At 69.3% G+C, this 55,392-nt stretch carries 60 protein-coding genes and 1 pseudogene (2 of these 61 only partly in view); 41 read left to right on the top strand and 20 right to left on the bottom strand.

Annotation, left to right across the window (positions count from 1 at the left end; all coding sequences use genetic code 11):
• Nucleotides 1-500, top strand: partial view of a proteasome ATPase gene (gene arc, locus G9U51_RS03360; RefSeq protein ID WP_166193150.1) — the end only. The gene continues 1,222 nt to the left of window position 1, outside the view; only the last 500 of its 1,722 coding nucleotides appear in the window; the start codon falls outside the window, past its left edge; it ends in the stop codon at nt 498-500.
• Nucleotides 501-511: 11 nt separating this feature from the next.
• Here the strand turns inward: arc and G9U51_RS03355 are convergent, their stop codons facing one another.
• From G9U51_RS03355 to G9U51_RS17235, 3 genes are read right to left on the bottom strand one after another with little or no spacing between them, the layout of a single operon-like run.
• Nucleotides 512-865, bottom strand: a complete 354-nt coding sequence (locus tag G9U51_RS03355) for a DUF3054 domain-containing protein (RefSeq protein ID WP_166193147.1) — start codon at nt 863-865, stop codon at nt 512-514.
• Nucleotides 862-1,893: a Gfo/Idh/MocA family protein gene (locus G9U51_RS03350; RefSeq protein WP_328823290.1), complete on the bottom strand. Its 1,032-nt coding sequence runs from the start codon at nt 1,891-1,893 to the stop codon at nt 862-864. The genes G9U51_RS03355 and G9U51_RS03350 overlap by 4 nt, the downstream gene beginning before the upstream one ends.
• Entirely contained in the window at nt 1,886-2,863 is a 978-nt protein-coding gene (locus G9U51_RS17235; RefSeq protein WP_235945437.1) for an alpha/beta hydrolase fold domain-containing protein, read from the bottom strand. The genes G9U51_RS03350 and G9U51_RS17235 overlap by 8 nt, the downstream gene beginning before the upstream one ends.
• An 85-nt stretch (nt 2,864-2,948) precedes the next feature.
• Between G9U51_RS17235 and dop the strand changes: the two genes are divergently transcribed.
• A complete protein-coding gene (gene dop, locus G9U51_RS03345) occupies nt 2,949-4,466 on the top strand; it encodes a depupylase/deamidase Dop (protein ID WP_166193141.1) in 1,518 nt (505 codons plus the stop codon).
• Nucleotides 4,467-4,506: 40 nt separating this feature from the next.
• Here the strand turns inward: dop and G9U51_RS03340 are convergent, their stop codons facing one another.
• Entirely contained in the window at nt 4,507-5,505 is a 999-nt protein-coding gene (locus G9U51_RS03340; protein ID WP_166193138.1) for a CapA family protein, read from the bottom strand.
• A 227-nt stretch (nt 5,506-5,732) separates the two neighbouring features.
• Here G9U51_RS03340 and G9U51_RS17965 point away from each other — a divergent pair.
• A pseudogene (locus tag G9U51_RS17965) lies at nt 5,733-6,029 on the top strand (hypothetical protein); the annotation flags it as partial.
• Between the two features lie 379 nt (nt 6,030-6,408).
• Here G9U51_RS17965 and G9U51_RS03330 read toward each other — a convergent pair.
• Nucleotides 6,409-7,002, bottom strand: coding sequence for a TetR/AcrR family transcriptional regulator (locus G9U51_RS03330; RefSeq protein WP_166193132.1), 594 nt, complete (start codon nt 7,000-7,002; stop codon nt 6,409-6,411).
• Nucleotides 7,003-7,168: 166 nt separating this feature from the next.
• On the opposite strand from G9U51_RS03330, the gene G9U51_RS03325 reads away from it, so the two are divergent.
• From G9U51_RS03325 to G9U51_RS03300, 6 genes are all read left to right on the top strand, one after another.
• Entirely contained in the window at nt 7,169-7,558 is a 390-nt protein-coding gene (locus G9U51_RS03325; RefSeq protein WP_166193129.1) for a hypothetical protein, read from the top strand.
• Between the two features lie 31 nt (nt 7,559-7,589).
• Nucleotides 7,590-7,781: a ubiquitin-like protein Pup gene (locus tag G9U51_RS03320; RefSeq protein ID WP_166193126.1), complete on the top strand. Its 192-nt coding sequence runs from the start codon at nt 7,590-7,592 to the stop codon at nt 7,779-7,781.
• Complete coding sequence (gene prcB, locus G9U51_RS03315) at nt 7,778-8,593, top strand: proteasome subunit beta (RefSeq protein ID WP_166193123.1); 816 nt, start codon at nt 7,778-7,780, stop codon at nt 8,591-8,593. Before G9U51_RS03320 ends, prcB begins: the two co-directional genes overlap by 4 nt.
• Nucleotides 8,590-9,363 carry a proteasome subunit alpha gene (prcA, locus tag G9U51_RS03310; protein ID WP_166193120.1) on the top strand — a complete coding sequence of 258 codons (774 nt, stop codon included), beginning with the start codon at nt 8,590-8,592 and terminating at the stop codon, nt 9,361-9,363. The genes prcB and prcA overlap by 4 nt, the downstream gene beginning before the upstream one ends.
• 109 nt (nt 9,364-9,472) lie before the next feature.
• Nucleotides 9,473-11,374, top strand: coding sequence for an ABC transporter ATP-binding protein (locus G9U51_RS03305; protein WP_235945435.1), 1,902 nt, complete (start codon nt 9,473-9,475; stop codon nt 11,372-11,374).
• The gene (locus G9U51_RS03300; protein WP_328823289.1) at nt 11,371-13,218 is read left to right on the top strand and encodes an ABC transporter ATP-binding protein; all 1,848 of its coding nucleotides are present in this window, start codon (nt 11,371-11,373) and stop codon (nt 13,216-13,218) included. Before G9U51_RS03305 ends, G9U51_RS03300 begins: the two co-directional genes overlap by 4 nt.
• Here G9U51_RS03300 and G9U51_RS03295 read toward each other — a convergent pair whose 3' ends face one another.
• Nucleotides 13,219-14,226, bottom strand: coding sequence for an NAD-dependent epimerase/dehydratase family protein (locus tag G9U51_RS03295; RefSeq protein ID WP_166193117.1), 1,008 nt, complete (start codon nt 14,224-14,226; stop codon nt 13,219-13,221).
• A gap of 100 nt (nt 14,227-14,326) precedes the next feature.
• On the opposite strand from G9U51_RS03295, the gene pafA reads away from it, so the two are divergent.
• The 9 genes from pafA (at nt 14,327) to G9U51_RS03250 (ending at nt 24,305) form a co-directional block, all read left to right on the top strand.
• On the top strand, nt 14,327-15,697 hold the full coding sequence (gene pafA / locus G9U51_RS03290) for a Pup--protein ligase (protein ID WP_166193114.1): 1,371 nt from the start codon (nt 14,327-14,329) through the stop codon (nt 15,695-15,697).
• 88 nt (nt 15,698-15,785) lie between these two features.
• On the top strand, nt 15,786-16,799 hold the full coding sequence (locus tag G9U51_RS03285) for an FKBP-type peptidyl-prolyl cis-trans isomerase (protein ID WP_166193111.1): 1,014 nt from the start codon (nt 15,786-15,788) through the stop codon (nt 16,797-16,799).
• Between the two features lie 10 nt (nt 16,800-16,809).
• On the top strand, nt 16,810-17,229 hold the full coding sequence (locus G9U51_RS03280; protein ID WP_166193108.1) for an FKBP-type peptidyl-prolyl cis-trans isomerase: 420 nt from the start codon (nt 16,810-16,812) through the stop codon (nt 17,227-17,229).
• A 346-nt stretch (nt 17,230-17,575) separates the two neighbouring features.
• Nucleotides 17,576-18,559, top strand: coding sequence for a helix-turn-helix transcriptional regulator (locus G9U51_RS03275; RefSeq protein ID WP_166193105.1), 984 nt, complete (start codon nt 17,576-17,578; stop codon nt 18,557-18,559).
• 5 nt (nt 18,560-18,564) lie between these two features.
• Nucleotides 18,565-19,527 (top strand): helix-turn-helix transcriptional regulator, encoded by a 963-nt coding sequence (locus G9U51_RS03270; RefSeq protein ID WP_166193102.1) that lies wholly within the window; start codon nt 18,565-18,567, stop codon nt 19,525-19,527.
• A gap of 101 nt (nt 19,528-19,628) precedes the next feature.
• Nucleotides 19,629-19,946, top strand: a complete 318-nt coding sequence (gene tatA, locus G9U51_RS03265) for a Sec-independent protein translocase subunit TatA (RefSeq protein WP_166193099.1) — start codon at nt 19,629-19,631, stop codon at nt 19,944-19,946.
• A gap of 12 nt (nt 19,947-19,958) precedes the next feature.
• The gene (tatC, locus tag G9U51_RS03260; RefSeq protein ID WP_235945433.1) at nt 19,959-20,786 is read left to right on the top strand and encodes a twin-arginine translocase subunit TatC; all 828 of its coding nucleotides are present in this window, start codon (nt 19,959-19,961) and stop codon (nt 20,784-20,786) included.
• Between the two features lie 26 nt (nt 20,787-20,812).
• Entirely contained in the window at nt 20,813-23,578 is a 2,766-nt protein-coding gene (locus tag G9U51_RS03255) for a DEAD/DEAH box helicase (RefSeq protein ID WP_166193096.1), read from the top strand.
• 34 nt (nt 23,579-23,612) lie between these two features.
• On the top strand, nt 23,613-24,305 hold the full coding sequence (locus G9U51_RS03250) for a PH domain-containing protein (RefSeq protein WP_166193093.1): 693 nt from the start codon (nt 23,613-23,615) through the stop codon (nt 24,303-24,305).
• On the opposite strand, the gene G9U51_RS03245 is transcribed toward G9U51_RS03250, so the two are convergent.
• A complete protein-coding gene (locus tag G9U51_RS03245) occupies nt 24,302-25,225 on the bottom strand; it encodes a 5'-3' exonuclease (RefSeq protein ID WP_166193090.1) in 924 nt (307 codons plus the stop codon). The genes G9U51_RS03250 and G9U51_RS03245 overlap by 4 nt on opposite strands.
• A 27-nt stretch (nt 25,226-25,252) precedes the next feature.
• On the opposite strand from G9U51_RS03245, the gene G9U51_RS03240 reads away from it, so the two are divergent.
• Entirely contained in the window at nt 25,253-25,696 is a 444-nt protein-coding gene (locus G9U51_RS03240) for an Lrp/AsnC family transcriptional regulator (protein ID WP_166193087.1), read from the top strand.
• 3 nt (nt 25,697-25,699) lie between these two features.
• Here G9U51_RS03240 and ybaK read toward each other — a convergent pair whose 3' ends face one another.
• Nucleotides 25,700-26,206 (bottom strand): Cys-tRNA(Pro) deacylase, encoded by a 507-nt coding sequence (gene ybaK / locus G9U51_RS03235; RefSeq protein WP_166193084.1) that lies wholly within the window; start codon nt 26,204-26,206, stop codon nt 25,700-25,702.
• 287 nt (nt 26,207-26,493) lie between these two features.
• Between ybaK and lnt the strand changes: the two genes are divergently transcribed.
• From lnt to G9U51_RS03220, 3 genes are read left to right on the top strand one after another with little or no spacing between them, the layout of a single operon-like run.
• On the top strand, nt 26,494-28,074 hold the full coding sequence (lnt, locus tag G9U51_RS03230) for an apolipoprotein N-acyltransferase (protein WP_328823287.1): 1,581 nt from the start codon (nt 26,494-26,496) through the stop codon (nt 28,072-28,074).
• A gap of 16 nt (nt 28,075-28,090) precedes the next feature.
• Entirely contained in the window at nt 28,091-28,861 is a 771-nt protein-coding gene (locus G9U51_RS03225; RefSeq protein ID WP_166193078.1) for a polyprenol monophosphomannose synthase, read from the top strand.
• Complete coding sequence (locus tag G9U51_RS03220) at nt 28,858-29,385, top strand: FxsA family protein (protein ID WP_328823286.1); 528 nt, start codon at nt 28,858-28,860, stop codon at nt 29,383-29,385. Before G9U51_RS03225 ends, G9U51_RS03220 begins: the two co-directional genes overlap by 4 nt.
• Before the next feature lie 84 nt (nt 29,386-29,469).
• On the opposite strand, the gene G9U51_RS03215 is transcribed toward G9U51_RS03220, so the two are convergent.
• Together G9U51_RS03215 and G9U51_RS03210 are read right to left on the bottom strand one after the other, a co-directional pair.
• Complete coding sequence (locus tag G9U51_RS03215; protein WP_166193075.1) at nt 29,470-29,829, bottom strand: RNA polymerase-binding protein RbpA; 360 nt, start codon at nt 29,827-29,829, stop codon at nt 29,470-29,472.
• Between the two features lie 192 nt (nt 29,830-30,021).
• Nucleotides 30,022-31,389, bottom strand: a complete 1,368-nt coding sequence (locus tag G9U51_RS03210) for an MFS transporter (RefSeq protein ID WP_328823285.1) — start codon at nt 31,387-31,389, stop codon at nt 30,022-30,024.
• A 112-nt stretch (nt 31,390-31,501) separates the two neighbouring features.
• Here G9U51_RS03210 and G9U51_RS03205 point away from each other — a divergent pair, with 112 nt between their 5' ends.
• The 3 genes from G9U51_RS03205 to G9U51_RS03195 all read left to right on the top strand — a co-directional run bounded on the left by G9U51_RS03205 (nt 31,502) and on the right by G9U51_RS03195 (nt 34,680).
• Nucleotides 31,502-33,061, top strand: a complete 1,560-nt coding sequence (locus tag G9U51_RS03205) for a serine/threonine-protein kinase (protein ID WP_207947985.1) — start codon at nt 31,502-31,504, stop codon at nt 33,059-33,061.
• A complete protein-coding gene (locus tag G9U51_RS03200) occupies nt 33,058-34,113 on the top strand; it encodes a P1 family peptidase (protein WP_166193069.1) in 1,056 nt (351 codons plus the stop codon). Before G9U51_RS03205 ends, G9U51_RS03200 begins: the two co-directional genes overlap by 4 nt.
• A 147-nt stretch (nt 34,114-34,260) precedes the next feature.
• Entirely contained in the window at nt 34,261-34,680 is a 420-nt protein-coding gene (locus G9U51_RS03195) for a hypothetical protein (RefSeq protein ID WP_166193066.1), read from the top strand.
• On the opposite strand, the gene G9U51_RS03190 is transcribed toward G9U51_RS03195, so the two are convergent.
• The gene (locus G9U51_RS03190; RefSeq protein ID WP_235945431.1) at nt 34,677-35,813 is read right to left on the bottom strand and encodes a MalY/PatB family protein; all 1,137 of its coding nucleotides are present in this window, start codon (nt 35,811-35,813) and stop codon (nt 34,677-34,679) included. The genes G9U51_RS03195 and G9U51_RS03190 overlap by 4 nt on opposite strands.
• Nucleotides 35,814-35,871: 58 nt before the next feature.
• Between G9U51_RS03190 and G9U51_RS03185 the strand changes: the two genes are divergently transcribed.
• Entirely contained in the window at nt 35,872-36,972 is a 1,101-nt protein-coding gene (locus tag G9U51_RS03185) for a DNA glycosylase AlkZ-like family protein (protein WP_328823283.1), read from the top strand.
• Between the two features lie 4 nt (nt 36,973-36,976).
• On the opposite strand, the gene G9U51_RS03180 is transcribed toward G9U51_RS03185, so the two are convergent.
• Together G9U51_RS03180 and G9U51_RS03175 are read right to left on the bottom strand one after the other, a co-directional pair.
• Complete coding sequence (locus tag G9U51_RS03180) at nt 36,977-37,825, bottom strand: family 1 encapsulin nanocompartment shell protein (protein ID WP_166193057.1); 849 nt, start codon at nt 37,823-37,825, stop codon at nt 36,977-36,979.
• Nucleotides 37,822-38,850 carry a Dyp-type peroxidase gene (locus G9U51_RS03175; RefSeq protein WP_166193054.1) on the bottom strand — a complete coding sequence of 343 codons (1,029 nt, stop codon included), beginning with the start codon at nt 38,848-38,850 and terminating at the stop codon, nt 37,822-37,824. Before G9U51_RS03175 ends, G9U51_RS03180 begins: the two co-directional genes overlap by 4 nt.
• Before the next feature lie 102 nt (nt 38,851-38,952).
• On the opposite strand from G9U51_RS03175, the gene G9U51_RS03170 reads away from it, so the two are divergent.
• The 6 genes from G9U51_RS03170 to G9U51_RS03145 all read left to right on the top strand — a co-directional run bounded on the left by G9U51_RS03170 (nt 38,953) and on the right by G9U51_RS03145 (nt 44,157).
• Nucleotides 38,953-41,310, top strand: a complete 2,358-nt coding sequence (locus G9U51_RS03170) for an excinuclease ABC subunit UvrA (RefSeq protein WP_328823282.1) — start codon at nt 38,953-38,955, stop codon at nt 41,308-41,310.
• On the top strand, nt 41,311-41,736 hold the full coding sequence (locus tag G9U51_RS03165; RefSeq protein WP_166193051.1) for a fluoride efflux transporter FluC: 426 nt from the start codon (nt 41,311-41,313) through the stop codon (nt 41,734-41,736). It abuts the gene before it with no gap.
• Between the two features lie 37 nt (nt 41,737-41,773).
• The gene (gene crcB, locus G9U51_RS03160) at nt 41,774-42,232 is read left to right on the top strand and encodes a fluoride efflux transporter CrcB (protein WP_166193048.1); all 459 of its coding nucleotides are present in this window, start codon (nt 41,774-41,776) and stop codon (nt 42,230-42,232) included.
• A gap of 148 nt (nt 42,233-42,380) precedes the next feature.
• Nucleotides 42,381-42,608 (top strand): FitA-like ribbon-helix-helix domain-containing protein, encoded by a 228-nt coding sequence (locus G9U51_RS03155; RefSeq protein WP_166193045.1) that lies wholly within the window; start codon nt 42,381-42,383, stop codon nt 42,606-42,608.
• 2 nt (nt 42,609-42,610) lie between these two features.
• A complete protein-coding gene (locus G9U51_RS03150) occupies nt 42,611-43,003 on the top strand; it encodes a type II toxin-antitoxin system VapC family toxin (RefSeq protein ID WP_328823311.1) in 393 nt (130 codons plus the stop codon).
• 68 nt (nt 43,004-43,071) lie between these two features.
• Nucleotides 43,072-44,157 carry an NAD(P)-binding domain-containing protein gene (locus G9U51_RS03145; RefSeq protein ID WP_207948009.1) on the top strand — a complete coding sequence of 362 codons (1,086 nt, stop codon included), beginning with the start codon at nt 43,072-43,074 and terminating at the stop codon, nt 44,155-44,157.
• Here the strand turns inward: G9U51_RS03145 and G9U51_RS03140 are convergent.
• Complete coding sequence (locus tag G9U51_RS03140; protein ID WP_166193036.1) at nt 44,154-44,597, bottom strand: GNAT family N-acetyltransferase; 444 nt, start codon at nt 44,595-44,597, stop codon at nt 44,154-44,156. The two genes, G9U51_RS03145 and G9U51_RS03140, sit on opposite strands and share 4 nt — an antisense overlap.
• A gap of 154 nt (nt 44,598-44,751) precedes the next feature.
• On the opposite strand from G9U51_RS03140, the gene G9U51_RS03135 reads away from it, so the two are divergent.
• From G9U51_RS03135 to G9U51_RS03125, 3 genes are all read left to right on the top strand, one after another.
• Nucleotides 44,752-45,006: a type II toxin-antitoxin system Phd/YefM family antitoxin gene (locus G9U51_RS03135; protein ID WP_166193033.1), complete on the top strand. Its 255-nt coding sequence runs from the start codon at nt 44,752-44,754 to the stop codon at nt 45,004-45,006.
• Complete coding sequence (locus G9U51_RS03130) at nt 45,003-45,428, top strand: type II toxin-antitoxin system VapC family toxin (RefSeq protein WP_166193836.1); 426 nt, start codon at nt 45,003-45,005, stop codon at nt 45,426-45,428. The genes G9U51_RS03135 and G9U51_RS03130 overlap by 4 nt, the downstream gene beginning before the upstream one ends.
• An 81-nt stretch (nt 45,429-45,509) precedes the next feature.
• Nucleotides 45,510-45,995 carry a mycothiol transferase gene (locus tag G9U51_RS03125; protein ID WP_166193030.1) on the top strand — a complete coding sequence of 162 codons (486 nt, stop codon included), beginning with the start codon at nt 45,510-45,512 and terminating at the stop codon, nt 45,993-45,995.
• On the opposite strand, the gene G9U51_RS03120 is transcribed toward G9U51_RS03125, so the two are convergent.
• Both G9U51_RS03120 and G9U51_RS03115 read right to left on the bottom strand, forming a co-directional pair.
• On the bottom strand, nt 45,992-46,963 hold the full coding sequence (locus G9U51_RS03120; RefSeq protein ID WP_166193027.1) for a bile acid:sodium symporter family protein: 972 nt from the start codon (nt 46,961-46,963) through the stop codon (nt 45,992-45,994). The genes G9U51_RS03125 and G9U51_RS03120 overlap by 4 nt on opposite strands.
• Nucleotides 46,964-47,002: 39 nt before the next feature.
• Entirely contained in the window at nt 47,003-47,293 is a 291-nt protein-coding gene (locus G9U51_RS03115) for a hypothetical protein (protein WP_166193024.1), read from the bottom strand.
• Nucleotides 47,294-47,377: 84 nt separating this feature from the next.
• Between G9U51_RS03115 and G9U51_RS03110 the strand changes: the two genes are divergently transcribed.
• Nucleotides 47,378-48,073, top strand: a complete 696-nt coding sequence (locus tag G9U51_RS03110; RefSeq protein ID WP_166193021.1) for a VOC family protein — start codon at nt 47,378-47,380, stop codon at nt 48,071-48,073.
• 102 nt (nt 48,074-48,175) lie between these two features.
• Here G9U51_RS03110 and G9U51_RS03105 read toward each other — a convergent pair whose 3' ends face one another.
• Together G9U51_RS03105 and G9U51_RS03100 are read right to left on the bottom strand one after the other, a co-directional pair.
• A complete protein-coding gene (locus G9U51_RS03105) occupies nt 48,176-48,595 on the bottom strand; it encodes a peptidase inhibitor family I36 protein (protein WP_166193017.1) in 420 nt (139 codons plus the stop codon).
• A 100-nt stretch (nt 48,596-48,695) separates the two neighbouring features.
• Nucleotides 48,696-50,099 (bottom strand): MFS transporter, encoded by a 1,404-nt coding sequence (locus tag G9U51_RS03100; protein WP_166193014.1) that lies wholly within the window; start codon nt 50,097-50,099, stop codon nt 48,696-48,698.
• Between the two features lie 61 nt (nt 50,100-50,160).
• On the opposite strand from G9U51_RS03100, the gene soxR reads away from it, so the two are divergent.
• Nucleotides 50,161-50,637, top strand: a complete 477-nt coding sequence (gene soxR / locus G9U51_RS03095; protein WP_166193011.1) for a redox-sensitive transcriptional activator SoxR — start codon at nt 50,161-50,163, stop codon at nt 50,635-50,637.
• A 269-nt stretch (nt 50,638-50,906) separates the two neighbouring features.
• Here soxR and G9U51_RS03090 read toward each other — a convergent pair whose 3' ends face one another.
• Nucleotides 50,907-51,698: a class I SAM-dependent methyltransferase gene (locus G9U51_RS03090; RefSeq protein WP_166193008.1), complete on the bottom strand. Its 792-nt coding sequence runs from the start codon at nt 51,696-51,698 to the stop codon at nt 50,907-50,909.
• Between the two features lie 70 nt (nt 51,699-51,768).
• On the opposite strand from G9U51_RS03090, the gene G9U51_RS03085 reads away from it, so the two are divergent.
• Nucleotides 51,769-52,017 (top strand): AbrB/MazE/SpoVT family DNA-binding domain-containing protein, encoded by a 249-nt coding sequence (locus G9U51_RS03085; protein WP_166193005.1) that lies wholly within the window; start codon nt 51,769-51,771, stop codon nt 52,015-52,017.
• A gap of 196 nt (nt 52,018-52,213) precedes the next feature.
• Here G9U51_RS03085 and G9U51_RS03080 read toward each other — a convergent pair whose 3' ends face one another.
• A complete protein-coding gene (locus G9U51_RS03080; RefSeq protein ID WP_166193002.1) occupies nt 52,214-53,092 on the bottom strand; it encodes a LysR family transcriptional regulator in 879 nt (292 codons plus the stop codon).
• 124 nt (nt 53,093-53,216) lie between these two features.
• Between G9U51_RS03080 and G9U51_RS03075 the strand changes: the two genes are divergently transcribed.
• The 3 genes in view from G9U51_RS03075 to G9U51_RS03065 are tightly spaced (at most 9 nt apart) and all read left to right on the top strand, a layout consistent with a single transcriptional unit that may run on beyond the window.
• Entirely contained in the window at nt 53,217-54,185 is a 969-nt protein-coding gene (locus G9U51_RS03075; RefSeq protein ID WP_166192999.1) for an MBL fold metallo-hydrolase, read from the top strand.
• Nucleotides 54,186-54,194: 9 nt separating this feature from the next.
• Nucleotides 54,195-55,142, top strand: coding sequence for a transporter substrate-binding domain-containing protein (locus G9U51_RS03070; RefSeq protein WP_166192996.1), 948 nt, complete (start codon nt 54,195-54,197; stop codon nt 55,140-55,142).
• Nucleotides 55,139-55,392, top strand: partial view of an amino acid ABC transporter permease gene (locus G9U51_RS03065; RefSeq protein WP_207947982.1) — the 5' end (the start) only. Its footprint extends 613 nt past the window's final position; only the first 254 of its 867 coding nucleotides appear in the window; it begins with the start codon at nt 55,139-55,141; its stop codon lies off the right edge, out of view. Before G9U51_RS03070 ends, G9U51_RS03065 begins: the two co-directional genes overlap by 4 nt.

Here is a 55,392-nt window from a genome sequence, read left to right as displayed (position 1 = left end):
GCGCTCACGAGATCTTCGGCAAGTACCTCACTCCGGACCTGCCCCTGCACGCCGACGATCTCGCCGAGCACAACGGGTCGGCGCAGGCGACGGTCGAAGGGATGATCCAGCGCACGGTCGAGCGGATGTATGCCGAGATCGACGAGAACCGCTTCCTGGAGGTCACCTACGCCAGTGGTGACAAGGAGGTCCTCTACTTCAAGGACTTCAACTCCGGCGCGATGATCGAGAACATCGTCGGCCGGGCGAAGAAGATGGCGATCAAGGACCAACTCACCGATGGTGCGAGCGGCATCCGGATCGAGCACCTGCTGCAGTCGTGCGTGGATGAGTTCAAGGAGAACGAGGACCTGCCCAACACGACCAACCCGGACGACTGGGCGCGCATCTCGGGCAAGAAGGGCGAGCGGATCACCTACATCCGCACGCTCATCGACGGCAAGACCAACGGCGCGGCCAAGACCATCGACCCGGTCGCCACCACCGGTCAGTACCTCTGAGCCGCCTTTCGTTACCGCCCGTTGGCGCGTATGCCGAGCGCCCGCGCGCCCAGTAGGAACACCCCCAGCACCAGCGTCGCAACCACGATGAAGGGCACCGCGATGCCCCGGCCGGTGAGGTGGCGCAGCGCCATACCGACGATCACGGTGGCCGGCCAGACGACCAGGCCGGCGCGCAGGCTCGAGGCGGGAGACCGGCGAGCGGCCCACCAGAGCGCCCAGCCCACCGCGGCCCCGACCAGGAACGGCCAGGCGGTCGTGAGCACGCCGGTGATGACAGTGCCTTCGTCGTGCGAGGCGCGCCCGATGGCGGCGAAGACCAGGATGAGCACCGCGTCGATCGCGGCCCAGGCCCAACCCCTCATGCCGGCTCGCCGGGATAGCGCTGGCCGAGCTCGGCGCGGACGGTGTCCATCAGCCGCATGACCGCGAGCGTGTCGGCGTGGGACATGACCGGGGTCTCGGTGAGACCGGCGGCGATGCAGCGGGCGGTCTCGGCCGCCTCATAGCGCAGCCCGTTGTCCTGGTCCGGTGCCTCGAACCGGTCGACCTCGCCCTCCGGTGTCACCAACCGGACGGTGGTGGGGGTGTAGAACCAGCTGTCAATCTCAAGACGCGCCGAAAACCCAGCAACGACAGCGGAATTCGTGGTCTGCGCCGCCATCGTCGACTGACAGATCGCCGGTATGCCGTCCTGCACCAGCGTGGTCACCGACCATTCATCGACACCACGGTCGGTGAGCCGGCCGGTGGTCCGCTCCACCGTGGCCTCCGGCAGCAGCATCTGGGCGAAGGACATCGGATAGACGCCGAGGTCGAGCAGCGCGCCGCCGGCGAGGTCGGGGTCGGACAGCCGCGCGGGACCGTCCGGCCAGAGCGGCTGACCGTGGTCGGCGACGATCATGCCGAGCCGGCCGAGCGTGCCGGCCGCGACGGTGCGCCGCACCACGTCGTAATGCGGCAGGAAGCGCGCCCACATCGCCTCGGCGCAGAAGACACCTCGCGCACGAGCGGCGTCGAGCACCTCCGTGGCTTCAATCACGTTGCGGGTGAACGCTTTTTCGACCAGCACGTGCTTGCCGGCGTTGATTGCCAGCAGGGCGTGGTCGCGGTGCTCGGAGTGCGGCGAGGCGACGTAGACGACGTCGACTGACGGGTCGGCGACCAGCTCGGCATACGAGCCGTATGCCGTCTCGGCGCCATGCTTGGCGCCGAACGCCTGGGCCCGCTCCAGGGTGCGCGAGCCCACCGCCGCGACCCGCTGGCGGGTGCCCTCCCGCAGCGCGGTGGCGAAGGCGTCGGCGATCTGCCCGGTGCCGAGGATGCCCCAGCGCAGGGTCGGCGCTTCCATCGGATCGGCGACCTCGGGGGCGGCCAGGCGCAGCTCACTCACGGAACCAGTCCTCCAATTGGTCGATGATCTCGGCACGGGCTTGGACTGCTGCGGGCGCAACACCAGGCAGGTTAAGGAAGCCGTGGGGGACCCCACGATATCCGGTGTAGCGCACCGAAACGCCTTGTGCTGCAAGCAGATCGGCATACTCCTTGCCCTCATCGCGCAAAGGGTCGTGGTCCGCGGTCTGGACGAGAGCGGGCGGCAGGCCGGCGAGCGAGCGGCAGTGGATGGGGGAGACGCTCGGGTCGTCGTCGGCGACCTCGGCACCGTCGAGGTAGAGCTCTTTGTAGCGGTCCATCGAGGGGCCGTCGAGCATCGGCGCAGTGCGCATCGGGTGGTGACGGTGCAAGTCGGTCGCGGGGTAGATGAGCACCTGGCCGACGAGCGGGGGACCGTCATGGTCGCGCGCCCACTGCGCCACCAACGCGGTGAGATTGCCGCCCGCGCTGTCACCGCCGAGGGCGATCCGGCCCGGCGTGGCGGGCAGCTCGGCCGGCGCGCCGGCGACCCAGCGCAGCGTGTCGATCGCGTCGTGCACCGCCGCGGGCGCCTTGTGCTGGGGTGCCTTGCGATAGTCCGGCGCGACCACGATCGCGCCGGTGCTCGCCACGACCTCGCTGAGCAGTGACTCGTAGTCCTTCGGCCGGCCGCGCGCCCAGCCACCACCGTGGTAGTAAACGAAGACCGGCGCGGTCTCCCCGACCTGCGGCGGGTGATGCAGCCGGCCGCGGATCGTGCTGCCGTCGCGCACCGGGATGGTGAGGTCGCTCGACACCACGCCAGGCGCCCGCCGGCCGATCACCAGCGAGGCCGGGAAGGTCGGCAGCGGTGACAGCGGGCGATGCGCGGCGACATACTCCGGCGTCATCTCGGTCAGCGGCACCCGCTCGGCGAGCGACGCAGCGACACAGAACACACGGGTGCGCAGCGGCATACCCGCTGTGTCCTTCCAACGGGTGCGAGCCATGGCCCCAGTATCGCTTGCCGCTCTTGGGCCCGACCGGCGCGGTCCGCCGACTGACGGCGGGCCTCCTGCACCTACGCTGGCCGGTATGACGGTGCGCCGGGTGATGGGGATCGAGACCGAATACGGCATTTCGCAGCCGGGGGACCCCACGGCCAACCCGATGCTCATGTCCGGGCGAGTCGTCACGGCATACGCCCGGGACCTCGGGCTGCGGGCGGCGCAGGCCGGCTGGGACTACGAGGATGAGGCGCCGCTGCGCGACGCGCGCGGGTGGGACATCTCGCGCGCGCTCGCCGACCCGAGCCAGCTCACCGACGAGGAGGACCCCACCCTCGCTAATGTCGTGCTGTCCAACGGCGCCCGGCTGTATGTCGACCACGCCCACCCTGAGTACTCCTCGCCGGAGGTGACCTCGCCCCGGGCGGCGCTGACCTGGGACCGGGCGGGCGAACTGGTGATGCGCGAGGCGGTGCGACTGCTCAACGGGCCCGGTATGCCGCCGCTGAACCTCTACAAGAACAACACCGACGGCAAGGGCGCCTCCTATGGCACCCACGAGAACTACCTGATGCCGCGCGAGACGCCGTTCGCCCGGATCGTCACGCACCTGATCCCGTTTTTCGTCAGCCGCCAGGTGGTGACCGGGTCGGGCAAGGTCGGCATCGGCACCGAGTCGACCACGCCCGGCTTCCAGTTGTCCCAGCGTGCCGACTTCTTCGAGGTCGAGGTCGGCCTGGAGACCACGCTCAAGCGGCCGATCATCAACACCCGCGACGAGCCGCACGCAGTCACCGACAAATACCGCCGGCTGCACGTGATCATCGGCGACGCCAATCACTGCGATGTGGCCGGGCTGCTCAAGATGGGCACCACCAGCCTGGTCCTGTCGCTGATCGAGGCGGACGCGATCGACAAGGCGGTCGTGCTCGACCAGCCGGTCGCTGCGCTGCAGGCGATCTCGCACGACCCGACCCTGCGCACGACGGTCAAGCTGGTGGACGGCCGCTCGATCACCGGGCTCGAATTGCAGTGGCATTACTACGAACTCGCCGCCAACTGGGTCACTTCGAGGTATGGCGGCGATGTCGACGCGGACACCACCGAGGTGTTGCAGCGCTGGGAGAGCGTGCTCACCAGGCTCGGCCAGGATCCGATGTCGTGTGCCCGCGAGATCGACTGGGTGGCCAAGCTGCAGACCATGGAGGGCTTCCGGTCGCGCGGCCTGGAGTGGTCGGACCCGAAGCTGCGCGCCATCGACATTCAGTGGTCGGACGTGCGCGCCGACAAGGGCATCTTCCACAAGCTCGCGGCGGCCGGCCGGTTCGAGCAGCTCGTGCCGGAGGCGGAGGTCGAGCGCGCGGTGAAGGAGCCGCCGGAGGACACCCGGGCCTACTTCCGGGGCAAGTGCCTTGAGCGGTTCACCGCGAATATCGCTGCGGCGTCATGGGATTCGGTGATCTTCGACGTGCCGGAGCGCCGCACCCTGCAGCGGGTGCCGATGCGTGAACCGTTGCGCGGCACCAAGGCCCATGTCGGCGACCTCTTCGAGCAGGCGAGCAGCGCGGACGAATTGCTGCAGGCCTTGCGGCCCGACAACGACTAAGACGGGGGCTTGGGCGTCGGCGTGGCCAGGCAGCGGGCGGCTACGGCGCCGGAGTCAGCTGGCACGCATTGCTCGGGCCCTGGATCAGCCGGCTGGTGCTCGCCCAGGACGAGGGGTTGGAGGCCTTGGACACCTGGTCGATGATGTAGCCGCCGGTGCGCCGCGCCCGCGTCGGTTGGTATTCCGCCTTGTCGACCTTGAGCCCGGACGCTGATTTGGTGAGCGTCACCTTGACCATCACCCCGTCCTGGGTGGCGTCCGGGAATCCCCAGTTGACGCCCTGGTTGGAGAGCTGGTTGCCGAGGCTGTAGAAGACGAGCTTGCCGTTCGAGGCGCCACATCGCTGCACCACGTGCGGGTGGTTGCCGATGATCATGTCGACATTGGGGGAGGCGAGCAGTTGCTGGGCGAGCGCGACCTGATCGCCGCTGGGCTCGAAGGCGAATTGCGTGCCCCAGTGCAGCGACACCAGCACGATGTCGGCTCCCGCGGCGCGCGCCTTGGCGGCGTCGGCCGAGATGCCGGCGGCGCCGCGGACGGCATACAGGCTCTGCTTCAGCCACGGCGCGTCCGGCGGAGCACCGGTAAGACTGCCCTGAGCCCAGTTGTCGAGGGTGTAGCTATAGGACAGCTGCGCGATCTTCAGCCCCTTGGCGGTGTACCAGGCGGTGCGCACCGGATTGGTCGCGTCACCGGGGCCGGCCACCTGCAGCCCGGCCGAGGTCATCACCTGCTGGGTGGTCGCCAGGCCGGGGACGCCGGCGTCGAAGGTGTGGTTGTTGGCGGTGGAGCACCCGTCATAACCGGCATTGCGCACGGCGGTCGCGAACTCGCGCGGCCCGCGGTGGACGATGCTGCGCGTCAGGTTGGTGTTGGTCGGGGTCAGCGTCGTCTCCATCTGGCAGATCGACACGTCCGCGCTCGAGGTGTAGGCCTTGACCGGCGCGAACATCGGCTCGAAGTCGTAGCCGTCGCCCTTCTTCGCCGCGGCGATGATCTCCTCCTGGGGGATGTCGTCGCCGCTGAACTCGATCGTCACGGTGCCGGTGCGGCCGCTCGCCGTGCCCGCCCCGCTTTGTGAGGAAGTCGAGGGCGAGGGGTCGTCTGCGCTGCTCGATGAACTCCCGCGGGACGGCGACCGGTCACCGGACACCGTCGAACCCACCGAACAACTCGTCGTCGCCATGACCGCCGCCACGCCAGCCGCAGCCAGCGCCCGCCTGACCCCGTGTGCTCTCACCTTGTGTGCCCCCATGCCCACGCAGTATGCCGTGCGTCACATTCCGCAGCGCGTCCGCCGCGCCGACTCCCCGCGAAACGTCACCAATGCCTCGCGAAACGTCACCAATGCCTCGCGAAACGTCACCAATGCCTCGCGAAGCGTCACCAGTACCTCGCGAAGCGTCACCAGTTCCTCGCGAAGCGTCACCAGTTCCTCGCGAAGCGTCACCAGTTCCTCGCGAAGCGTCACCAGTTCCTCGCGAAGCGTCACCAGTTCCTCGCGAAGCGTCACCAGTACCTCGCGAAGCGTCACCAGTTCCTCGCGAAACGTCACCAATGCCTCGCGAAACGCCATTCCTGCGTCGAGGGGCGGACGCCGAGGTGGTCATCGCCCGGGGTCCGTCGCTCGGAGCGCCGGTGGTGCGCTCAGTCGCGGACGCCGAGGCGGCCACCGCCCAGCGTCCGTCGCTCGGGGCACCGGTGGTGCGCTCAGTCGCGGACGCCGAGGCGGCCACCGCCCAGCGTCCGTCGCTCGGGGCACCGGTGGTGCGCTCAGTCGCGGACGCCGAGGCGGCCACCGCCCAGCGTCCGCAGATCCGCACCACCCCTGCTGCGCAACCGCGGACACTCGGCGAAACACGTTGGGCGGCACATGGTTTCGACGCGGCCCTCGCAAGCTCGGCCCTTGCTCAACCAGCGGGAGAGGTTGCGTCCGCAGACCTCAGCGCGTCGGCGCCAGGTCCAGCACCGCGCCGGCGGCGGCACGCGCGGCGTCGTCCAGCCACCGTGGCAGCGGCTGCTGCGATCGCACAAAGGGCCGGACCATGCCGTATGGCGTCTGCCGGATCGCCATCGCGACGACCTGGCTGACCCGCGCCGCTGAGGTGCCGAAGAGCACACGCGTTTGCCGCCGCCCCAGCGCCCAGATCTCGTCGTTGACACCGCTCACCTCCTCGCGCAGCGACTCCGGCCCGGTGGCGACCAGCTCGCGCTGGCTGTAGAGACTCATGACCAAGGCATCGGTCGGATGCGATCGGCAGAAGCGGGGGATGTGCACCGCCTGGGCGAGCAGCGCCTCGCGCGGGTCAGCGATGTCAGCGGTCGCCAGCAGCCCGGCATGGAAGCGGCGGATCGAGCGCAACCACAGCGTCGCCAGCAAGTGCTCCCGCGACGGATAGCGGTGATAGATCGAACCCACGGGCGCACCGACCACGGCGGACACCTGGGCGATCGTCGCCGCCGCCCCGTGCTGCTCGATCGCGCTCGCCGCGCCGTCGAGGATCAGCTCGTCGGAAAACTTCGCCGGTCTTGCCATACCCACATCGTAGCCGTAGTTTATGAATATGCGTACTAGAACGAATACTCTAAAAAGGCCGAGCGCCACTCACCATCCACCTCAGTGGGCGAGGCTCACGGCATACCTCGCCTTTGCCTGCACCATCCCGTCCGCGCTCTGGCGCGTGCTCATGGTCGAAGGGCTCATGCCCGGCACGGACGCACTGCGGGTCAGCCTCGCCGGGGAGCACACCTATGTCTGGACCCTGAGCGCCCTGCAGCTCACCACCGGCTTCCTCACCATCGGTCTCGTCCGGCCCTGGGGCGAACAGATCCGCGGCATCCGAGTGCCCCGCGCCCTGCCGATCGGGGTGGGCACCGCGGGCGGGCTCGCGGTGACCTACCTGTTCACGATCGACCTGGTCTGGAAGCTGGCCCACGGCCAGCGCCCTGACGAGGGGCTGGTCCAGGGAGGCGCCCTCGTCGTGCTGCTGGCCTGCTATGCCCCGATCGTTCTGTGGGGACCACTCGAACTGGTGAGCGTGGCCGGTTATGCGCTGCGGACTCGCCGACGTCGACGCGCCCTCGCCGTCTAGGCTGGAAGGAGTTTCGACGAGGAGGACTTGCATGCCCGGTCAGGAGCGCATCACCCCACAACGCCGCGACGGCGATCCCGCCGACGACGCCCCGGAGCCCGTGGCGCCCGCAGCGCAGGCGAACACCCAGGAGGTCGACAGCATGCTCGACGAGATCGACGGGGTGCTGGAGTCCAACTCCGAGGAGTTCGTGCGGGGCTTCGTGCAGAAGGGTGGCCAGTGAGCGACGACGAGGCCCGCCTGCCCGCGTCATACCTGCGTCCCGGGAGCTCGTCGTTCAACGACTTCCTGCGCGCCGAGCGCCCCGAACTCGTCCCCTCGGCCCGGCCCGTGCCGGTCGGAGAGCGGCTCGAGGCGCCGCATGGCACGACCATCGTGGCCCTGCAGTATGCCGGGGGCGTCCTCGTGGCCGGTGATCGTCGGGCGACGATGGGCAATCTCATCGCGAGCCACTCGATCCAGAAGGTCTTCTTGGCCGACGACTGGTCTGCGGTCGGCATTGCCGGCACGGCCGGTGTCGCGATCGAACTCGTGCGGTTGTTCCAGGTCGAGCTCGAGCACTACGAGAAGATCGAGGGCGCGATGCTCTCGTTGCGCGGCAAGGCCAACCGGCTCGCCTCGATGATCCGCGGCAACCTCGGCATGGCCCTGCAGGGCCTGGCCGTCGTGCCGCTCTTCGCCGGTTATGACCTCGACGACGCCACCGGCCGCATCTACTCCTATGACGTGACCGGCGGGTGTTATGAGGAGCGCGACTATCACGCGGTCGGCTCCGGGTCGCTCTTCGCCCGCGGCGCGCTGAAGAAGTTGTGGCGCCCCGAGCTGACCACCGCGGAGGCGGTCCGCACCGTGCTGGAGGCGCTCTATGACGCCGCAGACGACGACTCGGCCACCGGCGGCCCCGATCTCGGCCGGCGCATCTGGCCCACGGTCGCGCTGCTCGACGGCGAAGGTGCCCGGATGGTGCCGGATGCCGAGATCGAGGACCTGGTCGAACAGGTCGTCGCCGGCCGACGGGAGGCGGCGCGCCGATGAGCATGCCCTTCTACGTCTCGCCCGAGCAGTTGATGAAGGACCGGGCCGACTACGCCCGCAAGGGCATCGCCCGCGGTCGCGCCGTGGTCGTGCTCGCGTATGACGGCGGCATCGCCTTCGTCGCGGAGAACCCGTCCCGCGCGCTGCACAAGATCTCCGAGATCTACGACCGGATCGCCTTCGCGGCCGTCGGCAAGTACAACGAGTTCGAGAACCTTCGGGTCGCCGGCGTGCGGTATGCCGACCTGCGCGGCTATTCCTACGACCGCTCCGATGTGACCGCGCGCGGGCTGGCCAACGCCTATGCCCAGACGCTCGGGACGATCTTCACCCAGGAATCCAAGCCCTACGAGGTGGAGATCGTCGTCGCCCAGATCGGTGAGACCGCCGACCAGGACCAGATCTACCGCCTGATGTATGACGGCTCGGTCGCCGACGAGCGCGGCTTCGTCGCCATGGGTGGGGGAGCCGAACGCATCACCACCGGCCTGAAACAGGGCTGGCGACCTGGCCTGGATCTCGGCGCGGTGCTGCGCCTGGCGGTGGGCCAGCTCGGCGACGACGGGGACGCGGGGCGTGAGTTGTCCGCCGACCAGTTGGAGGTGGCGGTGCTGGACCGGCACCGCCAGCGGCGCACCTTCCGGCGCGTCTCCGGCGGTCTGCTGGAAGCTCTGCTGTCGACCGACGATCCGACGCACGACGTGCCGCCGGACGACGAAGGACCGGTCGAACCGGGGTCGCCGCCCACCGCCGAGGCGCCGGAAACCTAAGCCGGAGACAAGCCGGAGGAATAACCGGTCGAATCCTGTCGGTCGTCGGTGCGATACTTCTACGTCGAATAGTGAGAACACCTAACGACTACGGGAGGAGCGCGTCAGGTTGAGTCTCGACCAGCACCCGACCGTCCCTGGTGAGCTGATCAGCCCCTCACGGGTCGCGCCCAAAGATCGCGGCCTGCACCGCACCGACCTCGGGCGGCTGTTGCCCTACCTGCGCCCCTACCGCGCCCGGCTGATCGTCATGTTCGCGGTAGCACTCGCGTCGCTGGGGGCAACGATCGCCATACCGCTGTTCACCAAGAAGGTGATCGACGGGCCGGTCGCCCACCAGGACGTGCGGGGTCTGTGGGTGCTCGGCCTGGCCGCGCTCGGCCTGGGTGTGCTGGAGGCCGCCTTGTGGATGGCGCGGCGCTGGCTGGTGCAACTGGCCAGCACCGGGGTCGAGAACGACCTGCGCAAGGACCTCTACGCGCGGCTGCAGGTGCTGCCGATGAGCTTCCACGGCGCCTGGCAGTCCGGACAGCTGCTCTCGCGCATCATGAACGACCTGTCCGCGATGCGACGGTTCATTGGGTTCGCCGCAGTTCTGTTGATTCTCAACCTGATTCAGGTCATCGTCGTCACCGGCATCCTGCTCGCGATGTACTGGCCGCTCGGGATCGTCGTGCTCATCTCGATCGTGCCGGTCGCCGCGGCCAACCTGCACTACGAGCGGCAGTTCACCAAGGCCTCGCGCGCCGCGCAGGACCAGACCGGCAATGTCGCGACCACGGTCGAGGAGTCCGCGCTCGGTCTGCGGGTGGTGAAGTCCTTCGGCCGCGAGGACTATGTCTACGACCGCTTCGACGCCCAGGCGGTCAAGCTGCGCGACATCCAGTTGCGCAAGGTGACGATCATGTCGCGCTTCTGGACCCTCCTTGAGGTGATCCCGACCGCCGCGCTGGTCATCGTGCTCGCCTTCGGCGCCCGCGCCGTCGCCCTCGACCAGATCACGCTCGGCACACTGGTCGCCTTCATCACCTTCATGCTCAACCTGGTCTGGCCGATCGCCAGCCTCGGCTTCCTGCTGTCGATGCTGCAGGAAACCATGACTGCCTCGACCCGGGTGGTGGAGATCTTCGACGCGCCGCGCGAGATCGAGTCCACCGGCGCCGCCGAGGTCACCCCGGCCGGCCGGCTCGAGCTGCGCGATGTGGGCTTCCGCTTCCCGGGCACCGAGCAATGGGCGCTGCGGCATCTGAACCTCACCGTCGAACCGGGCCAGACCGTCGCGCTGGTCGGCGCCACCGGTGCCGGCAAGTCGGTGCTCACCTCACTCATCCCACGGCTGTATGACGTGAGCGAGGGTGCCGTGCTCATCGACGGTGTCGACGTGCGCACCTTGCCGCTGTCCACGGTGCGCCGGGTCGTCGCCACGGCCTTCGAGGACCCGACGCTGTTTTCGATGTCGGTGCGCGAGAACCTCACCCTCGGCCGGCCCGAGGCCACCGAGACCGAGATCCGACGTGCCATCGAGGTCGCCCAGGCCGGCTTCGTCGACGACCTGCCGTTCGGGCTCGACACCCGCATCGGCGAGCAGGGCATGAGCCTGTCCGGCGGTCAGCGCCAACGGCTTTCGCTGGCGCGCGCTGTCCTGTCCGACCCACGCATCCTCGTGCTCGACGACACCCTGTCGGCCCTCGACGTGCACACCGAAGCCCTCGTCGAAGCAGCGCTGCGCAATGTGCTGCACGACGTCACCGGGATCGTGGTCGCGCACCGCGCCTCGACGGTGTTGCTCGCCGACCGGGTGGCGCTGCTCGAGGGGGGCACCATCACCCACGTCGGCTCCCACGCGGAGCTGCTGGCCACCGTGCCCTCCTACCGGTTCCTGCTCGCCGCCGACGATGAGCTCGACCCCTCCCTCGCCCACGAGGAGTGCTGGGAGACCGACGAGGAGAAGCAAGCGATCGCACACGCGCACGCCACCGTCGGCATACCCGAGGACGAGGAGCGCCGGTGACCGCCACCACGCAGCCGCCGAGCACCCCCACCGAGGCGACCTGGCGCGGCAAGCTGCAGGAAGACCAGCCGGACACCTCGGTCGAGAAGACCGCCGCACCCGGCCAGGCCCGCGCGCTGCTGTGGGACCTGCTGCGGCCGCACCGCGCCACCGTGGCCGTGCTGGCGGTCGCAGTGATCGCCGAGAATGTCGCCCGGCTTGCCGTTCCGCGGCTGGTGCAGATCGGCGTCGACGACGGAGTGCCGCCGCTGCGCGACCGGCGCGACGGCTCGACGCTCACCTGGGTCATCGTCGCCCTCGTCGTCGCGCTGCTGCTGCAGGCCGGATTGCGGATGTTCTTCCTGCTGCGCTCCGGGCGGGTCGGCCAGAACGTCCTGCTCGAGTTGCGCCGCCGGGTCTTTCGGCATTTCGGCACGCTCGACGTGGCCTTCCACGACCGCTACACCTCCGGCCGGGTCGTCAGCCGCTCGACCAGTGACGTCGAGGCCATCCAGGAGATGCTGGAGAACGGTTTCGACGGGCTGATCACCGCCGTGCTCACCCTGATCGGCACCGCGATCCTGCTGCTCACGCTCGACCTGAAGCTCGGCCTGGTCTGCCTGCTGAGCTTTCCCTTCCTCGTGCTGCTCAGCCTGTGGTTCCGGCGCGAGTCGGCCGCGGCATACCGCCAAGTCCGGGAGATCTCGGCGCTGGTGATCGTGCAGTTCGTCGAGACGATGACCGGCATCAAGGCGGTGCAGGCCTACCGGCGCGAGCCGCGCAACCAGCAGATCTTCGGTGAGCTCGCCGACCGCTACCAGCAGATCAACATCCGCACGATGCGGCTGGTCGCGATCTTCATGCCCGGGGTCAAGCTGATCGGCAACCTCACCACGGGCGTCGCGCTGCTCTACGGCGGTTATCTCGCGATGCGCGGTGAGATCACGATCGGCGTGCTCACGGCCTTCCTGCTCTACCTGCGGATGTTCTTCGAGCCGATGCAGGAGATCACCCAGTTCTACAACACCTTCCAGTCGGCGACCTCCGCCCTGGAGAAGCTCGCCGTCGTGCTGGCCGAGCGGCCGGCGATCGCCGACCCGGCCACCGCGACGGCGCTGACCCAGGTCCGTGGCGAGGTCGCCTTCGAGGACGTGCAGTTCTCGTATGTCGAGGGCCGGCCGGTGCTCCCGGGTCTGGACCTGCGCATCCCCGCGGGGCAGACCGTCGCGCTGGTCGGCACGACCGGGGCGGGGAAGACGACCATCGCCAAACTGATGGCGCGGTTCTACGACCCGCAGCACGGCCGGGTGACCCTCGATGGCCACGACCTGCGCTCGCTGGACCAGCAGGACCTGCGGCGGCACGTGGTGATGGTGACCCAGGAGAACTTCATGTTCGAAGGCACTGTTGCCGACAACATCCGCTTCGGCCGGCCGGAGGCGACCGATGAGCAGGTCCGCGCCGCGGCCGCCGCGGTGGGCGCGGCGGCCTTTATTGAGGCGCTGCCGGAGGGCTACGCCACCGATGTCGCCAAACGTGGTGGCCGGCTGTCGGCCGGCCAGCGGCAGCTGGTCGCCTTCGCACGCGCGTTCCTCGCCGACCCGGATGTCCTGATCCTGGACGAGGCGACCTCCTCGCTCGACATCCCGAGCGAACGGCTGGTGCAGCGGGCGCTGCGCACGATCCTCGCCGACCGCACCGCGGTGATCATCGCCCACCGGCTGTCCACCGTGGAGATCGCCCACCGGGTGCTGGTGCTCGAGCACGGCCGGGTGCTGGAGGACGGCCCGCCGGCCGAGCTCACCAGCGCCGACGGTGGCCGGTATGCCGCTCTGCACCGCGCCTGGGTGGAATCGCTCGCCTGATCAGCGGGTGCGCAGCAGCTCGGTGATGAGCGCGGCCTCCTCGGCTGGTGCCAGACCCGCGGCGGGCGGGCGACGCGGCCCGGTGGTGCGCTCCCAGGCGAGCACGTCGGCGAAAGTCTCGGCGAGCGGCCGGATCGTGAGCCTGGCGCGGGCGGCGGCACTGCGGTCGACGGTCATCATCCCGGCCAGTTGCGGCCACGGGAGCCACAGTGGCAGCGACCGCGGGCCGGCCCAGTGCTCGACCCGGTGCTCGGTGAGCCAGCCCGGTTCGGCGCCGACAGTGGGTCCGGTGTGGCCGGCGACCCGGCGCGCGGTCGCGATGGCGGCCGCGAGCGGCACCGCCGGGCCGGTCGCGTTGAAAACTCCGGCGATCCGCTCGGTGCCGCAGCGCAGCAGCCAGCCCGCGAGGTCACGCACGTCGATCAGCTGCACCTGGGCGTCCGGGTCGTGGGGGACCAGCACCGCACCGTCCGGGCGCGACGGCTGGGCGAACCGCGACGGCCAATAACCGGTGCGCCCGGTGTGATCGCCCGGGCCACCGATGAGTCCCGCCCGGGCGATCGTGACGCGCTCCCCGTCAAGCCGGCCGGTGAGGAGTTGCTCGCATGCCACCTTGGCGGCGCCGTAGACCTCGGGCGTGTAGTCCGTGCCGCGCCAGGGATCGTGCAGCGGTGCGTCCTCGGCCGCATGCATCGCCGCCGGGCTGGCATCGGCATACACGTTGATGGTGGACACGAACACCCAATGCCGCACCCGATCGGCAAGAGCGTCGAGCGCGGTCCGCACCAGGAGGGGATCGCGGGCGACGTCCACGAGCAGGTCGAACTCACCGGTGACCCCGGCATACCCCTCGGTGGTGCGGCGGTCGCCGCGGACCAGCTCGGCACCCGGCGGCACCGCGCCCGACTCGCCCCGCGCGAGGCAGACCACCTCGTGACCGGCGGCCACGGCCTCCGTGGCGACCTCGCCGCCCAACCAGGCGGTCCCGCCCAACACCAGCACTCGCATGGGTCCACCTCACCACCGTCGACCGCTCGGTGAGAAGCCGCGTTCGCTCAGGGCGGATGGTCGCGCCGTTCGCGGCCGGGCGGCACATAGGGTTGAGCCCATGCAGCGGCGGATCTTCGGCATCGAGACCGAGTACGGCGTCACGTGCACCTCGGGTGGCACGCGGCGACTCACTCCGGATGAGGTGGCGCGCTATCTGTTCCGCCGGGTCGTGAGCTGGGGCCGATCCAGCAATGTCTTCCTCGCCAACGGTGCGCGGCTCTATCTGGACGTGGGCAGCCACCCCGAATACGCCACCGCCGAATGCGACGACGTGCGCGAGACCGTCGTGCAAGACAAGGCCGGCGAGCGGGTGCTGGTCGACCTGGCAGCCGACGCACAGGCCCGGATGGCCGAGGACGAGATCCTCGGCGACCTGTTCATCTTCAAGAACAACACCGACTCCGCGGGCAACTCCTATGGCTGCCACGAGAACTACCTGGTCGGCCGGGCGGGGGAGTTCTCCCGTATGTCGGAGATCCTCATCCCGTTTCTCATCAGCCGCCAGATCACCTGCGGTGCGGGCAAAATCGCCACGCTCGGCAACCGGCCGACCTATTGCGTCAGCCAGCGCGCCGATCACATCTGGGAGGGCGTGAGCAGCGCGACCACCCGCAGCCGGCCGATCATCAACACCCGGGACGAGCCGCATGCGGATGCCGAGCACTACCGGCGGTTGCACGTCATCGTCGGCGACTCGAATATGTCCGAGACGACCACCTTGCTCAAACTCGGTTCGGCGCACCTGGTGCTGCAGATGATCGAAGAGGGCGTGGTCATGCGAGACCTCGCGCTGGAGAACCCGATCCGGGCGATCCGCGAGATCAGCCACGACATCACCGGGCGGCATCCGGTGCGGCTGGCCAACGGACGCGAGATGTCCGCCCTGCAGATGCAGACCGAGTTCCTCGAACGCGCGCGCACCTTCGTCGAGCGGGCCGGGCAGCAGGACGACACCACCAAGCGGGTGATGGACCTGTGGGAGCGCACCCTCACCGCGATCGAGACCGACGACCTGTCGCTGGTCGACACCGAGATCGACTGGGTCATCAAGCGCAAGCTGCTCGACGCCTACAGCGCCCGGCACGGGCTGGCCCTCGACGACCCGCGGATGCTGCAGCTGGACCTGACCTACCACGACATCAAGCCCGACCGCGGTCTGTTCTATCTGCTGCAGCGGCGCGGCCAGGCCGCCCGGGTGTGCACCGACGAGGAGATCGCGCACGCCGTCGACCACCCGCCGCAGACGACCCGGGCCAAGCTGCGCGGCGACTTCATCCGCACCGCCCAGCAGTTCCGGCGCGATTTCACCGTCGACTGGGTGCACCTGAAGCTCAACGATCAGGCTCAGCGCACCGTCCTGGTGAAGGACCCCTTCGCGGCCGAGGACCCGCGGGTGCAGCGCCTCATCGACGCGATGAACGACCGCTGAGCGGGTTCGCATCCCGGGTCCGCTCCGGTCGGCCCAGCCGCGCGGGTTATGGTGAACCGCCCAGCACCCCGACTCTTTGAGGTTCTTCGTGCGCATCACCACTGCCCGCGCGCTCGCCGCCGGCATCGTCCCGATCGTCCTGCTCACCGGTTGTGGCAGCGACAAGAAGTCGACCAGCCCGAGCTCGTCGACGTCAGCCAAGCCGTACACCGTGCCCGCGAACCAGGTGTCGGCGATGAGCACGATCACGGTCGACAACAAGAACCCCAAGGCGCCGAAGGTCGGGCTGACCAAGAAGCCCTTCCACGTCAACAAGACAACGACCGAGGTGCTCACCCAGGGCACCGGCGCCACGGTGGGCCCGAACGACATCGCCTATATCGAATACACCGCGATCGACGGCACCACCGGCAAGTCGCTGGTGAACAACTTCGGCAAGCAGCCGTTCGGGGTCAAGGTGGACGACCCGCAGCAGTTCCCCGGCCTGGTCAAGGCGCTCAAGGGTGCCAAGGTCGGCACCGTGCAGAAGGTCGCGGTGCCGCCGTCGGACGGTTTCGGCACCTCCGGCAGCCAGGAACTCGGTGTCGCGCCCACCAGCTCGATCATCTTCTACCTCAAGATCGACAATGCCGCGCCGGTGCTCAAGGAGGCGACCGGCAAGGCGGTCACCCCGCCCGCCGACCTGCCCAAGGTCAGCGTGCCCAAGAACAACGCCAAGCCCGCCACGGTGACCATCCCCAAGGGCAAGGACAACAAGCCGGCCAAGGCGCCGACCAAGCTGGTCTCCCAGGAGTTGATCCAGGGCACCGGCATGCAGGTCAAGGAGAACCAGAACGTCATGGTCGCCTACACCGGCCTGATCTGGGGCACCGGCAAGGTGTTCGACTCCTCGGCCAGCCGAGGTGAGCCGGCCACCTTCCCGCTGTCGAAGCAGGGCATGATCCCCGGCTTCATCAAGGGTCTAGTCGGCAAGAAGGTCGGCAGCCGGGTGCTGTTGGTGCTGCCGCCGTCGGAGGGCTACGGCGCGGCCGGCCAGCCGCAGGCCGGCATCAAGGGCACCGACACCCTGGTCTTCGTCGTCGACATCCTCGCGATCGCCTAAGGAGCACGCCGTGCCATTCGACCCCAACACCACCAAGCCCGAGATCGACTTCCCGGGTGACACCCCGCCCACCGAACTCGTCATCGAGGACATCACCGAGGGCGACGGCCCGGTGGCCGAGGCCGGTCACCAGATCAAGGCGCACTATGTCGGTGTCGCCTGGTCCACCGGTGAAGAGTTCGACGCCAGCTGGAACCGTGGCGCGCCGCTGGAGTTCCAGCTCGGCGTCGGCCAGGTCATCCCCGGCTGGGACCAGGGCATCCAAGGCATGAAGGTCGGCGGCCGCCGCAAGCTGGTCATCCCGCCGCAGCTGGCGTATGGCGAGCGTGGCGCCGGTGGTGCCATCGGCCCGAACGAGACGCTGATCTTCGTGGTCGACCTCGTCGCCACCAACAAGCCGGGCGCCGGCTCCGCCTTCGGCCTGCGCTGACCCCCGGCTCTCTCTCGCTGGTTGAGCAAGCGAGCGAGGAACGAGTGAGCGCGTCGAAACCGCGCCCACCTCGAAAGCACGTATGCCGGGCCTGGTGTTGGTTTCGAGGCGGCCTCGTCCCTCGGCCTTCCTCAACCAACGAGATGGCGGGCGTGGTTTCGAGGCGGCCTCGTCCCTCGGCCTTCCTCAACCAACGAGATGGCGGGCGTGGTTTCGAGGCGGCCTCGTCCCTCGGCCTTCCTCAACCAACGAAAGCTCGGCCCTTGCTCAACCACCGAAAGGTGGTCCTTGTTCAACCAACGAGTGGGTCGTACGCATGTGCGACTCGATCCGTTAGGTTGGGACCATGCCTGCTGCGTCCACGGCCGCCAAGACCGAGCGCCTGCTCAACCTGGTCATCTGCCTGCTCTACACCCGGCAGCCGCTGACGAAGGCGCGCATCCGCGACGCCGTCCCGCAGTATGGCGAGGTCGCCAGCGACGAGGCCTTCGACCGGATGTTCGAGCGCGACAAGGACGAGCTGCGCGACCTCGGCATACCGCTGCGCACCGAAGCGGTCGACCCACTGTTCGACGGTGAGCCCGGCTACCGGATCGACCGGCGTGAGTACGCCTTGCCGGAGATCCACTTCGAGGCCGACGAGCTCGCCGTGCTGGGTCTGGCCAGCCGCACCTGGCAGCAGGCCAGCCTCGCCGGCCCGGCGACCACGGCGCTGCGCAAGCTCGAGGCGGCCGAGGTCGAGCGCGATTCCGATTCGCTCGTCGGGCTGGAGCCGCGGGTGCGCACCGTCGAGCCGGCCTTCACCCCGCTCAAGGACGCGGTGGTGGCCCGCCGTGCCGTCACCTTCGACTACCGCAAGGCGGGCGCCGAGCCCGAGCGGCGCCGGGTGCAGCCCTGGGGCGTCGCCAACTGGCACGGCCGGTGGTATCTCACCGGCCACGACCTCGACCGGGGCGCGCCACGCGTGTTCCGCCTCGGCCGGATCAGCGGGCCGGTGACCGCGCAGGGCAAGCCCGCGGCATACGACGTCCCCGCCGATCACGACCCGACCACGATGATCGCCGGCACCGAGGTCGAGCGCGAACCGCAGCCGGCGATCCTGCAGGTCCGCACCGGCAGCGGCCACACGCTGCGCCGCCGGGCGCGCACCGTCGGCGAGGTCGATGACCAGTGGAGCCAGCTCGACCTGGACTACACCGACACCGAGATGTTCGCCGACGAGATCGCCGGTTTCGGTCCCGCTGTGCGTGTCGTGCAACCCGCCGAGCTGCGCGAGGCCGTCATACGACGGCTGCGAAATGCGTTGCAGCGCAACGAAGAAGGGGAGTGACGCGGATGCCCAACGAAAGCGCCACAGCGCGGCTTGGCCGCCTGCTCACCATGGTGCCGTGGCTGATGAACCGCCAAGGCATCGACATCGATGAGGCAGCCCGCGAGCTCGGCGTGAGCCGTCAGCAGATCGAGGCCGACCTGGAGCTGCTGTTCGTCTGCGGCACACCCGGTCACCTGCCCGACGACCTCATCGAGGCCGAGTGGGAGGGCGGCAAGGTGTTCCTGCGCAATGCCGACACGATCGCCCGGCCGTTGCGGCTCGGGCTCGACGAAGCCCTCGCTCTCATCGTGGGGCTGCGCACCCTGGCCGCGGTGCCCGGGCTCGGCGAACGCGACGCGGTCGACCGCGCGCTGGCCAAGCTCACCGGGGCGACCGGGGGAGTCGAGGGTGCCGACCGGATCCGGGTGGCACCCACCGCCGATGACGCGGCCGCCCGCTGGCTGCAGCCGCTGCAGGGCGCGGTGCGCGACCGTCACCGGGTCCACCTGAGTTATCTGGTCGCCTCGCGCGATGAGACGACCGACCGCGATGTCGATCCGATGCGCGTCTTCCTCGCCGAAGGCCAGTGGTATCTCGAGGGCTGGTGCCACCGCGCGGAGGCCGTGCGATTGTTCCGGCTGGACCGGATCGATGATCTGCAGGTGCTCGACACCGACGGCACCCCGCCGCCCGAAGCGACCGCGCGCGATCTCGACGCCGCGGTCTTCCAGCCCGCGCCGGATGACTACACCGCGACCTTGTCCCTGCAGCGCGAGGCCGCGTGGGTGGCCGATTACTACCCGACCGAGAGTGTGGAGTCCGCGCCCGACGGCAGCTTGACCGTGCGGCTGCGCACCGGCGACCTGCGGTGGCTGCGCCAGCTCGTATGGCGGCTCGGCGGCTCCGCGCGCGTGCTCGCCCCGCAGGAGCTGCGCGACGACGTGATCGCCGGGGCGCAGGAGGCGCTGGCGGCATACGAGACGTAGGCGAGGGCGCGCCGACAGGTGATCCGGGCCGTGGCCGCGATCACGTAGCATGGTTGACGCGTCCGACCCGGGCGCCAACCGACGATCAAGGACTCACTCTCATGCGTGCGCTCGAGCCCTGGCACATCATCATCCTCGTTCTGGTCATCGTCATCCTCTTCGGCTGGAAGAAGCTGCCCGACGCCGCACGCAGCCTCGGTCGCTCCGCTCGGATCCTGAAGTCGGAGATGGGCGAGATGAAGAAGGACGCCGCCGGCGAGACGGTCCCGGGGGAGAAGGTCGACCCGCGCACCCAGCAGGCCCCACCGGCCAGCGCCCAGGCCAACGCGCAGGCCGGTCACCCGCAGGGTTTCCCCCAGCAGCCCGGTCAGCACGGCGACACCCCGCAATACCCCGGCTCCACCGGCTCGTCCTCCTGATCCGCGGCGGTCATGGCGCTGCTGGGCCGTAAGGACAACCCCGAAGCCCGGATGTCGCTCGGGGAGCACTTCCGCGAATTCCGGCGCCGGCTGCTGATCTGCGCGATCGCCATTGTGATCGGCGGGTTTTGGGGATGGTCGATCTACGACTCGACCATCGTGCCGTGGTTCGAGGCCCCCCTGGCCTATGTGCGCAGCGAGCACCACTACGCCAACGCGGGCGTGCTCAATTACAGCGCCAATGGCGTTTCCGAAGCCTTCGGCATCAAGCTGAAGATCGCGCTGTGGTTCGGTGTGCTGGTCGCCAGCCCGATCTGGTTGTGGCAGATCTGGGCCTTCCTCGCACCCGGCCTGACCCGCAAGGAGAAGCGCACCGGCGTGCTCTTTCTCGCCGTCGCCGTCCCACTGTTCGCACTCGGCTGCTGGGCAGCCAACCTCGGCCTGCCGAATGCGGTGGACTTCCTGCTCGGCGCCACCCCGGACACCCCCGGCAGCGCCAATCTCACCGATGCGCAGAAGTACGTCAGCTTCGTCACCAAGTTCATCCTGGTCTTCGGCCTGGCGTTCCTGCTGCCGGTCTTCCTGGTCGGCCTCAACATGGTGCGGGTGCTCCCGGGCCAGGTCATGCTCAAGGGCTGGCGGGTCGCGGTCATGCTCATCGCGGTCTTCTGCGCCGTGATGTGCCCGGCGCCGGACGCCTGGTCGATGCTGGCGCTGATGATCCCGATGATCATGCTGTACTTCATCGCGGCCGGCATCTCGGTCCTGCTCGACAAGCGCCGCGAGAAGGAGCGTCCGGCATGGCTCGACGTGCCCGACGACCAGACTTCCGCCGTCTGAGCCGTCGCGCTGGTTAGCCTGGCGGCATGACCGGCGCAGAACGACTCAGCACTCCGGCCCGCCGGTTCGACAGCAGTCACCTCGAGCGGTTCGCCGCGAGCTACGACTTCCCGCTCGACCCCTTCCAGCAGCAGGGTTGCGCCGCGGTCCAGGACGGGCGTGGCGTGCTGGTCGCCGCGCCCACCGGCGCCGGCAAGACCGTGGTGGGTGAGTTCGCGGCATACCTCGCCTTGAACAGCGGGCGCAAATGCTTCTACACCACGCCGATCAAGGCGCTGTCGAACCAGAAGTATGCCGATCTGGTCGCCCGCCACGGCGCCGACAAGGTCGGTCTGCTGACGGGTGACTCCTCGATCAACGGGGAGGCACCGGTGGTCGTGATGACCACCGAGGTGCTGCGCAACATGCTGTATGCCGAATCGCCCACCCTGGCCGGTCTCGGCTTCGTGGTGATGGACGAGGTGCACTATCTCGCCGACCGGTTCCGCGGCGCGGTCTGGGAGGAAGTCATCATCCAGCTGCCGGAGGCGGTGCAGCTCATCGCCCTGTCGGCCACTGTCAGCAACGCCGAGGAGTTCGGCGACTGGCTGCGCGAGGTCCGCGGCGACACCTCGGTCATTGTCGAGGAGCACCGGCCGGTGCCGCTGTGGCAGCACATGATGGTCGGCCAGCAACTCTTCGATCTGTTCGCCGATCGCGACGGTGACGATCGCTTGCGGATCAATCCCGTTCTGCGGCAACGGATTCAGCGGCTGCGTGAGGACCGCCGCGGGCAACGGCTCGACGAGGGCGCACCGCGGGGCAGGCGCGGTCGCGAACGGCACGGCCGAGGCGGACCCGTCCGGGCCGGCCGCCCGCCGCGTGGCCCGAGCCGGGCGGAAGTCATCGAGGCCTTGGATCGCGACGGCCTGCTGCCGGCGATCACCTTCATCTTCAGCCGGGTCGGTTGCGAGGCCGCCGTGTCTCAGCTGCTCGCCTGGGGGCTGCGGCTGGTGCCGCCGGAGGAGGGTGAGCGCATCCGCCGGCTGGTCGAGGAGCGCGTCCGCGATCTGCCCGAGGAAGACCTGACGATCCTCGGTTACTGGGACTTCGTCGAGGGGCTGAGCCGCGGCTTCGCGGCGCACCACGCCGGCATGCTGCCGACCTTCCGCGAGATCGTCGAGGAGTTGTTCATCGCCGGGCGGATCCGGGCGGTCTTCGCGACCGAGACCCTCGCCCTCGGGGTGAACATGCCCGCCCGCACCGTCGTGCTGGAGAAGCTGGTCAAGTTCAACGGCGAGACGCACGCACCCGTGACGCCCGCCGAGTTCACCCAGCTCACCGGGCGAGCCGGCCGCCGTGGCATCGACGTCGAGGGGCATGCCGTCGTCCTCTACGGCCGGGACGCCACTCCGGAGGAGGTCGGCGGCCTGGCGAGCACCCGCACCTATCCGCTGCGCTCCAGCTTCGTGCCGACCGCGAATATGGCGGTCAACCTCGTCGACCGGCTCGGGCGCGGCACCGCGCGCAGCACCCTCGAGGCGTCCTTCGCGCAGTTCCAGGCCGACCGGTCGGTGGTGGGGGTGGCCCGCACGATCGCCAAGAACGAGGAGGGCCTCGAGGGATATGCCGAGGCGATGCGTTGTCACCTCGGCGATTTCGCCGAATATGCCGCGCTGCGCCGCGAACTGTCCGACGCCGAGAAGGCGGCCAGCCGCGCTCGCAGCGCCAGCCGCCGGGCCGCAGCCGCGGTCTCGCTGACCGAGTTGCACCCGGGCGACGTGATCCGGGTGCGCGATGGCCGACGGGCCGGGCTCGCGCTGGTGCTCAGCATGGACACCCCGCGGCGTGGTGACCCACAACCGTTCGTGCTCACCACGGGCGGGCGCACGCACCGGCTCACCGAGTCCGACCTGGACGGCCCGGTGGCGCCGATCATGCAGCTGCCGGTGCCCAAGCGGTTCAACCACCGCGACCGCAAGGCTCGGGCCGATCTCGCGGCGACGTTGCGCGCCAAGGCTCCCCGCGACCCCGGGCCGACCGAGCAGCCGCCGGTCGACGACGGCGACGAGGCCGCGCGCGAGCAGGTGGCCCGGCTGCGCGAGCAGGTCCGCGCGCACCCGTGCCACGACTGCCCCTACCGCGAGCAGCACGCCCGCTGGGCCGAGCGTTGGTGGCAGCTGCACCGCGAGACCGAGGGATTGCGCCGCAAGGTCGACAGCCGCACCCACACCGTCGCGCGCACCTTTGACCGGGTCTGCGACCTGCTCGGCGAGCTCGGCTATCTCACCGACGACGGGCAGCGGGTCACCGAGGACGGCCGGATGCTGCAGCGCATCTATGCCGAGAAGGACCTGCTCGTCGCCGAATGCCTGCGCCAAGACGTATGGCGTGGCCTGGACGCGCCCTCGCTCGCGGCGGTGGTGAGCGCCCTCGTGCACACCTCGCGGGGCGACGGGCCCGACCCCGACCCGCGCATCCCGTCCAAGGAGGTCGGGCAGGCGATCGACACCGCCCACGATGTGTGGGCCGGGCTGGTCGAGCGCGCGGCCCGGCACCGGCTCACCCCGATGGCCGAGCCCGACCCCTCGATCGTCTGGCCGGTGCACCGCTGGGCGGCCGGCGGCCGGCTGGAGACGGTCCTGCGCGGCAGCGATCTGTCCGCCGGGGATTTCGTGCGGCGGTGCAAGCAGATCGTCGACCTGCTCGACCAGGTGGCCGACGCGGCGCCCGACGACGCTCTGCGCCGCACGGCGAAGACCGCCGTCGATGCGGTCATGCGCGGTGTGGTCGCCGCCGACCGGCTGGACTGAAGCCCCGGCAGGCACCGCCTGGCAGGATGAAGGCATGGGGATCTCCAGCAAGCAGCTCACCTCGGGCGAGCACGTCGTGCTCGCGATGCGCACCCACGTCAAGAAGATCTTCGGCCCGATCCTGCTGCTGATCGCGATGCTCGCCCTTGTGGCCGCCGCGCTGATCTGGTTGCCGCAGAACGATTTTCGCCAGTGGCTCCTGCTCGCGATCGGGATCGCTGCGCTGCTCATCGTGATCGTCTGGGTGCTGGTGCCGATCTGGCGATGGCGCAGCCAGCAGTACGTCATCACCAACCGGCGACTCATCACTCGCTCGGGCATCCTCACCAAGAGCGGCCGCGATATCCCGCTCTTCCGGATCAACGACGTGTCCTACGAGAAGGGCCTGCTCGACCGGGTGCTCGGCTGCGGCACGCTCGTGGTCTCCGACGCCTCCGAGCAAGTGCCGCTGCGCCTCACCGATGTCCCACGCGTCGAGCACGCCCAAGTCACGCTGCACGAGCTGCTGTTCAGCCAGGAGGATGGCGCCGACGACGACGGCGCGTACGCACCCGGTGAGCCGCGGATGCGAGCGCGCGGTCGGCGCGGCGGTGCCCCGGCATACGGCGGGTTCGAGGACACCGGCTATGACCCGAGGTATGACGAGTCACCGGACTACCGCTCGGGTTATGAGCAGGGGCTGCGCGACGGCGGTGCGACGCGACCGTTGCCGCGGCAGGAGCCTTAGTCCCGGGCCAGCGCCGCCACCACCCGGCGGGCGGGGCTGCCCAGGCCGTAGGTCTCCACCAGGTCGGCCAGTGCCTCGGGGTCCCGCGGCGCGGCCGGCAGCGAGGTGTCCAGGTCGGCGGGCAGCGGCGCGTCCGGCGCGACCTGCACCACCGCGGGCGCGACATCGAGGTATGCCGCAGCCTCCTCCAGCCGGGTGCGCCGCGCCCCCTTGATCTGCGGGTCGCCGTCGGCCAGTGCGGCCCGCACCCCGGCCAGCGTGCCGTACTGCGCGATGAGTTGTGCTGCGGTCTTCTCACCGATCCCGGCCACCCCGGGCAGGCCGTCGCTGGTGTCTCCGCGCAGCACGGCCATGTCGGCATACGCCTGGCCGGTGGCGACGCCATACGCCGACTGCAGATAGGACTGGTCGACGATCTGCGGGTCCCGCACGCCGCCCTTGGCGGTGTAGAGGATGCGCACCGAGTTCGCGTCGTCGGCGAGCTGGAACAGGTCACGGTCGCCGGTCACCACGTCGATCGGCCCGCTGCCGCGGCGGGTGTGCACGAGCGTGCCGATCACGTCGTCAGCCTCATAACCGGGCACCCCGAGCCGGCAGATGCCGAGCGCGGCAAGCACCTCCACGATCACCGGCACCTGGACGTTGAGATCCTCCGGCACCTCCTCGCCGCCGTCCTCGGAGACCCGGTGCGCCTTGTATGACGGGATCGCGGACACGCGGAACTCCGGGCGCCAGTCGTCGTCCCAGCAGGCGACGAGATCGGTCGGTCGCTCGCGCTCCACCAGGGTGGCGATCATGTCGAGGAAGCCGCGCACGGCATTGGTGGGCGGCTCTCCGGGGCGGGTGCGGCGGTCCGGCACGCCGAAGAACGCACGGAAGTACAGACTCGCGGAATCCAGCAGCAGCAGCCTCGGTGTCATGGGCCCATGCTGCTCTACGGTGGCCCCATGGAGGAACTGGACCGGCGGATCGTTGCGGTGCTGGCACGAGACGGGCGGCGCAGTTTCACCGATCTCGGCAAGGACACCGGCCTGTCCGTGTCGGCCGTGCACCAGCGCGTGCGGCGGCTGGAGGAGCGCGGCGTGCTGCAGGGTTATGCCGCGCGGATCGACCACGAGGCGGCCGGTCTGCCGCTGACCGCGCTGGTGTCGATCACTCCTGTCGACCCGGCGGCGCCGGACGACATCCCCGACCGGTTGCGGGAGGTGTCGGCGATCGACTCGTGCTTCTCGGTGGCAGGGGAGGAGAGTTACGTCCTCAAGGTGCGGGTGAGCGGCCCGCAGGAACTCGAGGAGTTGCTCGCCACCATCCGGTCGCGCGCCGGCGTCACCACGCGCACCACGGTCGTGCTGAGCACGCCGTGGGAGGACCGCAGCGCGCTGCCGGAGTGAGCCTCATCGCGCGATCGGTGCCGTGCTCGCACCGGTGACGCGCAGCAGGTCGGCCGGCGACAGTTCCAGGTCGGTGCCGCGCCGGCCGCCGCTCACCAGCACCCGCTCGTGGCTCATGGCCGACCCGTCGACGATCGTCAACAAGGGGCGCTTCTGGCCGATCGGGCTGACGCCGCCGAGCACATAACCGGTCGTTCGCTCGACCAGTTGTGGCTCGGCGAGGGTGGCGCGCTTGGCACCCACCGCGTGGGCCAGCGCCTTGAGGTCGAGTTGGCGGTGCACCGGCACCACCGCGACCACCAGACCCTTGTCCTGTGATCGATCCGTTTGTGCCACAAGGGTTTTGAAGACAATCTCCGTCGGCTCACCCAGTGCCTCGGCGGCTTCCAGACCGTATGACGGTGCGCTCTCGTTGTGCTCGTAGGTGCGCACCTCGAAGGCCACGCCCGCCTCGCGCAGCACCCGCGTCGCGGGCGTCCCAGCCGTGTCAGCGCCGGCTCGCTTGGCCATGCCACCTCCCCGCGGCGTGTCGGCTGCGACACGCCGCGCACACATCAAAATTTCGGTCAATTCCTCGCCCGCAGCGTGCGCGCTGACCTGCAGCGATGTGCGTTGTCGCAGGTCAGCACCACTTTGACACTAACCCACGGTGCAGTAACTTGGCGTGCACGACAGATGGGCCCCGCATCTAGTAGATAACGTGCGCAAGTCTTTGCGTATTGGTCCCAACGATGCCATGGGGCCCATCTGCATGTCCGGGCACCGGTGGTCACAACCGGCTCACTTAGGCTGTGCCGGTGATCGTCCGTCTGGCCGCTGCCGCCCTGGGCGGACTCGCCCTGTGGCTCTCCTTTCCCGACACCGCCTGGTGGCCGCTCGCTCCCGTCGGCGTCGCGCTGCTCGCCCTCGCCACCCGCGGCGTGCGGACCCGGGCCGGGCTGCTGCTGGGGTTCGTCGCCGGCCTCACCTACTTCCTGCCCGTGCTGCACTGGAGCGGCATCTACGTCGGCAACCTGCCCTGGATCGCGCTCGGCGTCACCGAGGCCCTCTACCTCGCCGCGATGGGCGCCGGCTGCGCGTGGGCCCAGCAGCACGACTGTCGCGGGCGTCGGCTCACCGACGCGCGGGTCCGTCCGCTGCTCATTGCGCTGATGTGGGTGCTGCAGGAGACCGTGCGCTCGAACTGGCCGTTCGGTGGGCTGCCCTGGGCGCGGCTGGCGTGGTCGCAGGCGGGTGCGCCGCTCTCATCGCTCGCCTCGGTCGCCGGGGCACCCGGGCTCACCTTCGCCGTCGCTCTCGTCGGCGGCCTGCTCGCCGCCGCGGTCCAGGCCCTCGTGCGCACGTATGCCGCCCGCGGCGGCTTCCGCTCGACCCTGCGGCCCGTGGTCGTCCCGGTGGCCGGCGCGGTCGCGGTGTTTGTCGCAGCCCTTGCCTGGCCGGTGCCCACGGCCGGAAAACCGTTGCAGGTCATTGGGATTCAGGGCAATGTCCCCACCGCGGGCCTTGACTTCAATGCCCAGCGCCGCGCGGTGCTGGACAACCACGCGAAGGTGACCGCGCAGGCAACCAACGACATACGCGCCGGCCGGATGCCCAAGCCCGATCTGGTCGTGTGGCCGGAGAACTCCTCCGATATCGACCCCACCCGCAACGCCGACGCCGCGACCGAGATCATCCGCGCGGTGGCCGGCATCGGCGCCCCGACGATCGTCGGCGCGGTCGTCCAGGAGCCGGCGCCCAAGGTGTCCAACACCTCGATGCTCTATGAGCCGGGCCGCGGATTGGTGGCCCGCTATGTGAAGCAGCACCCGGTGCCCTTCGCCGAATACATGCCCTATCGCTCGTTCTTCCGGCTCTTCAGCGACAAGGTGGACCTGCTCACCACCGACTTCACCGCCGGCAAGACACCCGGGGTGTTCCGGGTGCCGACCGCGACAGCGGGCACCGTCGGGGTGGGCCCGGTGATCTGCTTCGAGGTCGCCTACGACGGTCTGGTGCGAGCACCGGTCGAGCGCGGCGCGCAGCTGATCGTGGTGCAGACCAACAACGCGACCTTCGGCTATACCGCCGAGTCGACCCAGCAACTCGGCATCTCCCGCATCCGCGCGATCGAGCACGGCCGCTCGGTGATGCAGATCTCCACGGTCGGCGTCAGTGCGCTGATCACCCCGGACGGCGTCCCTCATGACACCTCGTCGCTTTTCACCGCAAAGGTGTTGGCGGGGCAGTTACCGTTACGCTCGACACTCACCCTGGCCGACCGGTGGGGGAATCGGCCAGAGATCGTCGCGGACCTGCTGGCGGTCGGACTGCTGGCCGCCCCCGTGGTCGTCCGGCGCTCGCGTCGCCGCGAGACCGCCGCACGATCTGCCCACTGACCGAAAGAGAGACGGCTTGTCGCCCGTGCACACCGCTGGCCCGATCGAACGCGTGCTCGTGCTCGTGCCGACCTACAACGAGGTCGACAATCTCGAGCGCATCGTGCGGCGCATTCGCTCGAGCGTGCCGGACGCCGATGTGCTCGTGATCGACGACAACTCGCCGGACGGCACCGGCGACCTCGCCGACAAACTCGCCGAAGCCGACGCCCGCGTGCGCGTTCTGCACCGCGCCGGCAAAGAGGGCCTGGGCAAGGCCTATCTGGCCGGCTTCGCGTGGGGACTGGAGCGCGACTACGACGCGCTGGTCGAGATCGACGCCGACGGATCGCATCCGGCCGAGGTGCTGCCGCGGATGATCGCGGCCGCCGCCGACGCCGATCTGGTGATCGGGTCGCGCTGGATGAAGGGCGGCAGCGTCGTCAACTGGCCCAAATCGCGCGAGTTGCTCAGCCGTGGGGCGAACCTGTATGTCCGGGCCGCTCTCGGCACCGCGGTGCGCGATGCGACGGCGGGCTTTCGGGTCTACCGCGCCGAGACCCTGCGCACGATCGACGTGCAGTCGGTCACCTCGCAGGGCTACGGCTTCCAGATCGACCTCACCTGGCGCACGTTGCGCGCCGGCCTGACGATCGTGGAGATCCCGATCCAGTTCGTCGAACGCGAGATCGGCGTGTCCAAGATGAGCGGCAACATCATCAGCGAGGCCTTCCTCGCCGTCGCCGCCTGGGGCGCCGAGCACCGCCTGGCCCAGGCGCGCGCTTTGCTGGAGCGGAGGGCGTCGTGACCGGCATACCGACCCGCCGCCGCCCGCGCTGGCTGACCTGGCTGTTCCTCGCCCTGCTGGTCGCCCCGATCGTTGAGATCGCGGTCATCGTCGCGGTCGGGCGCACCATCGGCGGCTGGCAGACCTTCGGCCTGCTGCTGATCTGGTCGCTCATCGGCGCGTGGCTGGTGCGGCGGGAGTGGGGCCACGCGTGGGGAGCGCTCAGCACGGCCCTGCGCACCGGGGCGATGCCGGCGCGCGAACTCAGCGACGCCGCGCTGGTGCTCGTCGGGGGAGTGCTGTTGCTGACGCCGGGCTTCGTGACCGACCTGTTCGGTCTGTTCCTGCTGCTGCCGTTCACCCGGCCGGTTTCGCGCGGCATCCTGCAGGCCGCCGTCGCCCGTCGCGTCCTGGCCGGAGCCGGCCCGGCCTTCCCCGGTGGGATGCCGTATGCCGGTCCCGGCGCCGACCCGCGGAGCGGTCGGCCCCAGCGGTCACCGGCCAGCGATGACGTGATCGAAGGCGAGATCGTCGACGAGGACTGAACCGGCGCGCCGGCATACGGCCAGAGGAAAAAACGCAAGGGCCCCGCGACCGGATCGGTCACGGGGCCCTTCGGCAGCTCTGGCTCAGGCGCTGCGCTTGGACTTCGGCTTCACACCACGGGAGGCCCGCAGCAGGGTGAGGCGCTCCTCGAGCAGCTCTTCGAGCTCGGGGATCGACCGGCGCTCGAGCAGCATGTCCCAGTGGGTGCGCTGCGGCTTGACCGCCTTGCGCTCCGGCTCGGGACCGTCGATGAGCTTGGCCTCGGCGCCGCAGCGGCACTCCCACAGCGCCGGCACCTCGGCCTCGACCGAGAACGGCAACTCGATCATGTGGCCGTTCGCGCATTCGTAGCGCACCATCTGGCGCTCGCTGAAGGTGACGCCCTCGTCGCTCTCGTGCGACAGGGTGCTGAGGTTGGTGCCTCGCAAGGATCGCTCTGCCATGACTCACTCCTACCCGTCGTTGACCTCGCCCGCCCGCGACGGAGCTCGGTGTTCTGCTTGCTGCAACGCATCGGAACCCCCCGGTGTTCCGCGAAGTTCGACAACACCACCCGCCCCGATGAGGAGGATGGTGTCGCAATGACAGACGAACAAGCCGGGCGAAAGGTTGCATCCGCGGGGCCCGGTGACTCCTCAGACGATCCGCGGTGCGACATTCCCCACATCGGCGATGCCCCGCCGCACGTCGACCCGGCGCAACAGCAGCCCGCCCACCGCGAAGAAGATCACCAGAGCGATGATCGACAGCCGGTAGTCGTGGAACACCTGGTAGACCAGGCCGAAGACGAAGGTGCCGAGCCAGCTCGTGCCCCGCTCCATCGCCTGGTAGAGGCTGAAGAACTCCGCCTCCTTGCCGTGCGGGATGAGATGGCTGTAGAGCGAGCGCGACAGCGACTGGCTGCCGCCCAGCACCAGCCCGATCGCCACGGCGAGCACCAGCCACAGCGGGAAGTTGCGGGCCGGCAGGAAGAAGGCGGCGATGAGCACGACGGTCCACCAGGCCAGGCTGGCGAGCACGACCTGCTTGGCCGGGAAGCGGCGCGCCAGCCGGCCGAAGGCGAGCGCGCCACCGAAGGCGACGAATTGCACCAGCAGGATGGTGATGATCAGTTGGCTCTCGCTGAGCTTGAGCTGGAATTTGCCGTAGATCGTGGCCGCGGCGATCACGGTCTGCACGCCGTCGTTGAAGAAAAGATAGGCGATGAGGAAGCGCCAGGTCTGCGGATAGCTGCGCAACTCGGCGAAGGTGCGCCGCAGCTGGGTCAGGCTCGACCCGCTGGTGCCTTCGCTCATCGCGGGCAGATGGTCCAGGCGCACCACGGTCGGCAGCGAGAACACCAGCCACCACAGGCCCGCCACGAAGAAGATGATCCGGACCGCGGTCGAGGTGTCGAGACCGAAAGTGCCCGGTGCCTGCACGACACCGAGGGAGAGAGCGAGCAGCAGCCCGCCTGAGGCGTAGCCGAACGCCCAGCCCGTCGTCGACACCCGGTCGCGGTCGTCGGGCGGGGTGATCCGGCACATGATCGCGTTGTAGATGGTGAGCGAGGCGATCATCGCCACCGTCGTCGCGATGAGCAGCAGGCACGCCAGCTGCCAGCGGGTGCCGGTGATCAGGCACATCGCCATGGCGCACAGCGACCCGACGAGGGCGAGCGCGCCGAGCATCCGGGTGGGGCGTTTGGCGCGATCGGCATACGACCCGAAGAAGACGATCGCGATCGCGGCCAGGATGGTGGCCACGGTCGTCGTGAACGGCACGAGCGATCCCGGAGCGATGCCCAGGCCGAGCACCGACAGCGTGTTCTGGCAGTCCTGGTCGGCCGGCTGGGTCGGGCAGGCGGCCCGGTTGGCGACCGAGGTGACATAGGGCCCGAAGAGCACGGTGATGCTGACCGTGAGATAGCCGGTGACGGCCCAGTCGTACCAGTACCACGACCGCTGCAGGCGGCGCTCCTGCGGCGTCGAGGCGTGCGCGATGTCGGGTGCGGCACTGGTCACGGGTGAACTGTGTCACAGGCCGCGCCGTCGACGCGGGCGGACGCTCACAACACGCCTGGCGGCGACCGATTACCGTGGGCACGGCAACGCAGCGGAGAAGGGGATAGGGCCCGTGAGTGACAGGCAGGACCGCGCCGGCACCCGCTTCGGCCCCTACGAATTGCGCAGCCTGATCGGCCGCGGCGGGATGGGCGAGGTCTACCAGGCCTACGACACCACCAAGGAGCGCACGGTCGCGCTCAAGCTGCTGCCGGTCGACCTGGCGCGCGACCCGGCATACCGCGCCCGATTCCGGCGCGAGGCGCTGACGGCAGCCCGGCTGCAGGAACCGCACGTCATCCCGATCCACGACTTCGGCGAGCGCGACGGCGTGCTCTATATCGACATGCGCTTGGTCCGCGGCCGCAACCTGCGCCAGCTGCTGGACCGTGGCCAGGCGATGGTCCCCGGGACCGCCCTCGAGCTGGCCCGCCAGGTCGCGGCCGCGCTCGACGCCGCGCACGCCGACGGGCTGGTGCACCGGGACGTGAAGCCGGAGAACGTCCTGGTCACCGCGGACGGCTTCGCCTATTTGGCCGACTTCGGCATCGCGGCCCGCGCCGACGACACCCGCCTGACGCAGGACGGCAGCGCGGTGGGTTCGATCGCCTATATGGCGCCGGAGCGGTTCTCCGATCGTCCGGTCGGCCCGGCTTCGGATGTCTACTCGCTCGCCTGCGTGCTCTTCGAACTGCTGACCGGCAGCTCGCCGTTCAAACGGGCCACTTCGCCGGCGCAGATCGCCGCCCACCTGTATGACGACCCGCCGCGTGCCAGCGAGCTGCGCCCCGAGCTGCCGCGGGCGATCGACACGGTGCTGCACCGGGCGCTCGCCAAGGACCCCGGTCAGCGGTACGCCACGGCACGGGCCTTCGTCGAGGACGCCGATCTGGCGCTGCGTGACGCGCGCGTGCCGGACCTGTCCGGCCCGACGGTCTCGCGGCCGTTCCGGCCCGGCGGCGCGATCGCCGACGAGGCGGCGCTCACCCAGGGTGCTCCGGTCCGGCGGGTGCCGGCTGCGGAGCCCGAGCCACCCATCGAGCGGGTGCAACCGGCGCCATTGGCCGAGTCGCGCCGGCGCGGCCGAGGGCTCGGCCTGCTCGCGGCCCTCGTGGCGCTCGCCATGGTCGTGGCCGGCGGTGTCGCCGCCTATCAGCGGTGGGGTCCGGGGTCAGCGACGGCGGCGGGCCCCAGCCGTCTGGCCGGGCTGCCCACCACAACGTCGAGCACCGCGCCACCGACGACCACGCCGGGCCCGAGCAGCACGAGCACGACGACCGCCCCGCCGCCGCCTGCCACGGTCCCTCCGGGGGATGGTTACGACGTCTACGGCTGGCGCACGGCTGCCTACGCCCGTTGTCACACACCGGATCTGGCGCAACTGGTGATGCGCACCGCCTCCGCGCAGGTCTCGATCTGCACCGGCGCCACCGGCGTGCAGTACTACCGCAGCTCGGTCAGCGACGGCACCCACATCGAGATTCCTGGCGCCTATCGCACCGCCGACGGGTGGGCCGTGACCAACAACGGTTATCTCTACCTGCTGACCAAGGACTCCCTCGCGATCAACAGGGGTGGCTCGCAGGTGTTCAACGAGACCACCACGGTGTGGGCAACGGCGGAGCCACAATGAGCACAGCCGGTCCGACCAACAGCCTCGTCGACGTGCCTGGGCTGCGCGTGGGTCACCGCACGCTGGACGACCGCGGCCGGCTGACCGGTGTGACGGTGGTGTCGACCGGCCCGGACGGTGCCGTGGCCGGGGTGGACGTGCGAGGCGGGGGACCGGGCACGCGCGAGACCGATGCTCTGGACCCCCGCAATCTGGTCGACCGGGTGCACGCGGTCGTGCTGTCCGGTGGCTCCGCCCTCGGCCTCGGCACCGCTGACGGCGTCGCAGGCGCATTGCTCGCCGATGGGATCGGGTGGCCGATCGACACTGGCGTCCAGTCCGGGGTCGTGCCGATCGTGCCCGCAGCGATCGTCTTCGACCTGGGTCGTGGCGGGGCCTGGGATGGTTATCCGCGCCCTGAGGACGGTGCTGCCGCCCTACGCGCGGCAACGGATTCGGCTGTGCCACAAGGGAATGTCGGCGCCGGCACCGGCGCCAAGGCCGGTCCGCTCAAGGGCGGGGTCGGCAGTGCCTCGGTGGTGCTGCCCGGAGGTGGCACCGTCGCCGCGTTGGTCGTCTGCAATGCGGTTGGGTCGCCGGTCGATCCGGCCACCGGAGAGTTGTATGCCGTCCGCTCCGGCGTCGCGCTGCCCGGAGAGTTCGCGGTGCGCCGGCCGGATGACGCCGACGTGACGGCAGCGCAATCGGCATACGCCCCGCCGACGCAAGGACCCGGTCAGGCGACGACGCTCGCGGTGGTGGCGACCGACATACGGCTGAGCAAGGCGCAGTGCGCGAAATTCGCCGGAGTCGCCCATGACGGCATGGCTCGGGCGCTGCGCCCGGTGCACTCGATGTTCGACGGTGACACGGTCTTCGGCCTGTCGACCTGCGCACGCGAGACCCCCGACGCGGTCGGGCTGGTGCAGCTGATGGAGGCCGGCGCCGACTGCGTCACCCGGGCGATCGCGCACGCCGTGCTCGCCGCCGAGCCGGTCGATCGCAGCAGCGACGGGGGAGTGGCGCTGCCGTCCTGGCGATCGCTCTACCCGAGCGGCGTCGGGCAACCGTAGGCGCTTGCGCGTGCAGCCGCCGACCGGCTCAAACTCGTTGCGGCGCAATGGGATCGACAGCTTGCCGCGTTAAACCGGGCGGCCGAGTTGGACTGACCCTGTGGATAACTTCTGCGGCTGACGTCCGCTCTGGGCCAGGCTCGTGACATGAACGAAGACTTGCCTGACGACCTGATGTCCACGCCGGTGACGCCGCAGACCTATGCCGACGTCGTCGCCCATCTCGTCCCCGAGGAAGATCGCGTGCGCGGCTGCGTGGTGCTGATCCTCATCGGGGCTGACGGCCTGATCCGACAACCCGTCCTCATCGAGGACGCCGGACCCGACGACGCCCGACACTGCGGTGACTTCCTTGCGCAGCTCGCGACGCTGCTGGCCGAGACCGACACCTTCGTGCTGTTCGCGCGGGGGCGGGGCGGGGCGGCATACCTCGCCCATTCCGATGTCTGGTGGGAGCGCACGCTCACCGAACATCTCGGCGACCGGGTGCTCGCCGGTTACCTCGCCGTGCCGGGGGAGGTCTGCAATCTCGCCGACTTCCCCCGCGACCTGCCGGAGACTGGTTAGCCGATCGCCCGGATGATGCGGTCGATCGCGTCGTCCAGGATCGGATAGGACGTCGCGAAGTTCAGCCGCGCCCAACCCGCCCCCAGCTCGCCGAAGAGCGGCCCGGCGCTGATGAACAGATCGGTGCGCCGCAGGATCTCGCGGGCCGGCTCGCCCGGCAATCCGGTGTCGCGCAGATCGAGCCAGGCGAGATAGGAGGCCGACGGCGGGTGATAGCCGATCGATGTCGGCAGCTTGTCCTGCAGGTATGCCGCCCGCTCCGCCAGAGCGGCGCGGACCACGTCCAGCCACGGCTCACCCTCGGCGAAGGCGACCTCGGCCGCGAGCATGCCCAGGATGCCCGAGCTCCAGGTGCTCTCGACCGACAGGGCGGGCAGCTTCGGGCCGTCCGGGTCGGCGATCACCAGCGAGGACTTCAGGCCGGCGAGGTTCCACGACTTCGAAGCCGAGTGCAGGGCGACTCCGGTGCGCCGAGCGGCGTCCGACACGGTCAGATAGGGCACGAAGTCGACACCGGGATAGGTCAGCGGTGCGTGGATCTCGTCGGCGACGACATACGCCTCGTGCGCGGCCGCGAGCTCGGCGAGGGCGACCAGATCCTCGCGCGGGTGCACGACGCCGGTCGGGTTGTGCGGATGGCTGAGCAGCAGCACCTTGTCCCCGGCGGCGAACCGCTCGGCGATGCGCTGCAGGTCCAGGCGGCCGCCGGTCTCGGGGGACAGCAGCGGCACCTCGACCTTGCGCACCCCGGCCCGCTCGAGCCAGTGGAAGAAGGCGTTGTAGACCGGCGTGGTGATGATGACGCCGCCACCCTCACCAGCGAGCGACCGCAACACGGTCGAGCCGGAGTCGGCCAGATCGGAGTGCACCCAGGTGCGGGCGCCGGTGATGTCCCAGCCCCAGCGCCGCTGCGCGAAACCGGCGAAGGCCTCGACCAGCCGCGACTCCTCGCCCGCATAACCCAGGTCGGAGTCGTCGATCGCCCGGTGCAGCCGGGCCGCGATCGGCTCGGCGATGCGCACGTCCATCTCGGCGACCCACAGCGGCAACGAGCCGGCGGGATTGCGAGTCCACTTGGCGCTGCGGCGTTCGCGCAGTCGCTCCAGCGGCAGGTCGAAGGGATCGGTCGTCATCTGCCCATCGTCGCCGACGTCGTGCGCTGCGAGAGCACCCGGGCCTAGAGTCGCCTCCGTGCTCAAGCTCTCCCGCCAGCAGGCGCGCCGGGTGGCGATCCGCGCGGCGCTGCTGGATGCCGGCCGGCCGAACGACCTGACCGAGCTGACCGGTCGGCTGCGCGCAATCCAGCACGATCAGACCTCGTATGTCGCTCCGAACGCCGAGTTGGTCTGCTGGAGCCGGCTCGGGCGGCACTTCGAGCGGGAGCACCTGCGGTCCGCGCTGGCCACCGGCGAGCTGCTCGAGATCGACGGTTTCCTGCGTCCCGCGGCCGACTTTCCGGTGATCAAGGCGGAGCAGGACAGCTGGCCGGGCCCCGAGCCGCTCGCGGACTGGCAGGAAGACCTGCAAGACTGGATGGCGGCCAACGACCTGGCCCGTCGCGAGATCCTCGACACGCTGACCGCCGACGGCCCGTTGCCGGCGGCTCAGTTGCCGGACAGCGTCGATGTGTCCTGGCGCTCCAGCGGGTGGAACAACAACCGCAACCGGCGCATGCTCATCGACCTGATGTCGCAGCGCGGCGAGATCGCGATCGCGGGCCGCGAGGGTCGAGAAGCGGTGTGGGACATCGCATCTCGCGTCTATCCGACCGCTCCCGCCATCCCGCATGCCGAGTCGGTCGCCCGCCGCAACGAGGACCGGTTGCGCTCGCTCGGCATCGCCCGCGCCAGGGCGGCCAAGCAGCCGTCGGCCGAACCGGTCGACGTCGGCGAGGCGGGGGAGGAGGCGGTGGTGGAGGGCGTGCGGGGGCGCTGGCAGGTCGACCCGGCATACCTCGAGGGACGGTTCAGCGGCAGGTGCGCGATCGTGTCCCCGCTCGACCGGGTGATCTACGACCGCAAGCGGATGGTGGAGATCTTCGAGTTCGACTACCAGCTGGAGATGTACAAGCCGGCGACAAAGCGACGGTGGGGCTATTTCGCGCTGCCGATCCTGTCCGGAGACCGGTTCGTCGGCAAGGTTGATGCCGAATCCGATTGGCGCTCAGGCGTTTTGCGCGTCAACGCGATCCACGAGGACGAGCCCTTCAGCGCTCGCCTCCACCGCGAGGTGACGGCAGAACTCCGGGACCTCGCGCGGCTGCTCGACCTCGAGCTCGTCCTGGGCGGGTGACGCCTCAGCGGCTGCGCGAGCGGCTCGAGCTGCGCTGCCGGCCACTGGACGAGGCCTCGCTGATGACCACGCTCGCCTCGTCGGTGTTGACCCGGAAGGTCAGCGACTCCTGCAGGTAGAGGTCGATGGTGTCGGCGTCATGCGACAGATAGCCGATCGACAGGTCCTGGCCGAGCAGCAGCTCGAAGTCGCCGCCTCGCTCGGTGACCACGAGGCCGCCGTCCAGCCCGGGCGCCCAGATGATGTCGCCGTCGCCGACGATCCGCGCCAGATGGTCGCGCACCGGATAGCCGTGGTCGGAGGTCTCGGCGACCGCGGTGTAGAGCGTGGGGGACAGCAGCAAGTTGTAGGGGCCGTCGACACCGGCCAGCCGCAATGCGTTGAGCGCCTGGGCGACCGCGGCAGGATATTCGCGCACATCCTGCGGCAGCGTCACCGCGGTGTTGGAACTGCTGGGCACGATGCCGGTGATGCCGGCGGACTCCGCGCCGTAGAAGACGGTGCGGTTCTCGGCGGACGCCATCAGTTCGGCGGCATCCTTGACCGGCTGCCAGTCGGAGTCGGTCGAACCACGCTCGACGTCGTCGACCGCATCGCGGGACACGGTGAAGGTCGCCCGCAGCTCGATCACCGGGCGCACCTGGCGCTGCCGCGCCTGCACCCCGTCGACGGGGGAGGCGAGCTCGGCCAGGTGCCCGGTGCCGACCGCGGAGAAGGCCGGACCCTTCGGCTCGGGCACGTCGACCACCCGGCGGCCGGCGATGCGCCGCTCGAAGGTGCGGCGCGCCTCTTGCTCGATCTCGGCCCACGCGGCCGCGGTGATCGGTGCGAGTTCGCGGTGCAGGTTGTTCATCGGGTGCCCCTTTCTCGGGTGCGTCGGTGGAGACTGCCGATGCGAAGCGATCCGTCGCTCGGCGCCGGATCGGGTGCTGGGGTGGCGTCGCGCGCCACTGGGTGCGGGTCGTCCAGGAAGTCGATGGACGGGGTGAAGAACAGCGCGCCGGTGTGCGCGACCGAGAAGTCGAGGATCCGGTCGTAGGTGCCGGGCGGGTCGCCGATGAACATATTGCGCAGCATCCGCTCGGTGACGCCGGGATCGGCGGCATACCCGATGAAGTAGGTGCCGGACGTGCCGTCACCCACCTCGCCGAAGGGCATGTTGTCGCGCAGGATCTGCAGCTGGTTGCCCTCGTCGTCCTCGATCACGTTGAGGGTGATGTGCGCGTTGGCGGGCTTGACGTCGTCGGCCATCTCGATGTCGTCCAGCTTGGAGCGACCGATGACGCGCTCCTGCTCCTCGACCGACAGCGCGTCCCAGCTCGTCATGTCGTGCAGGTACTTCTGCACGATCACATAACTGCCTCCGGCGTATGCCGGATCCTCCTCGCCGACCGTGACCGCGGCCACCGCCGCGTCGCCTTCGGGGTTCTCGGTGCCGTCGACGAAGCCGAGCAGGTCGCGCTCGTCGAAGAACTTGAAGCCGTGCACCTCGTCGACGACCTGCCCGATGCCGACGAGTCGGCGGGCGATGATGCGCGCGAGCTCGAAGCACGGGCCCATCTCGCGGCAGCGCAGGTGCACCAGCAGGTCGCCCTCGGTGGCCGGCGCGGTGTGCTTGGCCCCACGGATCTCCTGGAAGGGGTGCAAGTGCAGCGGCCGGGTGTCCTCGCCATACAGCCGGTCCCACAGGTGCGCGCCGATGCCGATGACGCAGTTGAGCCCGTCGTCAGGCACGCGGAAGGCGACCGAGCGGGTGAGACCGGAGATCTCGGTGAGCAGAGCAGCGGCGGCGTCCTCGGCGCCTTCGTCGACGGTGATGACCAGGAACATTCCTGCCCGGGCAGGGGGTGCGATCACCTGCTGGGTCACCACGTGCATCAGCCTCCTCGGCAGTTTGGGGTGCCCCAGCATCGTGCCATTGCCGCCTGCGCTGCCGCACGCTTGGGCGCCGTCCGATGCGTCGGTGCCAGACTGCATCCCGTGGCGACGACTCATACCGCAGACACGCACGACCTGATCCGGGTGCACGGCGCCCGCGAGAACAACCTGCAGGATGTCGACGTGGAGCTGCCCAAGCGGCGGCTGACGGTCTTCACCGGCGTCTCCGGCTCGGGCAAGAGCTCACTGGTCTTTGGCACGATCGCCGCGGAGTCCCAGCGGATGATCAACGAGACCTACAGCGCGTTCGTGCAGGGCTTCATGCCGACCCTGGCCCGCCCGGATGTCGACCTGCTGGAGGGGCTGACGACCGCGATCATCGTCGACCAGGAGCGGATGGGAGCCAACCCACGGTCCACTGTCGGCACCGTCACCGACGCCAACGCCATGTTGCGAATCCTGTTCTCCCGCTTGGCAAAACCGCACATCGGCGGGCCTGCGGCATACGCCTTCAATGTCGCCTCGGTGTCGGGCAGCGGCGCGATCACGGTGCAGCGCGGCGACAAGACGCGGGCGCAGAAGGCGACCTACCAGCGCACCGGCGGCATGTGCCCGCGGTGCGAGGGGCGCGGCCAGGTCAGCGACTTCGATCTCACCGCGCTGTATGACGAGGAGCTCTCGCTCAACGAGGGCGCACTGACCATCCCTGGCTACAGCATGGACGGCTGGTACGGCCGGATCTATCGCGGCAGCGGCTTCTTCGACCCGGACAAGCCGATCAAGAAGTACACCAAGCGCGAGCTGCACGACCTGCTCTACAAAGAGCCGACCAAGATCAAGGTCGACGGCATCAACCTCACCTACGAGGGTCTGATCCCCAAGATCACCAAGTCGATGCTGGCCAAGGATCCCGAGGCGATGCAGCCGCACATCCGGGCCTTCGTCGAGCGGGCGATCACCTTCCAGACCTGTCCGGAGTGCGACGGCACCCGCCTGGCCGAGGGCGCGCGCGAGTCGCGGATCGGGACGATGAGCATCGCCGATGTCTGCCGGTTGCAGATCACCGATCTGGCCGAATGGGTGCGCGGCATCAAGGAGCCCTCGGTCGCGCCGCTGCTCAAGGGATTGCAGCACCATCTGGACGCCTTCGTCGGGATCGGCCTGGGTTACCTCAGCCTGGATCGACCCTCCGGCACCCTGTCCGGCGGCGAGTCACAGCGCACCCGGATGATCCGTCATCTGGGGTCGTCGCTGACCGATGTGACCTATGTCTTCGACGAGCCGACGATCGGGCTGCACCCGCACGACATACAGCGGATGAACGATCTGCTGATTCAGTTGCGGGACAAGGGAAACACCGTGCTCGTGGTGGAGCACAAGCCCGAGACCATTGCCATCGCCGACCATGTCGTCGACCTCGGTCCGGGAGCCGGCTCGGACGGTGGCCGGGTGGTTTTCGAGGGGACCGTTGCCGGGTTGCGCAAGAGCAAGACCCTGACCGGGCGGCACCTCGACGATCGCGCGTCGCTCAAGGAGGAAGTCCGCACCCCCTCGGGCAGTCTCGAGGTGCGCGGGGCCTCCGCGCACAACCTGCAGGATGTCGACGTGGACATCCCGCTCGGTGTGCTCGTTGCCGTCACCGGGGTCGCCGGGTCGGGCAAGAGCTCGCTGATCAACGGTTCGGTCTCCCCGATGGACGGCGTGATCACCGTCGACCAGACCGCGATCAAGGGCTCGCGGCGCAGCAACCCGGCGACCTATACCGGACTGCTGGAGCCGATCCGCAAGGCCTTCGCCAAGGCCAATGGCGTCAAGCCCGCGCTATTCAGTGCCAACTCCGAGGGGGCGTGCCCGACCTGCAACGGAGCGGGCGTGGTCTTCACCGATCTGGGCATGATGGCGACGGTGTCCACGACCTGCGAGGAGTGTGAGGGCAAGCGCTTCCAGGCGGCCGTGCTCGATTACACCTTCGGCGGCAAGAACATCGCCGAGGTGCTGGATCTGCCTGCGGCAGAGGCACTTTCGTTTTTCTCCGAGGGTGCGGCGAAGGTGCCGGCGGCGGCCAAGATCCTGGGCCGACTGGTCGACGTCGGTCTGGGATACATCCGTCTCGGCCAGCCGCTGACGACGCTGTCCGGCGGTGAGCGGCAGCGGCTCAAGCTCGCCGCGCAGATGGCCGACAAGGGCGACATCTACGTGCTCGACGAGCCGACCACCGGCCTGCACCTGGCCGATGTCGAGAAGCTGCTGGCGATGCTCGACCGGCTGGTCGACTCGGGCAAATCGGTGATCGTCATCGAGCACCACCAGGCCGTGATGGCGCACGCCGACTGGATCATCGATCTCGGTCCGGGCGCCGGGCAGGACGGCGGCCGGATCGTCTTCGAAGGCACGCCCGCCGAGTTGGTGAAGAAGCACTCGACGCTGACCGGCAAGCACCTCGCGGAGTACGTGCGGTAGATGGAGTCCATCGACCCGGATATCGCGTCATCGCGCGGCGTCCACCAGGACCCCGCGCTGCTCGGTCTGGTGTTCGTCGGCGGCTGTGCGGGGACGGCGATTCGCGCGGCCCTTGAGGACGCTGCGCCGGCGCACGGTGGCTGGCCGTGGGCGACCTTCCTCATCAATCTCGTCGGCGCCTTCCTGCTCGCAGCGTTGCTGGAGGTGCTCGGCCGGGGGCCCGACGTCGGCATACGTCGTCGGATCCGCCTCGGGGTCGGCACCGGCCTGCTCGGCGGGTTCACGACCTACAGCACGTTCGCGGTCGAGATCACCGGGCTCGGGGTCGCGTCCGCCATCGGGTATGCCGTGGCGACCGTGTGCCTGGGTGTGCTGGCCGCCGCGGCGGGCGCTCTGTTCGCCCGTCGGCTGGGGGAGCGGGCATGACCAGGATGCTCACCGCCTCGTCATTCGAGGGGCTCGCGTGATCCCGGTGCTTGTGGCCCTCGGTGGCGGGCTTGGCGCGGTGGCGCGGTTCGTCTTCGACTCGCTGGTGAACCGGCATCGCCGCGGCCCGATCCCGTGGGGAACCGTGATGATCAACGTCATCGGCTCCTTCCTGCTCGGCCTGCTCACCGGCGCTCTGACGCATCAGATGCCGGGTGCGAGCCCGACGGTCAAGGCGATACTCGGCACCGGCTTCTGTGGTGGGTTCACCACCTTCAGCACCGCGAGCGTCGAGACCTTCCGGCTCTGGGAGGCGGGCCGACGCCCCTCGCCGGAAACAGGTGGCACCCAGGCGCCAGCCAGCGGTGCCCAGGCGACGGCAGCCGGCGCACCCAGGGCGGCAGCCGGCGCACGGATGGCGGTGGCGTACGCGGTGCTGTCGCTGGTCGGCTCGGCCGCGGCCGCCTTCCTCGGGCTGGGCCTCAGCTCCCTCTGACACCAGTAGTAAAGGAATCCGGCGGCTATAGCGACCAGATTCCTCTACTACGCCTGTCGGGGTTCCAACACCCGTATTAGGGCTTTCCGGCGGCTATAGCGACCAACTTTCCGAAGGTCGCATGCTAGCAGAGTGCTAGCATGTGGCAATGGCAACTCTCTACATCCGTGACGTGGACCCAGACGTGGCCAAGCGCCTCAAAGCGCGCGCGGCTGCTGAGGGCATATCTCTGTCGGCATATGTCGCGACGGCTCTCACCCGGTTGGCCGCAAGCCCAAGCAACGCCGAGTTGGTGGAACGCCTGCAACGACTTGATCGCCGGGATCTGCCGACCGGAGACGACGTCGTCCGAACCGTGCGGGAAGGCCGTCGTTGATCGTGGTCGATGCCTCGGCGATGGTGGACGCGCTCGCCGGGGCAGCGCCCGAAGCTGCGCTCCTCGCAGCTCTGCGTGACGAGGACCTGTGCGCGCCATTCCTGCTCGACGTCGAAGTTGTCTCGGCGCTCCGGGGTCTCAGCCTTGCCGGGAAGGTCGGCCCCGCGGTGGCCGAGGACGCCCTCACCACCTATCGCTCCTTCACGATCGATCGGTATCCCACTGAGCCCTTGCTACAGCGCATCTGGTGGTTGCGCCATCGATACACCGCGTACGACGCGAGTTACCTCGCCCTTGCCGAGGCTCTCGGTGCGGAGCTGTGGACGCGGGACGTCAAGCTCGACTCGGGCGGGCACGCCGCCGCTGTCCGAGTCGTCGGTGCGAGCCCTGAATGATCCTGCCGAGCCCGCGCGGTGCGCACAGCAGCACCGGACGCCGGCATAGAGCGAACGCCTCGCGCGTTATGTATGCCGTGAACACGGTCGACGCGGTCGTCATCGGCGCAGGTCAAGGTGGGTTGGCGGCGTCATACTTCCTGACCCAGCGCGGCGTGAATCACGTTGTGCTGGACGCGAATTCGTCACCCGGTGGTGCCTGGCAGCATCGGTGGGACTCGCTGACGATGAACGATGTGCACGGCGTGGCCGACCTGCCGGGCGAGGCCGCACCGGGCCGCTCGTCAGCGCGAGCCAATGAGGTCGTGCCCGCCTACTTCGCCGACTACGAGCGGCGCCACCAACTGCCGGTGGAGCGGCCGGTCACCGTCGACGCCGTCACCAGTGAGGGGGAGTGGCTCATCGTCCACGGCAACGGTCGCGCCTGGCGCACCCGGGCGCTGATCAACGCCACCGGCACCTGGACGCGTCCGAACCTGCCGACTTACCCCGGCATGGACGTGTTCGCGGGTGAGCAGTTCCACACCTCGACCTATCCCGGCCGAGAAGCCTTGCGCGACAAGCGAATCCTGGTCGTCGGCGCAGGCGCGTCGGCGGTTCAGTTCATCGGGGAGCTTGCCCCGATCGCGCAGGTCGTCTGGGTGACGCGCCGGCCGCCACAGTGGCGCACCGGCGACTTCGACCCGGAGGCCGGCCTGCAGGCCGTCACTGAGGTCGAACGTCGCGTGGTCGCCGGGCTCCGGCCGACCAGCGTCGTCGGGGCGACCGGGTTGATGCTGCGCGCGCAGGAGTCACAGGCCGCCGCTCTGGGGGCGTATGCCGACCCGCGGCCGATCTTCGACCATCTCGAGCCGGGTGGTGCCCGGTGGGCCGACGGCAGCTTCGAAGCGGCCGACGTGATCTTGTGGGCCACCGGATTCCGTTCTGCGGTGGACCATCTGGGACCGCTTGGGCTGCGCGGCCCGGAGGGCGGCATACCGCTGCTGCGCGTGCCCGGCAACGTGCAAGGTGCCACGACCGCGGCACGTGACCCACGGGTGCATCTGGTCGGTTACGGCCCGTCGGCGAGCACCATCGGTGCGAGCCGTGCTGCGCGACGAGCCGCCATGGAAGTCGCCCGAGACCTCGCTCAAGCTCGCGAGGCGGCGTCCTAAGAGCGCACCATCCGGATCTCGCGCACCCCGTCGTCGACGAGGTCGGTGCCGTCCGGTCGGAAACCGAGTTTGGCGTAAAACGCCTGCGCGCGGGGGTTGGGATCGGCGACCCACAGCGCAGCCGAGGTGTCCGGCGGCAGTACCGCCTCGACCAAGGAGCGCGCCGCCCCGCTGCCGTGGTGTTCGGCGAGGACGTAGAGCACGTACAGCTGCCGCGACCAGGTCGCGTCGTCGTCGCCCGGTGGCGCGGTCATCGCAATGCCGACCAGGTCGCCGTCGTGTTCGAGCACTGCCGTCTGGCGGTCGGCATACTGCGGGTCGGTGAGACTTCGCCGCCACATCGCCTCGCGGCGGGTGACGAAGTCCGGGTCATCGAGCACCTCGTCGCGCATGAGCCCGCGATAGGTCTGCTGCCACGAGGTCACGTGCACGCGCGCCATCGCGGCACTATCGCCTGGCCGCGCCGGTCTGATCAGGTATGCCGAACTCACCCGGCCAAACCTACGAGAGGTGCGGCGCCCGTCGCCGGCCCGACCAGAATCATGCCAATGTGGCTACGATCGACGCAGCGATGATGACCACAGCAGGCACCTGATGGACCTCGGCATCCGCGAGTTGCGCGACGGCTTGAGTCGCCACATCGCCGCCGTCCGGCAGGGGGAGGAGATCGTCGTCACCGATCACGGGCGGCCGGTCGCCCGAATCGTGCCGATCGGCGAGCCGAGCCCGCTGGAACGACTCATCGCCGAAGGCGTGGTGACCCGAGCGCGTTCCCACCCCGAGCCGCTCCCACCAGTCGTCAGGACGAGCGGGCGAGTGAGTGACCTGGCCGTGGAGCAACGGCGCTGATCGTCTACCTCGACACCTCGGCGGTCATTCCGATCCTCATCGACGAGCCGTCGACAGAGGTATGCCGGCGCGCATGGAACGCCGCCAACCGCCGAGCGAGCTCACGGCTCACCTACGTCGAGGTGGCGACTGCCCTCGCCATGGCAGAGCGACGACGTCGGCTCACGTCGAGGCAACATGCCACCGCCTGGAGCCATTTCAACCGGTTGTGGCCAGACGTGGACATCGTCGAACTCGACGCCTCGCTCGCGGCGCGGGCGGCATCCTTCGCGAAGCCACTCGCGCTGCGTGGCGACGACGCCGTGCATTGTGCCTGTGCGGAGGCGCTGCGGGAGCCTCAGCTGGTCGCAGTGAGCGGTGACGTGGGGTTGCTCGATGCCTGGCAGCGGCTCGGCCTCGCCGTGCTCGACACGAACCGGTAGGTGTCGATTCGGGGCCACCCCGCCCGTCACAGTGATGGCAACGCAACCCGCGTGGCCGCCATACGACTTGAAGGAGCACCCGTGTCAGAACTCGATCAGGAACTGTTGCTCACCGTGCTCGCCGCGCAGCGGCGGCACCTGCTGTCCGCCTTCGAGGGGCTGGACGAGGAGCAGTTGCGCGGCAGCGCATTGCCGTCCGGCTGGACCCCGCTCGCGCTGGTGCACCACCTCACCGTCGACGTCGAGATGTGGTGGTTCGGCGCGGTGATCGACGGCGACGCCACCGTCCGCGCCGAGATCGAGGCGGCTGACGGATGGCACCCGCCGGACGTCCGGTCGTCCACGATCTTCCAGCGGTATGCCGAAGCGTCCGCGAGGTCGGACGCCATCGTCCGGCGCCGGGGTCTTGCAGCGGCTCCGGTCTGGTGGCCGGATGACCATCCCCGCCATCTCGACACCGTCGCCGAGGTCGTGCTGCACGTCATCGCCGAGACCGCGGCGCATGCCGGTCACGCCGACGCCGCGGCCGAGCTGATCGACGGGCGTCAGTGGCTAGTGCTGGATTAAGCCCGTCGCGAGGCGTAGAGGTTGGCCAGCCAGGCACAGCCGATGAGCTGGATCTGGTGGAAGATCAGCAGCGGCACAATGATCAGCCCAATCACGTTGCCGGAGAACAAGATTGACGCCATCGGCAGCCCGGTGGCCAACGCCTTCTTGCTCCCGCAGAACTGGATCGCGATGGCGTCGGCACGGTCGAAGCCAAGCGACAGAGCGATCCACCGGCTCAGCGCGAGAATCAGCACCAGCACGGTCACCGACATCGCGAGCATCTGGAAGATCTCCAGGCCGTCCAACCGCCGCCAGAAGTGCTGATCCTGCGCGGTCGCGAAGGCCGCGTAGACCACCAACATGATCGACTCGCGGCCCACATTGCGCAGCACGCGCTCCCGGGAAGCAACCCAGTCCTTGATCCGTGGCCGGACCACCTGACCGAGGACGAACGGCAGCACCAGGGTGAGCGCGACGTCGCGCGCCGTGGCTGGACTCATCGTCACGCTGCCGCCGGGGGAGAGCAGCGCATACGCCAGCAGTGGCGTCGCAACGACGCCCGCGAGATTGGACAAGGTCGCGCTGATGATCGCCCCCGGCACATTGCCACCCGCGGTCGAGGTGAACGCGATCGAGGCCTGCACCGTCGAGGGCACCATGCACATGAACATCACACCCGCGTGCAGTTCGGGCCGCAGCATCAGCGACGGCAGGAACTGCATCGCCCAGCCGATGATCGGGAACACCACGAAGGTGATCGCCAGGATCGTCGTGTGCATCCGCCAGTGATTGAGTCCGGCGAGGATGTCACTGGTGGAGATGCGAATCCCGTTGAGGAAGAACAGGAATCCGATCGCCACCTTGGCGATGACGTTCACCGTCGGCAGCCACGACGAGGGTGCTGGCAGCAGCAGCCCCGCGATCAACGCAATCGTGACAGCGACCGTGAGAGGGTCGAAGACACCTCGGAGCCAGGACTTGGCCACCGCTCTCCCTTCCGGCTCCGATCAGTTTCGCTGCGCAATCTAGCGGGCGCCGACCCTGGCCGGCAGCGCCACGTTCTTGAGCTGAACCGTCCGGCCGTGCAGGCAGAACGGACTCGGCACACCGATGTCGAGGGTGCCAATCGCCGTTGCGACCGGCGCGCCGCCCACCTCGATCACCGGAAAGCAGTTCGTATGCCGATCCGCGACGACCGCTTCGAACCAGTCGCGAGCCGCGTCCCGCCATACGTGGTCGGTCGCGGAGGGCTCGAACAGCAAGGTCCACAGCTCGATCAGGTCGTCGGCATCGGACGGCCGCGCAGCGCGCACCATGAGGGCGATCGTCTCAGGCCGGTCGCCGCCGAGCGAGGCGGATTTTTTCGGGCACCGTGCGAAACGGGGGTACTGTCCTAGGGTATGGACATTCTGACGGGGGAGCAGATCGCCGCAGCCGAGCTCGCCGACTGGCGCAAGCTCGCCCAGGGCCTGCATGCGCGGTATCTGGTCGCCGACTTCGCAGCTGCCGCCCGATTCGCCACCGCGATCGGTGCGGCCGGTGACACAGCCGGTCACTACCCGCGGCTGACGATCGGTCCGGGACATGTCGACCTCGAGCTGGTCACCGACGACGCGATCTACCGCGACGACGACGGCACGGAGTATGTCGTCGAGTGGCCAACCCAACAGGACGTCGACCTGGCGCAGCGGATCAGCGACATCGCGCGTGAGCAGGGCCTCACCGCCGACCCCGCTGCAGTGGCCGAGCTCGAACTCGGCCTGGACACCAAGGATTCGGCGACGATCGCACCGTTCTGGGCGGCGCTGCTGACCGGCGACACGCAGGCGCAGGGCCGCGGCACGCCCGGTGACGAGATCCGGGACGCGACCGCTCGCGTCCCGAATCTGTGGTTCGGCGACGCAGATGACACACAACGCTTCCACGTCGAGGTCTACGTCGCCCCCGAGGTGGTCAAGGACAGGATCGCGGCTGCGGTGGCGGCCGGAGGGACGGTCGTCGACGACAGTCAGGCGCCCGGCCTCACCGTGATCGCCGACCCGGACGGCAACCGGGGCGTCATCTGCGCCGACCTGTCGACGACAGCGGACCGTTAACCCCCAGTTCGTCGGCGTCTATCACCGCCCATGAACTCTCCGGTCGGGACCACCTGACAGCTCCGGACGCCTCGCCGCGAAGGGCGAGGCGTCCCGGACCGTTCACACGGTCGGCGGCAGGTATTGCTCGGGACAGTCCGCTGGTTGCGGGTCGCCTTCCAGGACATGCACGGCATCGATCTCATCGTTGCCGTAGTTGGCCGACAGGTAGTTATCGCCCGGTCCCATTTCCATCACGAGGTCGGCGTCGCCCGAGCCGTCGCCGCGGTAGGAATACATGCAGATCGTGTTTTGCGTGTTGTTGATGCCCGAGCTGATCTTGTCCCAGTCCTCGGAGGCCAGATCGCCGTGATAGGGCGCCGGGATCCAGCGTCCGCCGAAGTCGACGTCCTCGTAAACGCACCACATGCCGGACGGGCAGGGCGCCTCGTCGGCCATGGCATTGCCGACCGCGGGCGCGGCAACCACGCTGCCGGCAGCAAGGCCGGCGATGCAGAGCAGTCGAGTGATCTTCCCCTTCATGACATTCCCCTTGTGTCGTTGAATCACTACGAAGCTGCGACGGGACAACCCGCCCGGACGGTTCCGACCACATCGACAGCAGGACGTCGAATGGCGCGTCTCAGTGGGCGAAGGCGCCCCTGCGGTTGGCCACCACCGCCGTCACCGCGCCCATCAGGGCGAGCACCGCGAGCCCGACGAAGAGGTTGGTGGCAGCACGAGGCAGCGACGGCAGTCCGGCATTGACGAGCACACCGGCCAGAGCCGCGCCGACACTCTGTGCGATCAGGCCGATGAGCGGGATGCAGGCGGCGGTCTTGGCGGCCTCGCGCTCGTCGGCGACGTTGCTCATCACCGCCTGGCTCAGCACCGGGAAGGCCAGCCCGATCCCGCCGCCGGCAAGCACCATGAGCACGAACCAGCCGGCAGCCAGACCGGGACCCGCCCCTGCGCGCTGGGTCAGGGCGACCGCGAACAGCCCGGCGGCCAGCAGCATCGGCCCGGCGACCAGCAGCCGCGCCTGCGTCGCCGCGGCCGACGCCCGCGCGCCGAGGAGCCCGAGGAACGACCACCCGACCGACACGGCGGCGCCGAAGAGTCCGGCGACGATCGGGGCCAGGCCCGCCAGTCGCTGTCCGAAGAACGGCGCGAAGGCCTCGCTGACGACCGCCACCGTGAGGAAGGCGTTGGTGGCCAGCAGCCAGAGCAGCGGGGCGCGGCGGTCGAATGCCGACCGTGGCAGCACCGAGGAGGCGGCTCGGCGGTCGTACCCGAGGAAGACGACCAATCCGATCGTGGCGAGGACGAGCAGCGCGGCGCGCACCGTCCCTCCGCGCAGTGAGGCGACGCTGAGCAGCGCCACCGCCGCGGTGAGCAACACCATCGAACCGACCGGGAACGACTCGCGAACACCCGTCGGCGGGTGACCGGCGAACGTACGCCGGGTGGCGAGCGCGAGGCCCAGCCCCGCGAGCGCAACGAGGGCGAAGGCCTCACGCCAGGCGCCGAACTGGGCGAACACACCCCCGAGCAGCGGCCCGACCAACGTGCCGAACCCGAAGGTTGCCGAGATGAGCGCGGTCGCCCGACCCCACAGGTGCGCGGGCAGAACCGTGCGCACCAGGGCGTAGCCGAGCCCGGAGAGCAGCCCACCACCGAGCCCGACGATGCCGCGCGAGGCGAGCAGCCTCGGCATACCGAATGCAAGCGCGCAGCCGGCGGCGCCGATGAGATAGGTGCCGAAAGCCACCAGGTATGCCGCGGCGGGGCCGAGCTGGGCGAGCAGGTGGCTGACGCCCATGACGCCGACCACCGAGGCAATGACGTAGATCGTTGTTGGCCAGGCGTAGAGCTTCTCGCCGCCGATGTCCGCGATGACCGAGGGCATCAGCGCCGTCGTGACGTACATCGTCAGGGCGGCGAGCAAGAAGCCGCCGGTGAGAATCGAGACGGGGGCGGCGTGTCCGTCGCGGAAGAGGTCGCTGAAGGTGGCTGAAGGCGCGGTATTGGTTGTCGTTGTCGTCACGGAGTCAACCTAGAAACTCAAGTAGACTTGAGTTCAACCCCAAACGACGAGGCTCCGTGACATGACCCAGACCACCCGGCCGAGCCCTGAACAACTGTTGAGCATTGGTGAGGTGTCCGAGCGCACCGGTGTGGCGAAATCGGCGCTGCACTACTACGAGCAGCTCGGGCTGATCAGCGCAGAGCGCACCACCGGCAACCAGCGGCGCTACCACCGGCACATGGTGCGCCGGGTCTCGCTGATCGTCGTGGCCAAGCGACTCGGCATACCGCTCACCGACGTCGCCCAGGCGCTCGCCGAGCTGCCGCACGACACCAAGCCGACGACGGGGGACTGGCGGCGCGTCTCCAAGGTTTGGCGCACCACCCTCGTCGAACGCCGCCGCGAACTTGAGCGGCTCGAGCACGAGCTCACCGGCTGTATTGGCTGCGGCTGCCTGTCGATGACGGCGTGCAAACTGCTCAACCCCGACGACGAGCTCGGCGCCGAAGGGCCGGGCGCGCGGCGCCTGCTGGGGTCGACCGACGCATCCGAGTAGGCACGTAGTTCACCGGGACCGGCCAACTCCCAGTCGATGAGGCCCACCGGGCTAAGGCCCACCGGGCTGGTGCGAAAAATCGTGTTGCGAGGGTCGTGCGGTCGCCGTCGCATCCGCGTCGAGCACTCGGGGCGCGTATGGCCAGCCGGACTTCTCCAGAAAGCGGAGTAGGTCGACGGCATACGTCGGCAGGGGAGTCCGTATGACGCGGTCGCCCTCGCGCCGCACCCTGCTGCGGAGTCCACCCTCGAGGTCCTCGGTCGCGACGATCAGCCGACTCCCGTTGTCGGCTTGACCGCGCGTGTCGCGATGTAGGCGGGGAAGTAGTTCGCGGTGACGTCGGCGTGGTGCGGCGCTTCGGTCAGGTGAGTGAGCACGAAACCGGCGGCGAGCTGGCCGCCGATCTGGGCAGTGAGGGAGTGGCTGTACTCGATCGGGCCGTCCCCGTAGGCGCTCTGCCGGTCTTCCTCGGACAGGTCGAGCGAGCTGAACGGCAACTCGTGGGCGACCACCAACTGGTGCCGGTCGAGCGCCGCCTCGTCGAAGAGGTAGACATCGGGGTTCATGAAGCCGGTGAGCATCGCCCCACCGGGGCGCAGCACCCGGAAGGCCTCCCGCCAGACCGGCTTGAGGTCGGGGCAGAACACATTGGACACCGGGTTGACGATGAGATCGAAGCTGCCGTCCTCGAACGCGCCCAGGTCACGCATGTCACCGAGCACCGTGCGAATGGTGAGGCCCTCGCGGGCAGCAACCTCGTCGTCACGCGCCAACTGGTTGGGCGAGTTGTCGAACACCGTCACGTTGGCCCCAGCCGCGGCGAGGATCGGACCCTGCTGGCCGCCGCCGGACGCAAGGCAGAGGGTGCGCACGCCGGCCAGATCCCACGGGAACCAGTCGCGCGGCGCCGGCTCATGACCGATCAGGACGATCGACCAGTCGCCGGCACGCGCCTTGGCGATCGCCTTCGCACTGACCGGCACCGACCATTCGATGTTCTCCTCGGCCAGGCGATCCCAGGCAGCGCGGTTGTGAGCGACCGGATCGACGTCGTTCGCCACCCGCGCACTCTAACCCGGCGCGTGTCGCACCGGCGCTACTGTCAACTACGGCAGGTAAGGAGGCGGGCGTATGTCGACTGGCACCATGACCAGCAACTGGCAGATCACCGTGCCTAAGGATGTGCGCGAGGCGCTGCGACTCACGCCGGGCACGAAGGTGACCTTCACCCGGAATACCGACGGTGCTGCGGCCTCTGGATTCCTTGTCAGCCACAGCGGCGCCCGGGCCCCTGGCTGGGCAGGAGCCGTGCTTGCGCTCGCGCTTGCATGTGCGATCGCGTTTGCGCTTCGCGCCCAGGCCGTCGCCGAGCGCGAATAGCCCGACAGTGGCGTCAGCGTCAGGTTCAGTGACTGAACCTGACGCACACATTCAGTAGATGTCCGATAATCTACATTATGTCAAGTCGCAAGAGCGGCGCTGTCCCCGGCCCGCCCCTCACGCAGCCCTCCCCGGTCGACGCGCCGACCTCACGGGTCAGCCGAGGCGATGGCGGCATACCCGGTCGGACAAGTGGTCACTCGTGCATCCGGGCGACATCGCGCAGCGCGGCCGCCGCGGGCGACAAGGCGTCCCGTCGGTGCACCAAAGACACCGGCCGACGGATCCGCGGCCGCAGCCGCCGCGTGATGACTAACTCCTTGGCCTGCAACTCACCGGTCGCCTGGGGCAACACCGCCACGCCGGCCCCAGCGCTGACGAAGGCCACGGCCGCGTCGCGCCGCTCGATTTCGATGACTGGCCGCCATTGCACACCCCGCCGCCGCGCCGAGTCCTCGGCGAGATCGCGAATCAGCGTGCCGCGCTTGCCGGTGATCAACCGCAACTCCATGAGTTCCTCCAACGAGATGTCCGCGGCCGACAACTCCCCCGCCATACCAGCGGGGAACACGGCCACCAGTTCCTGATGACCAACCTGCGTCGTCGCCAAATCCTCAGCCGCTGAGACGTCGATGGTGAGCCCGAGTTCCGCCGCCCCTGTGCGCACCGCCTCGGCCACGGCGTGCGGAGTCTCGACCAGGTCGATCCGCACGCTGATCCCCGGCCAGTGCCGTCGATAGGTGCCGAGCCAGCGCGCCAGCGGGTCGTAGATCAGCCCCGGCAAGGTCATCAGATCGACATGGCCGGTGCGCATGCCACGGACGGCGGCCACTTGGGCGGTCAACGTCTCGAAATCGCGCAGCATCTGGCGGGCCGGCACGAGCAACCGCTCGCCCGCAGAGGTCAGCGCCACTCCCCTCGGCAAGCGATGAAAGAGCGCGATCCCGAGCTCCTGCTCCAAGGCTTTGATCGTCTGTGACAACGCCGGCTGCGAGACATGCAACTGCCGAGCGGCCTCCGCCATCCGCCCGCTCGTCGCGATCGCGACGAAGCACTCGAGGTGTCGCCGATCCATGGGAACGCCGCCCTTCTCCGAGGTGATATTCGCTGAGCTTATGGCAGCGTTCAAATCTTGTCATTGTGCTTAATGCAGACCACACGCAGGCTGTGACATAGAGCACACCAGAGAGGCGGCCGGGATGACCGAGGTGAACGTGACCCTGACCGGCACCGGAACGCCGGTGCCGGTGCCCGGCCGCGCCGGGCCGGGCGTGTTCGTGCAGACTCCCGACACCGGCATCCAGATCGACACCGGTCGCTCGACCGTGCTGCGCCTCGCCGAAGCCGGGCTCCGGGCCGACGAGATCGACGCGGTCCTGCTCACCCACCACCACTCCGACCACACGACCGACCTTGGCGACGTGCTGGTCTCGGCCTGGCTGATGGACGCCGAGCACTCCGTCGCGGTGGTCACGCCGGACGGCCTCACCGCCGATTTCGCCCGGCTCGCGCTGGAGCCCCTGCAGGGCGACCTGCTCTTCCGCCGGTCACATCGCGGCGTCCGCCGGATCGCCGAACCCGAGCTGCTCACCTTCCAGCCCAGCTCCGATCCGCAAGAGGTATGGCGGCGCGGCAGCACCCGGGTCGACGCCGTCGCGGTGCGCCACGAGCCCGTCCTCGCCGCGGCCGGTTACCGGATCGCAACTCCCGTCGGCAATGTCGTCGTCTCCGGTGACACCCGGGCCTGCGACGAGGTGGAGCGCCTCGCTGCCGAAGCTCGCGTGCTGGTGCACGAAGTCGTTGACCCACAACGGGTTCCGGACCACCGGCAGCACACGATCGACTATCACGCACGCCCCGACGAGGTCGCAGCGCTCGCGGAGCGAGCCGGGGTCGACGTCCTGGCCCTGACCCATCTGTGGCCCTCCCCCGAGCACGACGGCCATGTCGAGGATCTGCTCGCCGCGGTGCGTGGCGGCGGCTTCACCGGCGATCTGATCGTGGGCTCGGACCTCACCGCCATCCGCTTCGACTCCCACCACACCTCGATCACCGTGCCCGACCGCCCCGCGGTCGGCGTCCAGGGACGGCATTCGCCGGCGACTCCATCACGAGCCGCTGCCGCTCCCTCCTCCCCCGTCGTTTTCACCACTCCTGAGACCCCTTGAGAGGCGATCATGCCCATGTCTGTACACCGCGTTTCGCGTCGCGCGACCTCCTTCACCGCGGCCTCATGCCTGGCCGGAGTGCTCGCGCTCAGCGGCTGCGGCAGCTCCGGATCCACCGATGCTGCCGCGAGTCCGGGCGGCGGGCCGTCCCTGACGACCGACACCGCCCTGCGTGACAAGCTGCCCGCCTCGGTCAGATCCTCCGGGGTGCTGCGCATCGGCTCCTCCACGACGAACGCGCCCTTCATCACCAAACCGGGTGACCAGCCGGTCGGGATCATCCCCGAGCTCTCCACCGCCGTCGGTCAGGTGCTCGGCGTCAAGGTGCAGATCGTCGAGACGCCCTTCCCCGGGTTGGTGCCGGCCCTGAAGGCCAACCGCATCGACGCGATCTGGTCGGTGATGAACGACACTCCCCCACGGGAGCAGACCTTCGACATGGTCGACTGGATCCGGGTCAGTTCGTCCTTGCTCACCCTGAAAAGTTCGACCAAGAACATCACCTCGATCGAGAGCCTGTGCGGGCTCACCGCGGGAACTCTGCGCGGTAGTGCGCAGGCCGACCTGCTGCAAAAGCAGCTCACCGCATGCACCAAGAGCGGCAAGAAGCCGATCGACCTCAAGTTGTATGACGATCTCAGCACGGCGCAGACCCAGGTGCGGGCCGGCAAGCTCGACGCCTTCCTCGGTGGCACCGTCCCGATGAAGTATCTCGCCGCGAAGGTCGACGGCGGGAAGACCTTCCAGGTCGTGCCGAAAACCTATCTCGGTGGCGTTTTCGCCATCGCCATACCGAAGAACCAGGCGGGCTTCTCCGACGCGCTGATCGGCGCGCTGAGGAAGGTCGAGGCGTCCGGCACCTACGGCAAGATCCTGACGAAATACCTGGCGGGTAATGACGCCCTGAAAGCCGACGAATTCCAGGTCAACGGAATGGGGAAGGGTGCGTTCAAGTGAGCCAGGTTCTCACGCCCAAGGATGTGCCGCTGCGCCGGGACAGGCAGCCGTATGCCGAGCGGCACTGGGGCACCTGGGCGGGCGCGGCCGTCGCGATGGCGATCGTCGCGGCCCTCATCGCCTCGCTCGCCACCAACAAGAACCTCGACTACGGGGTGATCACCCGCAACCTCACCGCGGGGCCCGTGTTGCGAGGGCTGCTCACCACCTTCGTCATGTCGATCGTGGGCATGGTGATCGGCTTGGTGCT

Source organism: Metallococcus carri, from assembly GCF_011440275.1.
Taxonomy (GTDB): Bacteria; Actinomycetota; Actinomycetes; order Actinomycetales; family Dermatophilaceae; genus Metallococcus; species Metallococcus carri.
The sequence above is the reverse complement of the archived record's forward strand: the minus strand, read 5'-3'. Positions and strand labels throughout refer to the sequence as shown.

Excerpts from the sequence above, each read along its gene's own strand:
- G9U51_RS03105 (WP_166193017.1), bottom strand. The coding sequence starts at position 48,595 with ATGAAGGGGAAGATCACTCGACTGCTCTGCATCGCCGGCCTTGCTGCC.
- G9U51_RS03295 (WP_166193117.1), bottom strand. The coding sequence starts at position 14,226 with ATGCGAGTGCTGGTGTTGGGCGGGACCGCCTGGTTGGGCGGCGAGGTC.
- tatA (WP_166193099.1), top strand. The coding sequence starts at position 19,629 with ATGCGTGCGCTCGAGCCCTGGCACATCATCATCCTCGTTCTGGTCATC.
- G9U51_RS03135 (WP_166193033.1), top strand. The coding sequence starts at position 44,752 with ATGGACCTCGGCATCCGCGAGTTGCGCGACGGCTTGAGTCGCCACATC.
- G9U51_RS03255 (WP_166193096.1), top strand. The coding sequence starts at position 20,813 with ATGACCGGCGCAGAACGACTCAGCACTCCGGCCCGCCGGTTCGACAGC.
- G9U51_RS03190 (WP_235945431.1), bottom strand. The coding sequence starts at position 35,813 with ATGACGACCGATCCCTTCGACCTGCCGCTGGAGCGACTGCGCGAACGC.
- G9U51_RS03155 (WP_166193045.1), top strand. The coding sequence starts at position 42,381 with ATGGCAACTCTCTACATCCGTGACGTGGACCCAGACGTGGCCAAGCGC.
- G9U51_RS03195 (WP_166193066.1), top strand. The coding sequence starts at position 34,261 with ATGAACGAAGACTTGCCTGACGACCTGATGTCCACGCCGGTGACGCCG.
- G9U51_RS03250 (WP_166193093.1), top strand. The coding sequence starts at position 23,613 with ATGGGGATCTCCAGCAAGCAGCTCACCTCGGGCGAGCACGTCGTGCTC.
- G9U51_RS03175 (WP_166193054.1), bottom strand. The coding sequence starts at position 38,850 with ATGCACGTGGTGACCCAGCAGGTGATCGCACCCCCTGCCCGGGCAGGA.
- G9U51_RS03320 (WP_166193126.1), top strand. The coding sequence starts at position 7,590 with ATGCCCGGTCAGGAGCGCATCACCCCACAACGCCGCGACGGCGATCCC.
- G9U51_RS03330 (WP_166193132.1), bottom strand. The coding sequence starts at position 7,002 with ATGGCAAGACCGGCGAAGTTTTCCGACGAGCTGATCCTCGACGGCGCG.
- G9U51_RS03080 (WP_166193002.1), bottom strand. The coding sequence starts at position 53,092 with ATGGATCGGCGACACCTCGAGTGCTTCGTCGCGATCGCGACGAGCGGG.
- prcA (WP_166193120.1), top strand. The coding sequence starts at position 8,590 with ATGAGCATGCCCTTCTACGTCTCGCCCGAGCAGTTGATGAAGGACCGG.
- dop (WP_166193141.1), top strand. The coding sequence starts at position 2,949 with ATGACGGTGCGCCGGGTGATGGGGATCGAGACCGAATACGGCATTTCG.
- G9U51_RS03085 (WP_166193005.1), top strand. The coding sequence starts at position 51,769 with ATGTCGACTGGCACCATGACCAGCAACTGGCAGATCACCGTGCCTAAG.
- G9U51_RS03240 (WP_166193087.1), top strand. The coding sequence starts at position 25,253 with ATGGAGGAACTGGACCGGCGGATCGTTGCGGTGCTGGCACGAGACGGG.
- tatC (WP_235945433.1), top strand. The coding sequence starts at position 19,959 with ATGGCGCTGCTGGGCCGTAAGGACAACCCCGAAGCCCGGATGTCGCTC.
- G9U51_RS03145 (WP_207948009.1), top strand. The coding sequence starts at position 43,072 with ATGTATGCCGTGAACACGGTCGACGCGGTCGTCATCGGCGCAGGTCAA.
- G9U51_RS03270 (WP_166193102.1), top strand. The coding sequence starts at position 18,565 with ATGCCCAACGAAAGCGCCACAGCGCGGCTTGGCCGCCTGCTCACCATG.
- G9U51_RS03355 (WP_166193147.1), bottom strand. The coding sequence starts at position 865 with ATGAGGGGTTGGGCCTGGGCCGCGATCGACGCGGTGCTCATCCTGGTC.
- soxR (WP_166193011.1), top strand. The coding sequence starts at position 50,161 with ATGACCCAGACCACCCGGCCGAGCCCTGAACAACTGTTGAGCATTGGT.
- G9U51_RS03165 (WP_166193051.1), top strand. The coding sequence starts at position 41,311 with ATGGAGTCCATCGACCCGGATATCGCGTCATCGCGCGGCGTCCACCAG.
- pafA (WP_166193114.1), top strand. The coding sequence starts at position 14,327 with ATGCAGCGGCGGATCTTCGGCATCGAGACCGAGTACGGCGTCACGTGC.
- G9U51_RS03180 (WP_166193057.1), bottom strand. The coding sequence starts at position 37,825 with ATGAACAACCTGCACCGCGAACTCGCACCGATCACCGCGGCCGCGTGG.
- G9U51_RS03275 (WP_166193105.1), top strand. The coding sequence starts at position 17,576 with ATGCCTGCTGCGTCCACGGCCGCCAAGACCGAGCGCCTGCTCAACCTG.
- G9U51_RS03110 (WP_166193021.1), top strand. The coding sequence starts at position 47,378 with ATGGACATTCTGACGGGGGAGCAGATCGCCGCAGCCGAGCTCGCCGAC.
- G9U51_RS03215 (WP_166193075.1), bottom strand. The coding sequence starts at position 29,829 with ATGGCAGAGCGATCCTTGCGAGGCACCAACCTCAGCACCCTGTCGCAC.
- G9U51_RS03200 (WP_166193069.1), top strand. The coding sequence starts at position 33,058 with ATGAGCACAGCCGGTCCGACCAACAGCCTCGTCGACGTGCCTGGGCTG.
- G9U51_RS03245 (WP_166193090.1), bottom strand. The coding sequence starts at position 25,225 with ATGACACCGAGGCTGCTGCTGCTGGATTCCGCGAGTCTGTACTTCCGT.
- G9U51_RS03325 (WP_166193129.1), top strand. The coding sequence starts at position 7,169 with ATGCCCGGCACGGACGCACTGCGGGTCAGCCTCGCCGGGGAGCACACC.
- G9U51_RS03115 (WP_166193024.1), bottom strand. The coding sequence starts at position 47,293 with ATGGTGCGCGCTGCGCGGCCGTCCGATGCCGACGACCTGATCGAGCTG.
- ybaK (WP_166193084.1), bottom strand. The coding sequence starts at position 26,206 with ATGGCCAAGCGAGCCGGCGCTGACACGGCTGGGACGCCCGCGACGCGG.
- G9U51_RS03140 (WP_166193036.1), bottom strand. The coding sequence starts at position 44,597 with ATGGCGCGCGTGCACGTGACCTCGTGGCAGCAGACCTATCGCGGGCTC.
- G9U51_RS03075 (WP_166192999.1), top strand. The coding sequence starts at position 53,217 with ATGACCGAGGTGAACGTGACCCTGACCGGCACCGGAACGCCGGTGCCG.
- G9U51_RS03070 (WP_166192996.1), top strand. The coding sequence starts at position 54,195 with ATGCCCATGTCTGTACACCGCGTTTCGCGTCGCGCGACCTCCTTCACC.
- G9U51_RS17235 (WP_235945437.1), bottom strand. The coding sequence starts at position 2,863 with ATGGCTCGCACCCGTTGGAAGGACACAGCGGGTATGCCGCTGCGCACC.